54 protein-coding genes (1 of these 54 running past the window's edge) are annotated in these 57,671 nt (G+C 29.5%); 51 read left to right on the forward strand and 3 right to left on the reverse strand.

All coding sequences use genetic code 11. The annotated features are described in order from the left end of the window. The 16 genes from QK892_RS09690 to QK892_RS09765 all read left to right on the forward strand — a co-directional run. A partial coding sequence (locus QK892_RS09690; RefSeq protein ID WP_317273349.1) for a sensor histidine kinase occupies positions 1–959 on the forward strand: 959 nt, incomplete at its 5' end. A gap of 195 nt (positions 960–1,154) precedes the next feature. Beyond that, positions 1,155–2,834 carry a GH3 auxin-responsive promoter family protein gene (locus tag QK892_RS09695; protein ID WP_317273350.1) on the forward strand — a complete coding sequence of 560 codons (1,680 nt, stop codon included), beginning with the start codon at positions 1,155–1,157 and terminating at the stop codon, positions 2,832–2,834. 240 nt (positions 2,835–3,074) lie between these two features. Beyond that, on the forward strand, positions 3,075–4,097 hold the full coding sequence (locus tag QK892_RS09700) for an iron-siderophore ABC transporter substrate-binding protein (protein ID WP_317273351.1): 1,023 nt from the start codon (positions 3,075–3,077) through the stop codon (positions 4,095–4,097). 1 nt (position 4,098) lies between these two features. Beyond that, a complete protein-coding gene (locus QK892_RS09705) occupies positions 4,099–5,097 on the forward strand; it encodes a FecCD family ABC transporter permease (protein ID WP_317273352.1) in 999 nt (332 codons plus the stop codon). Further along, positions 5,094–6,125, forward strand: coding sequence for a FecCD family ABC transporter permease (locus QK892_RS09710; RefSeq protein ID WP_317273353.1), 1,032 nt, complete (start codon positions 5,094–5,096; stop codon positions 6,123–6,125). The genes QK892_RS09705 and QK892_RS09710 overlap by 4 nt, the downstream gene beginning before the upstream one ends. Further along, on the forward strand, positions 6,125–6,931 hold the full coding sequence (locus QK892_RS09715) for an ABC transporter ATP-binding protein (protein ID WP_317273354.1): 807 nt from the start codon (positions 6,125–6,127) through the stop codon (positions 6,929–6,931). The genes QK892_RS09710 and QK892_RS09715 overlap by 1 nt, the downstream gene beginning before the upstream one ends. A gap of 206 nt (positions 6,932–7,137) precedes the next feature. After that, positions 7,138–8,997, forward strand: coding sequence for a phytoene desaturase family protein (locus tag QK892_RS09720; RefSeq protein WP_317273355.1), 1,860 nt, complete (start codon positions 7,138–7,140; stop codon positions 8,995–8,997). A 3-nt stretch (positions 8,998–9,000) separates the two neighbouring features. After that, positions 9,001–9,930, forward strand: coding sequence for an ABC transporter ATP-binding protein (locus tag QK892_RS09725; protein WP_317273356.1), 930 nt, complete (start codon positions 9,001–9,003; stop codon positions 9,928–9,930). Positions 9,931–9,948: 18 nt separating this feature from the next. Next, positions 9,949–11,079 (forward strand): ABC transporter permease, encoded by a 1,131-nt coding sequence (locus QK892_RS09730; protein ID WP_317273357.1) that lies wholly within the window; start codon positions 9,949–9,951, stop codon positions 11,077–11,079. A 9-nt stretch (positions 11,080–11,088) separates the two neighbouring features. Then, on the forward strand, positions 11,089–12,186 hold the full coding sequence (locus tag QK892_RS09735) for an ABC transporter permease (protein WP_317273358.1): 1,098 nt from the start codon (positions 11,089–11,091) through the stop codon (positions 12,184–12,186). A gap of 138 nt (positions 12,187–12,324) precedes the next feature. Beyond that, positions 12,325–13,314 carry a choloylglycine hydrolase gene (gene bsh / locus QK892_RS09740; protein ID WP_317273359.1) on the forward strand — a complete coding sequence of 330 codons (990 nt, stop codon included), beginning with the start codon at positions 12,325–12,327 and terminating at the stop codon, positions 13,312–13,314. 230 nt (positions 13,315–13,544) lie between these two features. Beyond that, entirely contained in the window at positions 13,545–14,171 is a 627-nt protein-coding gene (locus QK892_RS09745; RefSeq protein WP_317273360.1) for a hypothetical protein, read from the forward strand. Continuing rightward, positions 14,161–14,925 (forward strand): ABC transporter permease, encoded by a 765-nt coding sequence (locus QK892_RS09750; RefSeq protein ID WP_317273362.1) that lies wholly within the window; start codon positions 14,161–14,163, stop codon positions 14,923–14,925. Before QK892_RS09745 ends, QK892_RS09750 begins: the two co-directional genes overlap by 11 nt. Then, positions 14,912–15,625, forward strand: coding sequence for an ABC transporter ATP-binding protein (locus QK892_RS09755; protein ID WP_317273363.1), 714 nt, complete (start codon positions 14,912–14,914; stop codon positions 15,623–15,625). Before QK892_RS09750 ends, QK892_RS09755 begins: the two co-directional genes overlap by 14 nt. Positions 15,626–15,655: 30 nt before the next feature. Then, positions 15,656–16,624 carry an ABC transporter substrate-binding protein gene (locus QK892_RS09760; RefSeq protein WP_317273364.1) on the forward strand — a complete coding sequence of 323 codons (969 nt, stop codon included), beginning with the start codon at positions 15,656–15,658 and terminating at the stop codon, positions 16,622–16,624. A gap of 9 nt (positions 16,625–16,633) precedes the next feature. Continuing rightward, the gene (locus QK892_RS09765) at positions 16,634–17,176 is read left to right on the forward strand and encodes a hypothetical protein (protein WP_317273365.1); all 543 of its coding nucleotides are present in this window, start codon (positions 16,634–16,636) and stop codon (positions 17,174–17,176) included. A gap of 257 nt (positions 17,177–17,433) precedes the next feature. Here the strand turns inward: QK892_RS09765 and ahpF are convergent, their stop codons facing one another. Beyond that, entirely contained in the window at positions 17,434–18,969 is a 1,536-nt protein-coding gene (ahpF, locus tag QK892_RS09770) for an alkyl hydroperoxide reductase subunit F (RefSeq protein ID WP_317273366.1), read from the reverse strand. A gap of 13 nt (positions 18,970–18,982) precedes the next feature. Next, positions 18,983–19,546: an alkyl hydroperoxide reductase subunit C gene (gene ahpC, locus QK892_RS09775; RefSeq protein WP_317273367.1), complete on the reverse strand. Its 564-nt coding sequence runs from the start codon at positions 19,544–19,546 to the stop codon at positions 18,983–18,985. Positions 19,547–19,848: 302 nt separating this feature from the next. On the opposite strand from ahpC, the gene QK892_RS09780 reads away from it, so the two are divergent. The 3 genes from QK892_RS09780 (at position 19,849) to QK892_RS09790 (ending at position 24,592) form a co-directional block, all read left to right on the forward strand. Beyond that, positions 19,849–20,991, forward strand: coding sequence for a M20 peptidase aminoacylase family protein (locus tag QK892_RS09780; RefSeq protein ID WP_317273368.1), 1,143 nt, complete (start codon positions 19,849–19,851; stop codon positions 20,989–20,991). A 369-nt stretch (positions 20,992–21,360) separates the two neighbouring features. Next, positions 21,361–23,286 (forward strand): peptidase U32 family protein, encoded by a 1,926-nt coding sequence (locus QK892_RS09785; protein ID WP_317273369.1) that lies wholly within the window; start codon positions 21,361–21,363, stop codon positions 23,284–23,286. A gap of 13 nt (positions 23,287–23,299) precedes the next feature. After that, positions 23,300–24,592, forward strand: coding sequence for an aspartate aminotransferase family protein (locus QK892_RS09790; protein WP_317273370.1), 1,293 nt, complete (start codon positions 23,300–23,302; stop codon positions 24,590–24,592). A 63-nt stretch (positions 24,593–24,655) separates the two neighbouring features. Here the strand turns inward: QK892_RS09790 and lpdD are convergent, their stop codons facing one another. Continuing rightward, the gene (gene lpdD, locus QK892_RS09795; protein ID WP_317273371.1) at positions 24,656–25,027 is read right to left on the reverse strand and encodes a prenylated flavin chaperone LpdD; all 372 of its coding nucleotides are present in this window, start codon (positions 25,025–25,027) and stop codon (positions 24,656–24,658) included. Between the two features lie 108 nt (positions 25,028–25,135). Here lpdD and QK892_RS09800 point away from each other — a divergent pair, with 108 nt between their 5' ends. The 32 genes from QK892_RS09800 to QK892_RS09955 all read left to right on the forward strand — a co-directional run. Beyond that, positions 25,136–26,965 carry a menaquinone biosynthesis decarboxylase gene (locus QK892_RS09800; RefSeq protein ID WP_317273372.1) on the forward strand — a complete coding sequence of 610 codons (1,830 nt, stop codon included), beginning with the start codon at positions 25,136–25,138 and terminating at the stop codon, positions 26,963–26,965. Then, positions 26,952–27,821, forward strand: a complete 870-nt coding sequence (locus QK892_RS09805; protein ID WP_317273373.1) for a UbiA-like polyprenyltransferase — start codon at positions 26,952–26,954, stop codon at positions 27,819–27,821. The genes QK892_RS09800 and QK892_RS09805 overlap by 14 nt, the downstream gene beginning before the upstream one ends. 57 nt (positions 27,822–27,878) lie before the next feature. After that, a complete protein-coding gene (locus QK892_RS09810; protein WP_317273374.1) occupies positions 27,879–28,469 on the forward strand; it encodes a UbiX family flavin prenyltransferase in 591 nt (196 codons plus the stop codon). Beyond that, positions 28,459–29,406: an ABC transporter substrate-binding protein gene (locus QK892_RS09815; protein WP_317273375.1), complete on the forward strand. Its 948-nt coding sequence runs from the start codon at positions 28,459–28,461 to the stop codon at positions 29,404–29,406. Before QK892_RS09810 ends, QK892_RS09815 begins: the two co-directional genes overlap by 11 nt. A 17-nt stretch (positions 29,407–29,423) precedes the next feature. Next, positions 29,424–30,182 (forward strand): ABC transporter ATP-binding protein, encoded by a 759-nt coding sequence (locus QK892_RS09820; RefSeq protein ID WP_317273376.1) that lies wholly within the window; start codon positions 29,424–29,426, stop codon positions 30,180–30,182. Beyond that, a complete protein-coding gene (locus QK892_RS09825; protein ID WP_317273377.1) occupies positions 30,179–30,922 on the forward strand; it encodes an ABC transporter permease in 744 nt (247 codons plus the stop codon). The genes QK892_RS09820 and QK892_RS09825 overlap by 4 nt, the downstream gene beginning before the upstream one ends. A gap of 183 nt (positions 30,923–31,105) precedes the next feature. Then, positions 31,106–31,786 carry a FadR/GntR family transcriptional regulator gene (locus QK892_RS09830; RefSeq protein ID WP_317273378.1) on the forward strand — a complete coding sequence of 227 codons (681 nt, stop codon included), beginning with the start codon at positions 31,106–31,108 and terminating at the stop codon, positions 31,784–31,786. Positions 31,787–32,113: 327 nt separating this feature from the next. Further along, positions 32,114–33,652: an L-lactate permease gene (locus QK892_RS09835; RefSeq protein WP_394855019.1), complete on the forward strand. Its 1,539-nt coding sequence runs from the start codon at positions 32,114–32,116 to the stop codon at positions 33,650–33,652. Positions 33,653–33,690: 38 nt separating this feature from the next. Then, positions 33,691–34,479 carry an electron transfer flavoprotein subunit beta/FixA family protein gene (locus tag QK892_RS09840; RefSeq protein WP_317273380.1) on the forward strand — a complete coding sequence of 263 codons (789 nt, stop codon included), beginning with the start codon at positions 33,691–33,693 and terminating at the stop codon, positions 34,477–34,479. Between the two features lie 13 nt (positions 34,480–34,492). Then, entirely contained in the window at positions 34,493–35,698 is a 1,206-nt protein-coding gene (locus QK892_RS09845; protein ID WP_317273381.1) for an FAD-binding protein, read from the forward strand. Continuing rightward, positions 35,688–37,091 carry an FAD-binding oxidoreductase gene (locus QK892_RS09850; protein ID WP_317273382.1) on the forward strand — a complete coding sequence of 468 codons (1,404 nt, stop codon included), beginning with the start codon at positions 35,688–35,690 and terminating at the stop codon, positions 37,089–37,091. Before QK892_RS09845 ends, QK892_RS09850 begins: the two co-directional genes overlap by 11 nt. A 379-nt stretch (positions 37,092–37,470) precedes the next feature. After that, complete coding sequence (gene rsxC, locus QK892_RS09855; protein WP_317273383.1) at positions 37,471–38,793, forward strand: electron transport complex subunit RsxC; 1,323 nt, start codon at positions 37,471–37,473, stop codon at positions 38,791–38,793. Between the two features lie 77 nt (positions 38,794–38,870). After that, complete coding sequence (locus tag QK892_RS09860) at positions 38,871–39,884, forward strand: RnfABCDGE type electron transport complex subunit D (RefSeq protein WP_317273384.1); 1,014 nt, start codon at positions 38,871–38,873, stop codon at positions 39,882–39,884. Further along, a complete protein-coding gene (locus QK892_RS09865; protein ID WP_317273385.1) occupies positions 39,877–40,506 on the forward strand; it encodes an RnfABCDGE type electron transport complex subunit G in 630 nt (209 codons plus the stop codon). The genes QK892_RS09860 and QK892_RS09865 overlap by 8 nt, the downstream gene beginning before the upstream one ends. A gap of 3 nt (positions 40,507–40,509) precedes the next feature. Next, a complete protein-coding gene (locus QK892_RS09870; RefSeq protein WP_317273386.1) occupies positions 40,510–41,223 on the forward strand; it encodes an electron transport complex subunit E in 714 nt (237 codons plus the stop codon). 2 nt (positions 41,224–41,225) lie between these two features. Beyond that, positions 41,226–41,816: an electron transport complex protein RnfA gene (locus QK892_RS09875; protein WP_317273387.1), complete on the forward strand. Its 591-nt coding sequence runs from the start codon at positions 41,226–41,228 to the stop codon at positions 41,814–41,816. Positions 41,817–41,828: 12 nt separating this feature from the next. Continuing rightward, positions 41,829–42,653, forward strand: a complete 825-nt coding sequence (locus QK892_RS09880) for an RnfABCDGE type electron transport complex subunit B (RefSeq protein ID WP_317273388.1) — start codon at positions 41,829–41,831, stop codon at positions 42,651–42,653. A 152-nt stretch (positions 42,654–42,805) separates the two neighbouring features. Beyond that, positions 42,806–44,203 carry a hypothetical protein gene (locus QK892_RS09885; RefSeq protein ID WP_317273389.1) on the forward strand — a complete coding sequence of 466 codons (1,398 nt, stop codon included), beginning with the start codon at positions 42,806–42,808 and terminating at the stop codon, positions 44,201–44,203. Positions 44,204–44,447: 244 nt separating this feature from the next. After that, positions 44,448–44,705: a hypothetical protein gene (locus tag QK892_RS09890; RefSeq protein ID WP_317273390.1), complete on the forward strand. Its 258-nt coding sequence runs from the start codon at positions 44,448–44,450 to the stop codon at positions 44,703–44,705. A gap of 283 nt (positions 44,706–44,988) precedes the next feature. Further along, positions 44,989–45,843, forward strand: a complete 855-nt coding sequence (locus QK892_RS09895; protein WP_317273391.1) for a DegV family protein — start codon at positions 44,989–44,991, stop codon at positions 45,841–45,843. A gap of 804 nt (positions 45,844–46,647) precedes the next feature. Then, complete coding sequence (locus QK892_RS09900; protein WP_317273392.1) at positions 46,648–47,274, forward strand: class I SAM-dependent methyltransferase; 627 nt, start codon at positions 46,648–46,650, stop codon at positions 47,272–47,274. An 18-nt stretch (positions 47,275–47,292) separates the two neighbouring features. Further along, positions 47,293–48,444, forward strand: coding sequence for a trans-sulfuration enzyme family protein (locus QK892_RS09905; protein WP_317273393.1), 1,152 nt, complete (start codon positions 47,293–47,295; stop codon positions 48,442–48,444). Further along, the gene (locus tag QK892_RS09910) at positions 48,437–48,889 is read left to right on the forward strand and encodes an S-ribosylhomocysteine lyase (RefSeq protein ID WP_317273394.1); all 453 of its coding nucleotides are present in this window, start codon (positions 48,437–48,439) and stop codon (positions 48,887–48,889) included. The genes QK892_RS09905 and QK892_RS09910 overlap by 8 nt, the downstream gene beginning before the upstream one ends. Beyond that, a complete protein-coding gene (locus QK892_RS09915; RefSeq protein WP_317273395.1) occupies positions 48,873–49,781 on the forward strand; it encodes a PLP-dependent cysteine synthase family protein in 909 nt (302 codons plus the stop codon). Before QK892_RS09910 ends, QK892_RS09915 begins: the two co-directional genes overlap by 17 nt. Before the next feature lie 251 nt (positions 49,782–50,032). Continuing rightward, a complete protein-coding gene (locus tag QK892_RS09920) occupies positions 50,033–50,785 on the forward strand; it encodes an EFR1 family ferrodoxin (protein WP_317273396.1) in 753 nt (250 codons plus the stop codon). Positions 50,786–50,853: 68 nt separating this feature from the next. Then, a complete protein-coding gene (gene fliB, locus QK892_RS09925) occupies positions 50,854–52,002 on the forward strand; it encodes a flagellin lysine-N-methylase (protein ID WP_317273397.1) in 1,149 nt (382 codons plus the stop codon). Positions 52,003–52,122: 120 nt separating this feature from the next. Continuing rightward, complete coding sequence (locus tag QK892_RS09930) at positions 52,123–52,563, forward strand: DUF3237 domain-containing protein (protein ID WP_317273398.1); 441 nt, start codon at positions 52,123–52,125, stop codon at positions 52,561–52,563. Positions 52,564–52,611: 48 nt separating this feature from the next. Then, a complete protein-coding gene (locus tag QK892_RS09935) occupies positions 52,612–53,577 on the forward strand; it encodes an alpha/beta hydrolase (RefSeq protein WP_317273399.1) in 966 nt (321 codons plus the stop codon). Between the two features lie 226 nt (positions 53,578–53,803). After that, positions 53,804–55,510 (forward strand): ABC transporter substrate-binding protein, encoded by a 1,707-nt coding sequence (locus QK892_RS09940; protein WP_317273400.1) that lies wholly within the window; start codon positions 53,804–53,806, stop codon positions 55,508–55,510. Between the two features lie 30 nt (positions 55,511–55,540). After that, a complete protein-coding gene (locus QK892_RS09945) occupies positions 55,541–56,530 on the forward strand; it encodes an ABC transporter permease (RefSeq protein ID WP_317273401.1) in 990 nt (329 codons plus the stop codon). Positions 56,531–56,555: 25 nt separating this feature from the next. Further along, positions 56,556–57,512: an ABC transporter permease gene (locus QK892_RS09950; RefSeq protein WP_317273402.1), complete on the forward strand. Its 957-nt coding sequence runs from the start codon at positions 56,556–56,558 to the stop codon at positions 57,510–57,512. Next, on the forward strand, positions 57,512–57,671 hold the 5' portion of the coding sequence (locus tag QK892_RS09955; protein ID WP_317273410.1) for an ABC transporter ATP-binding protein. It continues 818 nt past the right edge of the window; 160 of the gene's 978 nt are visible here — the first part of the coding sequence; the start codon lies at positions 57,512–57,514; the stop codon falls past the right edge of the window. Before QK892_RS09950 ends, QK892_RS09955 begins: the two co-directional genes overlap by 1 nt.

Genomic DNA, 57,671 nt, shown 5'->3' on the forward strand with positions numbered 1-57,671 from the left:
GATTAATATGTATAACATATGATAAAGATATTAATATTAATTCTAAAGATGACTCTTTTATGGATGAGATCGTAAATAAAATAAGTATAATAGTAAAACAAATTAAGAATAAAGATGAGATAGAATCTATAATAAAGAAAAAAGATGAATTAGAATCTATTATTGAATTAGAATCTATAAAGACAGACTTTTTTGCTAATGTTTCTCATGAATTTAGAACACCAGTTAATGTAATACTTTCTATTGTACAGTTATTAAATACATATATTAAAGATACAAGTAATATTAATAATGATAAATGTAGAGAATATTTAAGTGCTTTAAAACAAAATTCATATAGATTATTAAGGTTAGTTAATAATATTATAGATATAGCAAAGATAAATAATAATGCTCATAATTTGAAATTAGAAAATCATAATATTGTTAGTATAGTAGAAAACGTAACTATGTCTACAGTAGAATATGCAAAAGATAAAAAACGAAATATAATTTTTGATACAGATGAAGAGGAAGTAATCTTAGCTTGTGATCAAAATATGATTGAAAAAATTATTCTTAATTTAATATCAAATGCAATTAAATTCTCAAATAACAATACTGATATAGAAATAAAAATAAATACAAGATTAGATTTAAAGAGAGTATTTGTATCTATTAAGAATTATGGGGAAGCTATAGAAAAATGTGATAGAGAAAAGATTTTTGGAAAATTTACTCAGGTAGATGATTTATTTATTAGAAGAAATGAAGGATGCGGAATAGGACTATTTTTAGTTAGAAAATTCGTTGAGATTCATAATGGTAAAATATATGTAGATGATATAGAAGAGGCTACTCAGTTCACATTCTATCTGCCTATAGAAACTATAGATGAAGAGTATATATATAATGAAATAGTTGATGAAAATAATATTGCAGAGAAATGTAGTATTGAATTTTCTGATATATACTCATAATAAGAATTGGAAATATTATACTAAAGTTAGTTTACATAATAAAATTTAACCAACACTTATATCCATAGAGATATAAGTGTTTTTTATACTATTTAATTAATATAGAAAGAGAAGAGTTTAATAAGTACTTTAATACCATTTTTAGATAAATCTCATATAATATCTATGAAAAACTATCATAGGATGTGTAGAGATATGTCCATAATAAGTAAATTACTTTATAGGACAATTATTAGTTGTGGAGGAATTGTAGAAAATAATTTTAACAAAGAAACTAAGAACTTTAAGAAAGTAAATGAGGACGTTTTATTTAATATTTTAAATAAAAATGCGTCTAGTCTAATAGGAGAGAGATTTAAGTTTAAGAATATACTTTCAGTAAGTGATTTTAAAGAAAAAATGCCATTAGTTGAATATTCTTATTATGAGAAATATATTGAGCGTATGGCTAATGGTGAAAAAAATATACTAATAACTGATAAGGTTGAGTATTTTGGTCATACTTCAGGAACTACAGGTAAGCAAAAGTTAATACCTGTAACAAAGTCTAGTAGACTTAGGGCAGCAAAATATATGGCATTATTAGTCACAAGATTCTCTTATAATAATTTTAAAGAATATTGGAATTATGGTAAGGGGTTAATGATAGCTGATACTGTTAAAACTGATTACACTAAGGGAGGTATCCCTATTTGCTCAGCTACATCTGGTGGAATGAATAGCATAAAAAGCATTTTACCTTATTTATATACTTCACCATATGAAGTGATGGGGATTAAGGATAAGGAAGTGGCACTTTATTTGCATGTACTTTTTGGATTAAGAGAAAAGGGATTATTATATATATCTGGAGTATTTATTTCTAATATCTTAGACCTATTAAGAATAATGGAAAAGAATTCTGATATGTTAGTAAGAGATATACGTAAAGGAAGATTAAGTAAAACATTGAATATAGATGAAGAAACCAGAAAAGCATTAAATAAGTATTTATCACCAAATGCAGCTAGGGCAGATGAATTAGAGAGAGAATTCAAAAAAGGTTTTGATGGGATTTGTAAAAGAGTATGGCCAAACTTTCAATATATAGCTTCAGTTACAGGGGCTAATTTTGCAATTTATGATGATATGGTAAATTTTTATACAGGATATTCTCCTATATATTCACCTTGTTATGCAGCAACAGAAGGGATTATAGGTATAAATCCATATGGTAAGAATATAAGATATGTGATAATACCAGACACAGTTTTTTATGAGTTTATATCTTCAGAAGAATTGAGCAAAAAGAATCCTACAACACTTTGTGCAGATGAGCTAGAATTAGGAAAAAGTTATGAATTAGTTATTACTACCTATAGTGGACTTTATAGATATAGGTTAGGTGACGTTATTAAGGTAGTAGGTTTTTATAATAATTCACCTGAAATAGAATTTTTATATAGAAGAAACCAGATATTAAATATGGTATCAGAAAAAACAACAGAGGAGCATTTAACTACAGCTATCAAAAATACAAAAAATAAACTTAAACTAAATTTAATAGACTATACAGCTGTAGCTGATAATTCTACAACACCTGGTAGATATAAGTTTTATTTTGAAATTAAGGGAAAAATCACTAAAGAATTAGTCAGAAATATTGAGGAAAATTTAGATAAGGAACTTGAAAATTGTAATTTAGCATATAAAAGATTTAGGAAGAAAAATGGACTAGCTATGACAAAGGTAATAATACTTGAAGAGGGAACTTTTAATAAGGTGAAGGATTTTTTATTAACAAAAGGAGTTTCAAAAAATCAAATTAAGATTCCAAGAGTAGTCACAACAAATAAAAAAGTTTTAGGTATTATTGAAGATAATAAACTATTATAAATTAAATAATATTTCTTAAAAAAGTTACTATATCTTATAGTAGCTTTTTTTATAGATTTGAAATTAATATAGCATTATTTAGAGTATATTAATAAATTAAGTCTCTGTAATATTTTGGATAGATAAAAATCATTGACAAAGATTACTTGCAAATATAGAATTAGTATCATAAGTAATTGAAAATCATTAACAATTAAGAATTGGAACCATAAAAAATAATGATATAATTGGAGGATTATTATGAAGTTAAAAAAATTAAGTACTGTAATTATTGCATGTGCATTTCTAATGGTGGGATGTTCAGGTACAAAAACAGGTGAAAAAAGTGCATCTGAAATAAACAATAATGAATCAGGAAGTTATCCAATGACGATTAAGCATGCATATGGAGAAACTGTAATTGAAAAAAAACCAGAAAATATTGCAACAATTTCTTGGGGAAATCATGACGTACCTTTAGCATTAGGAATTGTACCAGTAGGAGTATCTAAAGCTAATTATGGTAAAACAGATGAAAATGGTTTATTACCATGGACAGCTGAGAAATATAAAGAATTAGGAGTAGAAAATCCAGTTGCTTATGATGATATAGATGGTTTAAATTATGAAGCTATAAGTGAGTCTAATCCAGATATTATATTAGCTGCATACTCAGGTATAACACAAGAGGAGTATGATTTGTTAAGTGAAATTGCACCTGTTATTCCATATCCTGAACTTCCTTGGCAAACACTTTGGAGAGAACAAATAACGATGAATTCTACTGCAATAGGTAAAAAGGATGAAGGCGATAAATTAGTTAAAGATTTAGATAAATTAATAGAAGAAAAGACTGGTGAGTATAGTCAACTTAAAGGTAAAAAAGCTGTATTCTGCTTTTTCAATCCATCAGATTTAGGAAAATTTTATATATATCTGCCAACAGATCCTCGTGCAGCATACTTAACTGATTTAGGATTAGAATTACCTGAAAGTGTTAATGAAATTGCAAATGGTTCAGATAGTTTCGCTATTGAGATTAGTTCTGAAAATATTGATAAATTAACAGATGTAGATTTGATAATAACTTATGGAAATGAAACATTAATAGAACAATTACAAGCAGATAGTTTATTAGGAACTCTTCCAGCAATAAAAAATGGTTCAGTTGCAATTATAGAAGATGGTTCTGCGTTAGCAGCATCAGCTACTCCTAGTGCATTATCTATTCCAGCTACAATAGATGAATTTTTAAAGATACTAGGAGAGGCAGCAAATAAGTAGAATGAAACATAAAAAAACAATAGGAATATATTTAATAAGTTTTATTTGCCTAGGTTTATGTATAATAGCATCACTAGCATGGGGCTCAAAAAACGTTGAATTATCTCAAATGATAAATGCTTTATTAAATAGCAGTGATATGTCTTTTTCGGCATTAGTTGTACGTGAGCGTATTCCTAGAACTATTTTTAGTATTATAGCAGGGGCTTCACTTGGAATATCAGGAGCCCTTATGCAATCTATCACTCGTAATCCTATCGCAGACCCTAGTATTTTAGGTGTAAATACAGGTGCTTCTTTATTTGTAGTAGTAGGAATTGCATTTTTTAATATAAATACGCCTAATCAGTACATATCGTTTGCGCTTATTGGTGCAGCTATAACAGCAATATTTGTTTACGGAATATCATCTATTGGAACAGGTGGTATGACTCCTATAAAACTTGCTTTAGCAGGAGCTGCTACGAGTGCAGCCTTATCTTCTTTAATAAGTGCAATTATTCTTCCGCGTGCAGATGTAATGAATTCATATAGGTTTTGGCAGGTTGGAAGTGTAAGTGGTGCTACTTGGGAAGGGATAGGTGCAATATTACCATTTTTAATAATAGGAGCAATTATAAGTATATTAGCAACACCGGCATTAAATGCCCTAGCATTAGGTGATGAAGTTGCAACTGGATTAGGTATAAATACAGGATTTGTCAGGCTTATATGTGCAATAGCAGGAGTAATATTGTGTGGTGCAATAACTGCAATAGCAGGACCAATTGCTTTTGTGGGGCTAATGATACCGCATAGTATACGTCTTATTTTTGGTTCAAATATGACAAGTATAGTTCCTATGTCAGCTATAGGAGGGGCAATGCTTTTAACTATTTCAGATGTTATAGGAAGAGTAATCGGAAGTCCAAGCGAACTTGAAGTAGGAATTATTACTGCATTTTTAGGCGCACCAATCCTTATTATGATTGCTAGGAAAGCGAAGGTGAGGGCTATATGATAAATACAACTAACACTATGATAAAAGAAGGTTACAAAAAAAGAAAAACTAGGTTATTTAGTGTTACTATAGCACTTATTATTTTGACTATTTGTCTTTGTGCTATGATGCTTTTATATGGAGAAACTAAGTATCCATTAAGCACTGTTATAAGAGTTCTTAGTGGGGAACAAATACAGGGGGCATCATTTGCGATTGCAACACTACGTTTGCCAAGAATGCTTTGTGGGCTTTTAGTTGGTTTTGCTTTCGGGATAGCAGGAAATACATTTCAAACAATGCTTAGAAATCCATTAGCTAGCCCTGATATTATAGGTATAACTTCAGGTTCTAGTGTTGCAGCAGTATTTTGTATATTAGTTCTTCATATGAGTGGAATTAACGTTTCTATAGCTGCATTAATTTCTGGACTTATAGTATCAATTATTATATATACATTATCTAAAGGCTCAGGATTTTCAGGGGCTAGATTAATACTAATAGGAATCGGTATGCAAGCAATGATAAATGCATTTATCTCTTTTTTACTACTAAAAGCTTCACAGAATGACGTAGCAATTGCTCTTAGGTGGTTGAGTGGTAGTTTAAATGGAATGCGTACGAAAGATGTTCCAATATTATTTGTCATTGTAGTTATATTTGGAGGTATAATTTTATTCCTAACGAAGCATCTTCAAATATTAGAACTCGGGGATGAATTTGCGACTACTCTGGGAATTAAAATAAATTTAATTAGAATTATATTAATTTTAAGTGCGGTATTTTTAATTGCTTTTTCAACTGCTGTTACAGGACCAATAGCCTTTGTTGCATTCTTGTCAGGACCGATAGCATCAAAGCTTGTTGGACCAGGATCAGCAAATGTTTTAGCAGCAGGTTTAGTTGGAGCAGTATTAGTACTTGGAGCAGATTTGATTGGGCAATTTGTATTTAGTACAAGATTCCCAGTAGGTGTGGTTACAGGAATGTTAGGAGCGCCATATATGCTATTTTTACTAATAAGTATCAATAGAAGGGGGCAAGCATAATGAATAAAAAACAACAAGTATTCAAAGCACAAAATATAATAGCAGGGTATGATAAAAAGATTATAATTGATGGAATAGATATAACTATTCCTAGCAATAAGATAAGTGTTATTATAGGAGCAAATGCATGTGGAAAATCAACTTTATTAAAAACCCTTGCAAGGCTTATTAAACCTAATTCTGGAGAGATTATAATTGATGGTAAGAAGATAACTGCAATGCCCTCTAAGCAATTAGCAAAAGTATTAGGATTATTACCTCAATCTCCAGTAGTTCCGGAAGGAATAACTGTTTGGGACTTAGTTTCAAGAGGTAGATTTCCATATCAATCATTTTTAAAAAGTATGGATAAAACAGATTTTGAAGCAATAGAAGAATCACTTGAAATAATGGGGATAACAGAGCTTGCTAATCGGAGTGTAGATGAATTATCCGGGGGACAACGTCAGAGAGTTTGGATTGCTATGGCACTTGCTCAACAAACAGATATACTTCTTTTAGATGAACCAACTACATACCTTGATATTACTTATCAAGTAGAGATTCTTGATTTGTTGACAGATTTAAATCGTAAAAGGGGTACTACTATTGTTATGGTACTTCATGATATAAATCTATCTGCAAGATACGCAGATTATATATTTGCTCTTCGTCAAGGAAAATTAATTGCTGAAGGTATACCATCTGAAGTTATAACATCAGAATTAATTAATAATGTGTTTGGTTTAGATTGTATGGTTATAGATGATCCAGTATCTCAGTCACCTTTTATAGTACCAAGAGGAAGACATCATGTTAACAATTAAAAATGTTAAATTTAAAAGCAATAGAGTTAAGTCTATTGCTTTTTTGTGTATAAGGGGTTCCAAAGTCTAATATATACATTTTATATATTTCATATTTTATCCGATTTTTTTTAGTAATAGGTAATGATATTATACATATATTTTTTAGGTCATTTGAATAAGATTAGTAATAGAATAATTAATTATCAATTGAAGAGAGGGATATAATGTATGATGTTATTGTTATAGGGGCAGGGATATCAGGACTTACAGCAGCAGCTTTACTATCAAAACGAAACTTGAAAGTTTGTGTAGTAGAGGCTCAATACAAACCAGGTGGGTCTTGTGGGATATTCAAAAGAGGAGATGTTGTCTTTGAACAAGGTTCAGCAATGATATATGGATTTAATAATAGGGGATTTAGTCCACATAGATTTGTTTTTAATGCACTAGAAGAGCCAATAGATATTATAAAGCATGACGAGTTATATGCTATAAATTTTGGAGAACATAGAATAATATTTTATGAAGATATAAATATGTTTATTGATGAGTTAGTAAAAGTATTTCCAAATGAAAGAAAAAACTTTAAAAGGTTTTATTCAGATTTATCCAAGAGATATTTAAAAATTATAGCAGAAGATCCAAAGTTTATTTCACCAGATGCTATGAAAAAAGAAGTGGGATTAAAATCCTTATTAAAGCATCCTATTGAATATATACGTTTCTTGGGTTATATGAATAAAAATACAGAAAGTATTTTAAAAAAGTATTTTAGAGATCCAAATGTATTTAATTTATTCGATAAGCTGACATCTACATACTGTTATACTACTGTTAAAGAAACACCAGCTATACTATCTTCTATAATGTTTGTAGATAATCATTTTGGGGGTAGCTATTATCCAGCAGGATCAACATTGAATTTAGTAGGAAAACTAGAAAAAGTGATAGAAGAAAGTAATGGAAAAATGATGTATAGCAGTGAAGTAGAAAAAATAATAATAGAGAATAATACATCTACAAAGGTTAAGCTAGATAATGGAGATACTATAAGTGGTAAATATATTATTAACTCAGGAAATGTTTGGAATCTATATAATAAATTGATAAAAGATGATTCAAGTGAAGAAATGAAAAAGTGGGCAAATTCCTTAGTGCCATCATATCCATCAGTAGTAATATTTGCACTTGTAAAAAAAGAAGTTATTCCAAGTGGAACACTACCTATTGAAATGCTAATAGGTGATAAAAGTAGATTAGAGGAAGGAGAAATTACTGTTTATACTTTAAGTATAGATGATAAAACGCTTTGTCCAGAAGAATACCATACAATAATGGCTATAGGACCTAGTTTTAAAGAATGGCCAAAAGGTTTTAAGAATAATTATAAAACAGAAGAATATAAAAAAATGAAAGAAATCGAGAAAAATAGAATGTTAAATGTTTTAGAAAAAAGATTTCCTGGATTTAAAGAAGGTTTATGCCATGTAGAAATAAGCACACCTACTACTTTAAACAGATATGTATTAAAAGAAGGTGGTAGCGTAGCAGGACCTAAGCAAAAGTTAGGACAGCATATGAATAAAAGATTAAAAGCTAAAAGTGAGATAAATAATCTCTTTAATTGTGGAGAATCTACTGTTATGGGAACAGGAACGCCAGCTGTTACAATATCTGGAGTTAGTGCTTCTAATCTTATATTAAGAGAATTAGGGATTGAAGAATTTGAATATAAAGAAGACATGAAGAATTATGTTAATATAGTAAAAAAGCCATTTGAATATAGTCAAATGAAAATAGGAAGAAATAAAAATGAAGACAAGCTTGCTAAATTAGCTCTAGAATGTGAGTTCTGTGAGAAGCCATTATGCGAGAAAAAGTGTCCATATAAGCTTTCTATTAGAGATATAAATAGAAGGGTTGCAGTAGGCAATTTTTATGGAGCAAAGAAAATATTAAAAGCTAATAATACTAACCCATGTTTAACATGTATAAGTAGGGAATGTGAAAAGTATTGTATTAGAAAGATAAAATCTAAGGAAGTGAAAATAAGTGAAATAAATACTAAACTTGAGGAGCTATAAAAAATGTACATTCTTCAAATTAAAAATCTGCATAAAAAATATAATGACTTAGAAGCTATTAAAGGTATAAATTTATCTATTAAAAAGGGAGAAATATATGGCTTATTAGGTCCAAATGGAGCAGGTAAAAGTACGTTAATTAAAATTATTTCTGGAATTGAAAATATAACTTCTGGAGAAATAATATTTGAAGAAAAAGACACTAATATTAATAAGTACAAAATGAATATTGGTTTATTGCCACAGGATATAGCTATTTATGGTGAGTTTACAGCTAGAGAAAATGTATCATTCTTTTGCTCTCTATATGGGTACAAGGGGAAATCACTAAAGATAAGAGTAAATGAAGCTTTGGAATTTGTTGGACTTTTAGATTTTCAAAACAAGAAATCAAATGAGTTTTCTGGTGGAATGAAGAGAAGGTTAAATATGGCATGTGCAATAGCGCATAATCCTAAATTAATAATAATGGATGAACCAACTGTTGGTATAGATCCACAATCTAGAAATCATATCTTAGAATCAGTGAAAAAAATAAAAGCAGAAGGAACTACAATAATATACACCTCGCATTACATGGAAGAAGTCGAAGAACTATGTAATAATATTTCAATTATGGATAATGGAAAAATAATAGCTCAAGGAACAAAAGAATATTTAAAAAGTAGCTTTATCAAAGAAAATAGTTGCACCATAAATCTTAAAAGACAAGTTTATAATATAAAAAAACAAATTAGTAAGATACAAGGTGTAAAAAAAATAGAAGTAAATGATAGAGTAATAAGGTGCTATTACTCTAAAGATGCTAATGTGCTTCCATACATTATGAATACTATATTTAATAATAATGGAATTATAGAAAGTATAAGAAGTGAGGTTCCTACATTAGAAAGCGTATTTTTACAATTGACAGGTAAACAATTAAGAGATTGAAATAACTGTGAGGTATGTATGATATTAGTTAGTTTAATAGAAAAGGAAGTTATTTATTTTTTTAGGAATAAATCTAATGTTGCTACAATGTTTATTTTTCCAGTGGTTCTTATACTAATTATGGGATTTTCATTAAACGGCCTTATGAACGTAGATAAAAATATATTTGAAAATCAAAAGGTCTATTACAAGATTAATTATATAAATGGAGATACAAGATATTTAAATATATTCTTAAGTTTTAAAGCTGAATATGAAACAAATATGAAAGTAGAGTTTATAGAGATATATGATGAAGGTGATGGAAAAAGGAATGTAAATAATTATAATGGATTAGCTTATATAGAAATAAATGAAGCTAATTATAATTTTTATAGAAATGAAAAAAAGGAAAGTACATCACAAAAAATATTCAGAAGTATTTTTGATAACTTTTTAGAAAGATATGCTGTAATTGAAGAGATGACAATTAAAAATCCAATGGGTATAGATGATTTAATAAAAGAAGAAAGCAGTATAAAGATAAATGAAAGTGGAATAGCTACTAATGGAATAAGTTCATTTGCTTATTATACATTTGCTGAACTAGTATTAATAATATTATATATTTCACAGATAACAAGCATATCAATGTATATAGAAAGATTTGAAAATACATTGAATAGATTAAGAATTACTAAAGCAAGTAATCTTAGTATTATAACATCAAAGATTGTTTTGGGAATGATTATAGGAATTATTCAAGTGATTGTTGTATATTTCATTAGTAGGTTTATTTTGAAAATTAATTGGGGAGATAATTTAGTAGAAATAATAATGGTGTTAATTGCTTTGATAATTTTCAGTTCTATTTTAGGTATAGCTGTGAGTCTAGTGTTTAAAGATAGTAAAACAGCAAATAGTTTAATAAACTCTCTATTAATAGTTTTAGGCTTCTTAGGGGGAGCATATCTTCCCATATCACTAATAAAATCAAATATAATAACAAATATATTATGTCAAATAACACCTACATATTGGGCAAATATATCTTTATTAAGTTTAAGTTCTGGCATTTTAACTAATTATCCAATAATATCAGTGATAATAAGTTTAGAATTATCATTAATATTATTTGCATATGCATTAATAGCAAGTAAGCGAGAGTAGGTGTAAATATTGATTAAGATAATGATAAATACAATTAAAATATTATTTAAGAAAAAAAGTTTTATTGTTATGTCAATAATTGCTCCTTCCATTATTATTGTTCTATTTAGTTTTGCATTTGGAAGAGATGTGAATTATAGAGTAGGTATAATTGATAATGATAAAAATTATATTTCCAATGAGATAATTCAAACTATAGATGATATAGATAATGTAGATGTCGTAGATATAAGTAGAGATAATTATGAAATATTACTTATATCTCATCAAATTCAAATGGTAGTTTCCATAGAAGATGGATTTAGTAATAAAGTGCTTAATTTGGAGCCGGTAGAAATTCCATTAAAGTCAATCTCAAATAGTGATATTAAAGAAACTATAGTATCAATTATAAAGTTAAAGGTAGATAATTTAAGTTTAATAGCTAAAATAAGTAATAAAAATATAGATGTATTTAAAGAAAACAATGAAGGTTACAAAGAAAATATAATTAAATATAATTTAAATAATATTGAAAGCTCCAGACCATCTATAGAAAACTCTTTAGGAATGGTTATAATGATGATATTTATAAGTGGTTCAGCTATAGCAAGTTTTTTAATTGAAGATGATGAGAATGGGACAAGAGAGAGGGTTTTAGTTAGTGGTATTAAACCACAAAAATATTATTTGGCTTTAATTATAGTGTTTTACTTATTATCATCTATAAGTAGTATTATATATTATTTCCTATGCAAATTACTAAACATAGATTTTAAAGTTATTAATCCGAATTACTTTTTAATTGTTATGCTATTATTAAATTTAGTTGTCATATCTTTTAATTTATTTATAGTTAGCTTTACAAAGAACAGATATATTACAAATATAATTAATATATTAACGGTGATACCAACATGTATGATGTCAGGTTTGTTTTGGGACTTTGAAATTATGCCAAATTCTATTCAAAGAATAGGAAGCTTACTGCCACAAAGATATGTTATTAAGGCCATTGAAGATTTACAGGCTTACTCTGGCTTAAGTTCTATTTATGATTATATTTTTTATATGATAGCTTTATCTTTAGGTTTATTTATATTAAGCTACATAAATTTAGAAAGATAAGTTAATATTATAAGGCTAATAAATCTACGATAAATATCGTGGATTTTTTTATATTCATAGTGATATTACCAATAAGTATAGTCTCGAAAAATAAGACACATAATAAAAATATAGAAATTTAAAATGTGAGGTGTAATTATGTGTACAGCATTAAGTATAAACTCAAAGGAAGGGAATTATTTCTTTGGGAGAAATATGGATTTAGCTTATACTTTCAATCAAGAGGTTATTATTATTCCAAAATCCTATGAATTTAAAGATTTAGTTACGGGCAATATTATAACTAATAAACGTGCAATAATTGGAATAGGAACTGTTATTGATAACCATCCTACAATAGCTGATGGTATGAATGAAAATGGATTGGCTGCTGCGGGATTAAATTTTGCTGGTTATGCTTATTTTGAGAAATCTCCAGCTCCAGGAAAAACTAATATTGCTCCATATGACTTTATTCAATGGGTTTTATCTAATCATGATACTGTTGATGAAGTTAAGAAGAGCATTGAAAATATAGAATTAGTAGATATTCCACTAAATGAAAAGACACCTTGTCCAACACTTCATTGGATGATTAGTGATAAAAGTGGTAGGTCTATAGTGGTTGAAAAAACAAAGAATAGGTTTGCTTTTTATGATAATACAGTAGGAGTAATGACTAATAATCCAACCTTTGATTGGCATTTAACAAATTTAAATGAATATATGTACTTAACTCCAAATAGTCCTAAAGATACTGAATGGAGTAATCAAGAATTAACACCTTTAGGGATTGGTGCTGGCACTTTAGGGATACCTGGAGATTTTGCATCAGTTTCAAGATTTGTGAGAATTGCATACATTAGAGCCAATAAACCTGAAATTGCAAATGATATAAGCGCAGTTACTCAATTTTTCCATATGCTTGATTATGTTAAGATGGTAAAGGGTGGAGTCATTACTCAAGAAGGATTAGAAGATTTAACATTATATTCTTCTTGTATGGATCAGGAAAATGGGATTTATTATTATAAAACTTATGGAAACAATAGAATAAGCGCTGTGGATATGAAAAAAGAAAAACTTGATGGAAAAGAATTAAGAAGATTTGAGTTTTTAACAACACAAGATATAAATTATCAAAATTAATATAACTATTAGCAATTACTTTATGAAATACTTAACTATAGTACCATAATAATCCTCGCTAAATGTACAAGGATAGCTATTTTGCGAATATTATTATGGTAATTATAATTAATCTAAAATATAGATACAAAATACATATTTAAAAATGATGAAATTCGACAAATTACATATTGATATTGAATATCAATTATAGTATACTAGCATCTGTAACTGAAAAGGAGGAATAAATCATGGAATATATTTTTATAAATCCTGTAGTTGATAAGATGTATATTAAAGAAATATTAGATAAGGTATTATTAGATAATGGTTATATAAGAGTAGAAGTTGAGAATGATTGGCATGGAATTGTTAAAGAAAAATATAATGAGCTTCATAAAAATAGCAATAATTTAACGATTTTAGATAGAAGGTGTCCAGCAACCATTGAAGCAATTAGTGAGTATGTGAATCATGAGGAAGTTATAATTCCTGAAATAGATCCTATATTAATACATTGTGGTAGGGAGATTGCAGGAAGAGAAGATTTAAAAGATAAGAAAAAAGTTATAACTACACCATGTGAAAGCTTAGCTAATTATGGTAATAAGTTAAATTTAAAAGATACAGAATTCGTAAGCTGGAATGAGTTTCTAAAAAGATTAGATAGAGAAATTCCTAGAAAAATACTTGATAAAAGTCCAATTCCTTTAGGATATTTTACTTCACTTGGACTAAAGAGCAATAGTATTTCAGGAAAAGAAAATATTGAAAATCATTTTAAAAATGGATTACATAAAAAATATGAATTAGTTGAGATGCTTTATTGTAATAATGGGTGTAACAATGGAGATGGAGTGTTAATAAATGAAGAGTAAAAAAGTAATAAAGACTTGGATTTCAATTATTGCACTACTATTAGTATGGATTATAGTTACAAATATGAATATAGTTAGTTCATATATACTACCATCACCCGGTAAGGTACTCGATAGTTTAGTAAAAATGATTCAATCAGGAGAGATATTTGAAGATATATATATTAGCTTTATAAGAGTGTTACAAGGGTTCACTATCGCGACAATATCTGCTTTTATATTAGCAATGTTTAGAATAGTAATTCCTAAAGCAACTGATTATTATGAAAATATTGTTCAATTTTTTAAGAATGTACCACCTTTAAGCTTAATACCACTATTAATTTTATGGTTTGGTATAGGGGAAACTACTAAAATAGCAATTATAGTTTTAACTTCATTTTTCCCTATATATTTAAATACAGTTAAAGGTTTTGTAAGTTGTGATAAAAAGCTTATTGAAGTTGGACAAGTATATGGATATTCAAAAGTAAAAAGCTTTTTTAAGATAAGCCTTCCATATGCCATGTCAGATATATTAGTTGGGATGAGAATAGGGCTTGGATATAGCTGGAGAGCTATAATAAGTGCTGAAATGATAGCAGCTTCAACTGGTCTTGGCCATATGATTTTATTTGCACAACAAATGTCTAGAACAGATAAGGTTATAGTAGGTATTTTAGTAATAGGATTAGTTGGTTATGTAACAGATAGATTATTTGCATTCGTAATTGATAAAGCTTTGAAAGGATCTGGAAATAATGGTTGGGATTAAGTTAGTAAATGTAAGCAAGGTTTATACTGTTGAAAAAGAGCAGATGAAAGTTTTAGATGGAATTAATTTAGATATACATGATAATAAGATAACAGTAATTTTAGGAAGAAGTGGATGTGGAAAAACTACTTTACTAAGACTTGTAGCAGGGCTAGAAAAACTTGATCAAGGAGAAATTCAGGAAACGGATGTTAAGAGAAAAGCATATGTGTTTCAAGAAGATAGATTAATGCTATGGTTAAATGTAAAAAAGAATATAACTTTTGGAATAGATAATAAAGATATAGATGAAAAAAAGATTAATGAAATTATTGAAACAGTAGGCCTTGAAAAGTTTTATAGTGCCTATCCTAGTCAATTATCAGGGGGAATGAAGCAAAGAGTTTCTATAGCAAGAGCCTTTGCATGTGAACCAGGTTTTATTATGATGGACGAGCCTTTTTCTGCATTAGATTATTTTACAAGAGAACAAATGCAAAAAGAATTGCTAAAGATACATAATAAAAAAAATTGTCCAATTTTATTTGTAACTCATAGCATAGATGAAGCTTTAACTCTTGGTGATAAAATAGTAGTTTTAGAAAAAGGAAAAATTAAATCTCAATATGAAATTGATGAAAAAAATAAAGTGAGAGATTTATTAAGTGATAAATATTTAAATCTGAAAAAACAAATAATGAATGATTTAAAAGTTTTATAGAATCAGAAAAGATAAAAGGAGAGAGAAAAAATGATATTAAAAAGTAAAAAATTTAGAGCATTAGTAGCAGGTTTAGTAGTTATGACGTCTATGGTAGGATGTTCAGCTGTAGGTGGAAATAAGAAAGCAGATTTAACAGAATTAACAATAACTCACGTAACATCACCATTAAACGTACCAAGTATAATACAAAAAACTAATAATGTTTTTGAAGAAGAATTTAAGAATAATGGTATGGATATAACAGTTAATTATGCAGAAATAACATCTGGAGCTGATCAAACTCAAGCATTAGCATCAGGAGATGTTGATATATTATATGCAGTTGGAGGAACTTCAGTAATTTCAGCAGCAGCAAATGGCGCAGATATTAAAATATTAAATATGTATAGTAGATCTCCAGAAGCATTTACTTTATATTCAAAGGATGCAAACATTAAATCAGCAGAAGATTTAAGAGGAAAAACAATAGCTGGACCTGTTGGAACTAACTTACACCAATTATTAGTAGCTTATCTTGAAAAAGCAGGAATGACTATAGAAGATGTAAACTATGTAAATATGTCTATTCCTGATGCAAAAGCAGCATTAGATGGTGGAAGTGTTGATGCAGCTTTAGTTGCTGGACCTACTGCATATAAAGCAAAAGAACAAGGATATAACTTAGTTACAGATGGTAAAGGCTTAACTGATGCAATAATTGCAGTTGCTGTTAGAGAAGATTTCTATAATGAACATAAAGATGTTATAGATGCATTTATGAATGCCGAAGCAAAAGTACTTGAATACATAAATGAAAATCACGATGCTACAATGGATATAGTTGCTAAAGAACTTGATTTAGACAAAGCAGCAGTTGAAGAAATGTTTAAACAATATGATTTCAACATGGAAATCACAGAAGAAGACCGTGCAGCATTCCAAAATATTGCAGACTTTATGTTTAAAACAGAAATGATAGAAAATGAATTTAATACAGAATCACTTTATTTAAACTAGGAGAAACAAATGAATATAGAAAAAGTTCTTGTAAGAGATAATGATGATATCATAGAAATAACATATGAAGATATATTAAAATATCATGGTAAGCAAATGATAGGGGGAGCAGCACTAGCGTTTAAAATAATGTTAATGACTTTTCCTAAGCTTAGTGATGATATTCCTCAAAGAGGTAACTTTAGTTTCTATAGTGGAATAGGAGCGAATGGAAGAGGTATAATCGACGCAGCGGAATTTGTAATGCGTGTAAAAACTAATAATGCTATAAGATTAGATCTTGAATATTCTGATGACAAATTAGGTCAAGTAGCACCAGGTGGTGGAAGATACTATTTTGAAATAGGATATGGTGAAAAGCTAATAAAGCTATACTTAAAAGATGGTATAATACCAGAAGAATTTATAGCTTATTCAAAGCTAGCTCATAAGTGTAAAGCTGATAATGTTCCTATGAAAGAAGAAGATCAAGAAAGATTATTATTCTTAAGAAAAGAATTAGCTAAATCAATTATGGCATCTAAACCAGAAGATATGCTTGTAATATTATAGGTTTAGTGAATAAGTAATAGTTAATAGTTAATAGTGAAGAGGGAGCTGTTTTGACAACAGCTCCTTTTTGTATGCATATCTAACATTGGAGGTGTATTTTTACTGTTTAGGAATTTATAAAAGGATTTCCTTAGAATAACTTTTATAATTCCGAATGAAATGAGGAATTATTACCTTCAGTATAGAAGGATATAAATATTATATGAGGTTGACTTGGAGCGTGCGACGGAGCAAGGAATATATTATTTATATCCTCTTTACTTTTGATTGCGAATAAGATAATCGAAGGCTGCTAGTGAGGCTGTTGCTCCAGAGCCCATTGCAATAATAATTTGTTTATATGGACTATCGGTACAATCTCCGGCCGCAAAAACACCATCTAGACTTGTAGAACCTTTTTTATCTACAATGATTTCACCTATTCTATTAACTTCTAAAGCTTCACCAAGCCACTTTGTATTTGGTACTAAGCCAATTTGTACAAAGATTCCTTCTAGATTTATGCTTTTTTCTTCATTTGTATTTCTATCAATATAAGTGATACCATTTACCTTATTAGTTCCAGTGATTTCTTTTACTTGAACATTTTTAAGGACAGTAACATTAGATAAAGAGTTTAGCTTTTGTTGTAAAACTGCATCTGCTTTTAATTCTGGTAAAAATTCTAAGACAGTCACATGTTTTACAATATTAGCAAGGTCAATAGCGGCCTCAATACCTGAGTTACCTCCACCAACAACTGCAATATCCTTGCCCTTATAAATTGGACCATCACAATGAGGACAGTAAGCTACGCCCTTATTTTTAAACTCTTTTTCTCCAGGTACACCAAGTTCTCTCCACTTAGCACCAGTTGAGATAATAACAGTCTTACTTTTAAGAGAAGCATTACTTTCTAAAGCTATCTCTATATAATCATTATTTTTAGTTAGTGATTTCGCACTTTCAGAGCTTATAATATCAACATCATAGCTTTTAACGTGCTCTTCTAGGTTTCTAGATAGCTTTGGACCTTCTGTATATTGTACGCTAATGAAGTTTTCTATAGCCATTGTGTCCATGACTTGACCTCCAAAGCGTTCAACTACAATACCTGTTTTTAGACCTTTTCTAGCAGCATATATTGCAGCACTAGAACCAGATGGGCCTCCTCCAACAATTAGAACATCAAAAATTTCTTTATTATTAAGAGATGAGCTATCTTTCTTTTGTCCAAGATTTAATAAAATTTCTTCTAAACTTGTTCTACCACTATCAAAATGTTCTCCATTTAAGAATATAGATGGAACAGCCATAATATTTCTAGAATCTATCTCATCTTGAAAACTTTCACCATCTATCATTGTATGAGTAATTTTAGGATTAAGAATACTCATAAGATTCAAAGCCTGAACTACATCAGGACAATTATGACAACTTAAGCTTATATAAGTCTCAAAGTTTAAATCTTTATCAATTGATTTTATGCTTTTTATTATATTTTCATCTATCTTAGGTGGTCTTCCACTTACTTGTAATAATGCTAATACCAAAGAGGAGAATTCATGTCCTAGGGGAACTCCTGCAAAAGTAACCCCAGTATCTTCATTCATACGATTAATACTGAAACTAGGTATTCTCTTAAGTGTAGCTATCTCTACATGGATTTTAGGAGACATAGCTGCTATTTCATCGATAAGCTCAGCTACTTCTAATGAGACTGTATCATCACCTATACTTTTCTTTATAACAATATCATTTTCTAACATATCAATATAGGTTGATAATTGTTGTTTAATATCTTTATCCAACATAAAAATTCACCTATTAAATTTTTCCAACAAGGTCAAGTCCAGGTATTAGTGTCTTAGAACCTTCTTTCCACTTAGCAGGGCAAACCTCTTTTGGATTATTTCTTACATATTGTGCAGCTCTTAATTTAGATACTACAGCACTAGCATCACGGCCAATATTACCTGCATTAATTTCAACACATTGAACAACACCGTCTGGATCAATAACAAATGTTCCTCTATCTGCAAGACCAGATTCTTCAATAAGTACATCAAATTGTTTTGAAATTGTATGAGATGGATCACCAATCATAATATATTCAATTTTACCAATTGCTTCAGATGTATCATGCCATGCCTTATGTGTAAAATGGGTATCTGTTGAAACTGAATAAACTTCGGCTCCAAGTGATTTAAGAGTTTGATATTCATTTTGTAAATCTTCTAGCTCTGTAGGACAAACAAAAGTAAAATCAGCAGGATAGAAGCAAATTACACTCCATTTACCTTTAAGATTTTCCTCTGTTACTTCCATAAATTTTCCATTTTGATATGCGTCTGCCTTAAAGGCTTCTACTTGTTTTCCTATCAATGACATATAGTTCTCTCCTTCTTATAGTAAATTTTAGTTAATCAAGAGATATTATTTGTTATAGAAGGAATGATTATTCATATATAACTTCAAAAAATAAGTTATTAACAATAAAGGAATATAGATTTATTTAAAGAAAATTAAACCTCCTTTGGAATGAAAGTATTAAGAAATGAAAAAATTAAAGATACGGTAATCTTTATAGAGAAAAAGAATACTATAATAAAGTAATAAATACTATATAGGATTCTAAATTAGATTAAGAATTCTTAAGATAATAGTTCTAGACAAGAAAGGAGTTAGACAAAATGACATTATCAATAAATGAAAAGAAGTTAAGTGATAAATTAATTAAATATAGACGTGAATTACATGAAAATCCTGAATTATCTATGAAGGAATACGAGACTACTAAACGTATTCGGCAGTGGCTAAAAGATGAGAATATAAAAATTATAGATTTACCTTTAGAAGTAGGGATTGTTGCTGAAATAGAAGGAGGAAACCCAGGCCCCATTATTGCATTAAGAGCAGATATTGATGCACTTCCAATCATTGAAGAAACAGGCTTAGATTTTTCATCTAAAAATCATGGTGTAATGCATGCTTGTGGTCATGATTTTCATACTTCTGCTATTTTAGGGGCAGCAATTCTTATTAAAGAATATAAAGAACAATTACATGGTAAAGTTAGAATTATATTTCAGCCTGCAGAAGAAAATGCAAAGGGTGCAAAGTTTATTTTAGATTCTGGGGCACTAGATAATGTAGAAGCTATATTTGGAATGCATAATAAGCCAGATCTTCCTATAGGAACAATTGGTATAAGGTCAGGGGCACTTATGGCAAGTGTAGATAGATTTGAAATTGATGTTATTGGAGTAGGAGGGCATGCTGGGATTCCAGAAAGATGTATAGACCCTATCATAGTAGCTAGTGAAATTGTTTTAGGATTACAGACTATTGTAAGTAGGAGTCTAAGTCCATTTAATAATGCAGTTATAAGTATAACTCAGTTTAATTCAGGTAACACTTGGAATGTAATACCTGAAAAGGCTGGGTTAGAAGGGACAGTAAGAACATTTCAAAATGAAGTTCGAAAGATTATTCCAGATTTAATGAAAAGAAAAGTAGAAGGGATTGCGAAAAGCTATGGGGCAAAGATAAATTTTAGATGGTACCCATATTTACCTGGTGTTGAGAATGATGAAAAGTTTACAGAAGCAGTTACTGAAGCAGCAATAGAATTAGGATATAAGGTTGAATTGGCAAAACAAAGTACTGGCGGAGAAGATTTTGCCTTATATCAAAGTGAAATTCCAGGATTTTTTATTTGGATGGGAGTTGAGGGAACTCATGAATGGCATCATCCTTCGTATAACTTAAATGAAGAAGCGTTAATTATTGCAGCTAAATATTTTTCAAATTTAGTAATAAAGGTATTATCATAAGATAAGCATACTAGAATATTATTGAAGCTCTATTGAACAATGTAGAATGAATAATGAAAATCACCTCTAATAGTAGATAGAATATCTAGCATTAGAGGTGTTTTTTATAAATTTAGGTAAGTCTTAATATTTGCAATACAAATACATGTTTTGAAATGTTGATAAAATTTTGACAAAGTGAGCAGTTTAATATAGAATATTTGATGGATTTTAATAATATTTTATAGTGTTGTTAATTGTAATGTATAATATTGTAGAATATAATTATGCTATGTAAAACTATAATAAGGGGAAAATATATAGTAATGTTTAAGGGTTATTTAACATATTGCAATAAAATGAAATGTTACTAATAAAGGGGAATTATAAATGAGTAGATTCTTTAACAACCAAGAGATTGAATTACTAGCTCCTGCAGGTAATTTTGAAATATTTAAAGAGATAATAAAAAGTGGCGCAGATGCTATTTATTTAGGTGGGAAAATACTTAATATGCGTCTTCATAGGAAAGATTTTAATTTTACCAACGAAGAGTTAGAAGAAGCAATTAAAATGGCTCATTCATTAAATAAAAAAGTATATGTAACATTAAATAATTTAGTAAGTTCACAAGATTTAGAGCATATTATGGAGTACTTAAAATACCTAGAAAATGTACAACCAGATGCTTTAATAGTACAAGATATGAGTATAGTTAAATTAATAAAAGATATGGGATTAAATTTAAATATTCATTCTTCAGTAATGATGAATGTACATAATTTTGAAACTATAGAGAAATTACAAGAATTAGGTATTACGAGAGTTGTAGTTTCAAGAAATATAGATTTAAATATTGTAAAGCAATTTTCAGTTAGAAGTAATATGGAATTTGAGTATTTTGTTCATGGAGATATGTGTGTAGCGCAAGGATCTCAATGTCTTTATAGTGGTATGTTATTTGGGAAAAGTAGCAATAGAGGATTATGTATGAAGCCATGTCGTTGGGGATATAAAATCAATAAAGATGACAAGCAGTATGATACAACTTTTCCAATGGCAGTAAAAGATATGTATATGTATGAAAATATTCCTGAATTAATAGAAGCAGGAGTAGTATCATTTAAAATAGAAGGAAGAATGAGAGAAGCAGATTACTTAGTACCTTTAATTAATTATTATAGTGATGCCATTGATAGATATATAGATGATCCAATTTCTTATGATAGAAGGAAAAATTCAAAAGAGTTATTTGAAAGTAGAAAAAGAGATTTCTCAACTGCTCATGCTTTTGGAAATCCTGGGCTTTCATATATTAATGAACGTTATGAAGGAACGGGAAAGTTTTATAGTACTGGAAAAGTATTTAGCAAACCTGTTAATGAATTTGATATAACAAAGCAAAGAGTGGATGAATTAAAAGAAGTATTATTAATAGACAATAGGGGAAATAATTGCGTGGCACTTAGTATAAAAGTGAATTCATATGAAGCTGCAATTTTAGCTATAAATGAAGGTGTCAATAAGGTATACTTATCTGGTGAAGTTTTTGAACCTAATGCGAACTTTAGTAAGGAAGAAATATTATCTATAACAGAGAATAAAAATAATTCTAAAATATACTTAGGATTACCTAGAATGATGTTTGAAAAAGATTTTTCAAAGTATGAACATTTGCTGAAAAATAATGATTTAGGATTAGATGGAATAATAGTAACTAATCTAGGAGCAATTAATAAATTTAAAGATTTAGGGCTAGAAATGATAGGAGACTATTCTTTAAATGTATATAATAAAGTTTCTGCAGAGTTTTATAAAGAACAAGGACTTAGTATGTGTGCAATTTCATGTGAATCACCAGCAAGCAATACTAAGGACATGCTACTAACTTCATCATTACCATTAGAAATAATAGTACATGGTTCACCTGTTGTAATGTATATGGACCATGATTTATATGAAAATACTATTAATCTAGACTCAAATGTAAATAGTGAAAGAAAATACAATGATAAAGGTGTATTATTATTAGTAGATGATAAGGGAAATGAACATCCTGTATATAGAGATAGTAATGGAAACAACCATATGTTATTAACAAAAGAACTATGTTATATGCCAATACTAAAAGAGTTAAAGGAACTAGGAGCTAAAAGTTTTAGGATAGAAGGATGCCATTATGATTTAGATACTCTTAAAATAGTAATAAATGAATATAAAAAAGCTATTAAATCACTCGATGAGTGCGAAAATATATTTGAAAAGCTTAACTATAAATGTTTAGGATTTACCTTAGGGTCAATGCAATTTAATTAAGGGGTATAGTATTATGATTGGTGCAGAAAAAATAATTGAAAAGAAGAAACAATATTTATTTCCATCTTCTCAGGGGAATCATTTTTATAAAAATCCTCCTCAAATAGTAAAAGGTGAAATGCAATACTTATATGATGATAAGGGTAATAAATATATAGATTTTTTTGCTGGAGTATCAGTAATGAATTGTGGACATTGTAATAAAGAAATATTAGATGTAACAATAGAACAACTAAAGACTCTTCAGCACACGACAATATTATATTTAACAGAGCAAATGGTAAATTTAGCAGAAAGGTTAGCTAATATTTTACCAGGAGATTTAAGTCGTTCATTTTTTTGTTGTACAGGATCAGAAGCTAATGAAGGAGCTATGTTATTAGCAAGATTATATACTAATAAAAATGAATTTATAGCATTTGAAAATGGATTACATGGACGAACATATTTAACTATGAGTGCAACAGCTATACCAATGTGGAGAGCAGACCCTGACTTATCAAATAGAGTTCACTTTGCAAAAAATGTTTATAGTGAAGAGTTTGATATAGAAGAAGCTGCAAAACAATCTATAAAGAGTGTAGAAGAAATAATAAATTCTAGAGGTGCTGAAAATATAGCAGCATTAATAGCAGAACCAATACAAGGTAATGGAGGAATAATTACTCCCCCATTATGGTATTTCAGAGAATTAAAGAGTTTATTAGAAAAAAATAATATTTTATTAATAATAGATGAGATTCAAACAGGATTCGCTAGAACTGGAAAAATGTTTGCTATAGAAAATTATGATGTAGTTCCAGATATAATTACAGTAGCTAAGGCTTTAGGGAATGGAACTCCAATATCTGCATTTTGTACAAATGATGAGATAGCAAAATCTTTTACTAAGCCATCAGCGTCTACACTAGGAGGAAACCCAGTTTCAGCAGCTACTGCAATAGCAGTATTAGATTATATTCAAAATAATAACTTATGCGAAAATGCTAAAGAATTAGGAAACATTTTAAAAGTAAAGTTAGATGAACTAAAAAATAAGCATAGTATTATAAAAGATGTAAGGGGTATAGGATTAATGCTGGGTGTTGAATTAATAAGAAAAGATGGAGAGCCAGCAATAACTGAAACTGATATAGTATTAGAAAAATTAAAAGATAGAGGAATAATAGTAGGTAAGAATGGATTAAATAGAAATGTATTAGCATTTCAACCTCCTTTAGTAATAAACAAAGGAGATATAGACATTTTAATAAAGAATTTGGATGAAGTATTAGATAAAATGGTGCTATCACACAATGTAGATTGAATAATGAAAATGTAAAATTAAAGAAGAAACTCCCTTTGGAGTTTCTCAAAATAAATAAATTCTTTATATTAAGATTTTATAAATTAATTCATCAATTAAATTGTCGATAAATACATTTAAATCTTGTATATCATCAAAAGTAATATTATTAAAATGGATTCCACAACTTACAACTATGGTACTATTAAGAGCACTTGACAAGACTTTAGCTACCTTTTGAACAATAACATCCTCTTTATGACCAGTTATTGTTAAAACAGATACTGAAGAACTTATTTTATTTTTATCTTCAAGGCTAGGTCTAGGTATTCCAAGTGCAATAGCACCTATATGGGGAATATCACCGCCATATATGCTTATGTTCCAGTCGTTACCCATTTTTACTGCAGAACAATTGATGTTATGAGTTTTAAATTTTTTAGTTAAGGTTAGCATTTGAGTCCTCCTGTAGGATTAATTATATACAACATTATAATTTTTATATGAAAACAATATATAACTTAAATAAAGAAGCGTCAAGAAGGTTAAATTTAGGAGGTAGTTATGTCTTTTAAAGATTTACAAGCATTTATAAAAGAATTAGATAAAAAAGGTGAGTTAACTAGAATAAAAGTTGAAGTAGATCCAGAATTAGAAATAACAGAAATAACAGATAGAGTATCTAAAAGCTATGGCAAAGCATTATTATTTGAAAATGTTAAAGGCTCTAAATACCCAGTTCTTATAAATGCTATGGGTACATATGAAAGAATGGGAATGGCATTAGGTGTTAAAAATATAAATGACATGGGAAATGTTATAGAAGAGCTTATAGATATGAGTAATTATATGGGGATAATGAGTGCAGTTAAATCTTTACCGAGATTAAGTAGAATGGTAGGGGTTTTACCAATAAAATTACCTATAAAGGGATCTTGCCAAGAGGTAATAAATCATGATCCAGATTTAAATGAATTACCTGTTCTTAAGTGCTGGCCTGAAGATGGAGGTAAGTTTATAACTTTACCTTTAGTTATTACAAAGGACCCAGATACAGGAATACAAAATATGGGCATGTACAGAATGCAAGTTTATGATAAAAACACTACAGGTATGCACTGGCATTGGCATAAAGATGGTAGAGAAATCTACGAACAGTATAAAAAATTAGGTGGCAAAATGCCTATATCAGTGGCCCTTGGATGTGATCCAGCTATAACATATTCAGCAACAGCTCCATTACCTAAAATGATAGATGAAATGATGTTTGCAGGATTCTTAAGAAAGACTCCAATAAACATGGTAAAGTCTATAACTAATGATATATATGTACCAGCAGATGCAGAATTTATTATAGAAGGATATGTTGATGTAAATGAAGAGTTAAGATTAGAAGGACCATTTGGAGATCACACAGGATATTATTCATTAGCGGATGATTATCCAGTTTTCCATGTGACTTGTATAACACATAAGAAAAATCCTGTATACCCAACAACAATTGTAGGTAAACCTCCTATGGAAGATTGCTATATGGGTAAAGCTACAGAAAGAATTTTCTTACCATTACTTAAAATGATGAATCCAGAAATAATAGATATAAACTTCCCACTTGAAGGAGTTTTCCATAGTTGTGTAATTATATCTATAGATAAAAAGTATCCAGGCCATGCAAATAAGGTTATGAATTCCGTATGGGGAATGGGTCAAATGATGTACACTAAAATGGTTATAGTTGTAGATAAGGATGTAAACCCTCAAGATGCAGAGGCTGTAGCTTTAAATGTATTTAATAATATGGATGCTAAGAGAGATATAGTAATAGCAGAAGGTCCATTAGATGCCTTAGATCATGCCTCTAATACTCCTTTATATGGTAGTAGAGTTGGTATAGATGCAACTAAAAAATGGCCAATGGAAGTTCAAGGTAGAGAAAGCCAAGAGGATATGGAAATTACATCTGAAATAAAAGAAAAAGCAGATAAAGTTTGGCAAGAGTTTAAAAATAAAGAAGATATAATAGACATAAACTTCCCATTAGAAGGAGTTTTTAATAGCTGTGTAATTATATCAATAGATAAAAAGAATCCAGGGCAGGCAAAAGAGACAATGAAGTCTGTATGGGAAATGGAACAAAGTATATATAATAAAATGGTTATTATAGTTGATAAAGAAGTAGATCCTAAAAATTTATCTATTGTAGCTTGGAAGGTATTCAATAATATTGATGCTAAGAGAGATTTCGTAATATGCGATGATGGAAGATTAGGAATAGATGCAACTAGAAAATTAGCAAGTGAAGGACATACTAGAGAATGGCCAAAGGATATAGAGATGAGTGACGAAATGAAAGAGTATGTAGACAGAAGGTGGAGCGAATATGGAATTAAGTAAAGTAAAAAATAAAATCTTAGATTATGGAACCTTAGTAATGTTCTCACATACAATCTTTTCATTATCATTTGCATTAATATCTATGTTAATAGCAGGAAATAATAAATTAAATTTTACAACTATATTTTGGATATTAATTGCATTTTTAAGTGCTAGAACAGGAGCAAACGCTTTAAATAGGGTTATAGATGCAGAAATAGATGCGAGAAATCCAAGAACGGCAACTAGACAATTACCACAAGGTTTAATGAATAAAAAAGAGATAATAATCTTTGTAATATTATGTTTTGCAATTATGGTATTTGCAGCATGGAAGCTTAATACTATATGTTTAATACTTTCTCCTATAGCATTATTTTTAATGACTATATATTCATATACTAAAAGATTTACATGGACATGCCATATAGTACTGGGAATAACATCAGCAGCAGCTCCAGTAGGAGCTTGGCTAGCTGTTACAGGAAAAATAAGTTTACTACCATTAGTTATGGGAGCTGCTAATACTTTATGGGTTGCTGGTTTTGATATAATATATGGAGCTCAAGATTATGATTTTGATACTTCAAATGGTATCCACTCAATACCTGCAAGATTTGGAGTTAAAAATGCATTACTTATATCAAGAGTATTCCATATAATTGCATTAGGTTGTTTATTTTTAGTTGGATTATTAGCTAAAGAGTTAGGAATAATATATTATATAGGTTTATCTATAATAGCAGTATTATTTGTAGTACAGCATAAGATGGTTAGCCCAAGTAATTTAAAAAATGTTAAAGTAGCATCATATAACGTAAATCAGATCATAAGTATAGTGTTTTTAATTACTGGGGTTATAGATTGCTTATTATAATGTTATAAATTATATAGATTAGTAGTTAAAAAAATATATATACATAAGGAGGTAACTGTGAAAAAAATAGTAGTTGGAATTACAGGAGCAAGTGGAAGTATATATGCAAAAAGATTAATAGAAGTATTAGTTAAAGAAGGCATTCAAATAAATGTAGTGGCAACTGAAAAGGGAAGACAAGTATTTGGATTTGAACTTGGAATAAATTTAAAAGATTGGATTGATGAGCTAAGTTTAAATTATAGTAATATAAAACTTGAAAATAACAATAATATGTTTTCAGGGGTTGCTAGTGGTTCTAATAAATATGATGCAGTAATAATTCTGCCTTGCTCTATGGGAACTTTAGCAGAAATAAGTCACGGGTTGTCTAAAAATTTATTATGTAGAGCAGCTGACGTAGCTTTAAAAGAAGGAAGAAAACTAATTTTAGTACCAAGGGAAACACCACTAAATACAATACATTTAGAAAATATGTGTAGATTATCTAAAATGGGTGTTGGAATAATTCCTGCTATGCCAGGTTTTTATCATCATCCTAAAAGTATTGATGAAATAGTAGATTTCTTAATTGGGAAAATATTAGATTATTTAAATATAGAAAATAATTTATTTATGAAATGGAAGGACACAAAATATGAAGCTTAAAAAATTACTTACAACATTTATGACACTAGCTATGATAGGAACAATGGCAGGTTGTGCTAAGACAGAAGAGATACAAGAAACAGAAACGAGTACATTAAGAATTGGGGCAATGGGATCAATAGATATCGTACCAATGGTAATAGCAGATGAAAAGGGATATTTTAAAGAAGAAGGATTAGATGTAGACCTTCAAGTATTTAAAGCAGCTAAAGATAGAGATGCTGCACTTCAAGCAGGAGAATTAGATGGTGTACTTGCTGATGAAGTAGCTATATCTATTTATCAAAATTCAGGAATTGACATGAAGATAACAGGAACAACAAATGGTTCTTGGACTTTAGTAGTAGGTAAAGATTCAGGAATAGAAAAGTTAGAAGATTTGAAGGGCAAAAAAATGGGTATATCTGAGCATACTATGATAGACTATCTAGCTGATTATATAGCTACGGAAAATGGAGTAGATACAAAGGATGTAGAGAAAGTTGCTATACCAGCGATGCCAGCAAGATTAGAAGCTCTTAAAAACAATCAAATAGATGCAGCTATATTACCAGCGCCATTTAATGATACAGCAGTAGCTGATGGTGGAAAAGAATTAGCTTATATAGACAATGCAGATATAATGATATCAGTAATAGGATTCTTACAAGATGTAATAACTAATAAGCCAGATGATATTAAGAAGTTTTATAATGCCTATAATAAAGCAGTAGAATATATGAATAATACTGATCTAAAAGAGTATGAAGATATAGTTATATCAACAGTTGGATATTCAGAAGAAATGAGAGGTAATATAATATTACCAGAAATTAATGTAAATTACTTACCATCAGAAGAAAGAGTTCAAGCAGTATTTGATTGGTCAAAAGATAATGGAATAATTAGTAAAGATTTAAAAGCTAAAGATGTAATAAGTAATATTGGAATCAAGTAATTTATAGGAGAGATTTTATGATACAGATAAAGGATTTATCTGTTTTCTATGAATCTAAAAAGGAAAAAGTAAAAGCACTAGGTCCAGTAAGTATTGAAATAGAATCTGAAGATATATGTGCAATAATAGGGCCTTCAGGGTGTGGAAAAACAACTTTATTAAATGTATTATCAGGAATAATAAAAGAATATGAGGGTGAAGTTCTTCTAAATTCAGAAAAACTTAACCCTCATATTCATAATATAGGTTTAATTCCTCAAAACTTTGGCCTTTTGCCATGGAAAACAGTAGAAGAAAATTGTATTTTACCATTAAAAATAAAAAAAGCTAATATAGATAAGCTAGAAATTATTAATAAAATGGATTTAATGATGAAAAGATTAGGTATATATGAATTAAAGCATAGATATCCACGAGAGCTGAGTGGAGGTCAAAAGCAAAGGGTAGCTATTGTAAGAAGCTTCTTAATGAAACCAGATATTTTGTTAATGGATGAGGCATTTTCAGCATTAGATGCAATTATAAGAGAAGAGGCACAAGAGTTATTTTTAGAAATATGGAATGAAAATAAAAACAACACATTTTTTGTAACTCATAGTATAGATGAAGCACTATATATGGGAAAAAAGATTATAGTAATATCTAATACACCAGGTAAGATAATTGATGTTATAGATAATAGTTTATTTAATAATAAAGACTACAAAAATCATCCATGCTATTCTAAGATGTTTTCTTATATAAAAGGCTTAATTAAAGGTGGGGAAGGTAAATGAAAGAATTAAAGAAAATTTGGATTTTTATTAAAGGATTTATAATATTAAATATACTTTGGTATATATTTTCTTTATTAATGAATTCTAGAATATTACCTAGCCCACTAAAAATATATGCTAATTTACCTAATTTATTTAAAAATGATTTTCATGTACATATATATGCAAGCTTATATAGAGTAGGAATTGGCTTATTAATAGCATTTATTATAGGAATTACTATAGGGCTTATAATGGGCTATTCTGATAAGATAAATAAATTATTAAATCCCATTATATATTTTACATATCCAATACCCAAAATGGCTCTATTACCAATAACTATGACTTTAGGTGGACTTGGGGATGGATCTAAGATTGCTATGATAGTTTTAATTATAGTATTTCAAATAATAGTTTCAGTAAGAGATTCAGTAATTAATGTATCTAAAGAAGATTATAATATGCTAATAAGCTTAGGTGCAAAAAGGTTAGAATTATTTTACCATGTAACTATGCCCTCTATATTACCTGATATATTGACTAATATTAGATTGTCTATAGGAACAGCTTTTTCAATATTATTTTTTTCAGAAGCATATGGGACGAGCAAAGGAGTAGGCTATTTTATACAAGATGCTTGGTCAAGAATTAACTATATAGATCTGTATTCTGGAATACTTATATTAAGTATATTGGGATTAATACTATTTCTACTTTTGGATTTCATTGAAAATGTGGTATGTAGATGGAAGAAATAAATAGTTTATAAAGAATGTAAAACTCCAAAGAGAGAGATTCTATCTTTTGGAGTTTTTATTTTTATTACTTTAAAATAAGGATCTTAAACAAAAAAAACGTTATAATAATGTAGAAGGAATATTACTTATTATAGATATTATGGTATATTATAGGTAGAGAAAATAGGATTTTGAGGTGAGAAAGTGGAACAAAAAAAATCGTATATTAAAGTTATTGATTATATTAAATATCAAATAAGAATAGGTGAATTAAAAATGGGTGAGAAGCTTCCATCTGAAAGAGAATTATCTGTGATGCTTGGAGTTAGTCGTAATTCAGTAAGAGAAGCTATTAGAACTTTAGATTTTATGGGTATAATATCTAGTCAGCATGGAGCAGGTAATTATTTAACAGGAAACTTTGAAAATAATTTGATTGAATCATTGTCAATGCTGTTTATTTTAAATCAAATTAATTACAAAGAAATTAGTCAGTTACGTTTTGCTTTAGAAACTCAAGCTCTTTTATTAGCTATTGATGAAATAAGTGATGAAGAACTTAAGGAAATAGAGGAAATTAGCTTAAAATTAGAAAGCCAAACAGAAGAAAATAATGTTATTCTAGATAAAAAACTTCACTATAATATTGCAATTGCATCAAGAAACAAATTGATTGTGGATATTTTGCAAGCTCTTTCAGAAATAATGAATAGATTTATAACTGATCTTAGAAGAGAAATATTATTAACAGAAGAAAGTAAGGTGAAGCTTCAAGAGTCTCATAATAATATGGTAAAAAGTTTAATTAATAGAGATAAAGAATTAGCTTATCAAGCAATTAACAAACATTTTGAATTGATAAATGAAAATTTAAGTAAATTTTAACTAAAATAAGGTAAATGGTTTAAATTTAGCAGAATTTTTAATGAATTCTGAAAAATGTTAAAACAAGATGTTAAAAAAATAACCTTTATTTACAATAGGAGGAACTGGTGTTACTATTTACTTACAACAGGTCCTACCAGTTTCAAATAAAATTATATTTAAAAATTTTTTTTGGTGAAACTGGTCCTACCAATATAGACTAAGATCAATAAACAAAGGAATAAATAATTAATATATTATCTTTAAATAAAGTAGTACTACAACCGTTCAATTAATCACGTGGACCACATTGAATAAAAAATTACTTTAACAAATTTAAAAAGGAGAATAATTATGATTGTTTCATTCATCTTAGCCTTACTACCAATTATCTGGCTTATTATAGCATTAACAGCTTTAAAAATGCCGGGATATAAAGCTTGCCTTATAGCCTTGGTTTTATCTTTTATTATTGCTGTTATGTTGTGGGACATGCCTCTTATAAACAGTATTACAGCAATTTTTGAAGGAGCTTCAATGGCGCTTTGGCCTATCATAGTAGTAATAATTGCAGCAGTATTTACCTATAATGTATGTATTCATACAGGGTATATGGAAATCATTAAGAAAATGTTAGCAGGAGTTACAAGAGATAAAAGAGTTTTAGTTTTAATAATCGCCTGGGGATTTGGAGGATTTATGGAGGGGATGGCAGGTTTCGGAACTGCAATAGCAATACCAGCTAGTATGCTATGGGCACTGGGATTTGATCCATTATTTTCAGCAGTAGTATGCTTAGTTGCTAATGCAAGTCCAACTGCTTTTGGATCAATAGGGATTCCGACTACTACATTATCAAAAGTAACAGAGCTTAGTGTAATGGGGTTATCTGTTAATACAGTTACTCAGCTTGCACCAATAATAATTTTAACACCTTTTATTATGGTATTTTTAACAGCAAAATCTAAAAGAGCATTTAAGGGAGTAGGTTTAATTACTTTAATTTCTGGATTATCCTTTTTGATTCCAGAGTATTTAGTAGCTAAATATATTGGACCAGAACTTCCAGTAGTAATAGGTTCTGTGTCATCAATGCTTTGCACAATATTAGCGGCGAAAGTATTTAAAAATAAGGATATTACTCCAGAATTTAATATGGGTACAATAGAAAATGAGAAGATAAGTAAAAAAGAAGCAGTAAAAGCCTGGCTTCCATTTATTCTAATATTTGTATTCTTAATAGGTACATCAAATTTAGTTAAACCAGTTCATAATTTATTAGCACAAGTAAAAACATCAGTAAGCATTTACAATGGAGAAGGAGCAAAACCTTATACTTTTGCATGGGTTTCAACACCAGGAGTGTGGATTATTCTTTCAGCTTATATAGGTGGAATTGTGCAAGGTGCTAAGTTTGGCAAGATTACAATTATTTTAAAGGATACAGCATTGCAAATGATGAAAACGATTGTAACTATTATGTCTATTATGGCAACTTCAAAGATTATGGGATATAGCGGAATGATTGCTTCCATTGCAGAGATGTTTGTTAAAGTTACTAGCTCATTTTATCCACTATTTTCTCCCTTACTAGGTTCAATAGGATCTTTCGTAACAGGAAGTGGAACTTCATCAAGTGTTTTATTTGGAGGACTTCAAGCAGAAACTGCAAGTTCACTTAATTTTAATTCATCATGGATAGCAGCTGCTAATACAGCAGGAGCTACAGCAGGAAAAATGATTTCTCCACAAAGTATTGCGATTGCTATTGGAGCAGTTGGTCTTGAGTCGAAAGAAAACGTTATCTTAAAAGGGGTAATTAAATATTATGCTCTCTTCTTAATACTAATGGGAATAATTAATTATGTTGGAGCACAATTTATTTAATATATTTTAAAAGTTATAAAGGATAGGTGATTAATAATATGAATATTCTAGTATGTATTAAACAAGTACCTGGAACAAGTAAGGTTGAAGTTGATCCGGTTACAGGGGTATTAAAAAGAAATGGCGTTGAATCTAAAATGAATCCTTACGATTTATATGCAATTGAAACAGCTTTAAGAATAAGAGAAAAAAAGGGCGGAACAATAAGCGTTATATCAATGGGACCAAACCAAGCAATTAGTGTAATTAAAGAAGCCTTCGCTATGGGAGTTGATAATGGAGCTTTAATTTCAGATAGAAAATTTGGTGGAGCAGATGTTTTAGCAACTAGCTATACAATTGCACAAGGAATTAAAAAATTAGGCAATTTTGATTTAATTATTTGCGGAAAGCAAACTACTGATGGAGATACAGCACAAGTAGGACCAGAAGTTTCTGAGTGGCTAAATATTCCAAGTGTATGTAATGTAAGAGAAATTTTAGAATTAGAAGATGATGGAATAACTGTAGAAATGGATATGAGTGATGATCTGGAAGTTGCAAAAGTAGAATATCCATGTCTTATATCAGTAGAGAAAAACATATTTATGCCAAGACTTCCGTCTTATGTTAAAAAACAGGAAACTAAGGATCGTGAAATAAAAATTATTACATTTAATGATTTAGATGATAAGAATGAAAAACACTATGGTCTTAGTGGTTCACCAACTCAAGTAGAGCGTATTTTCCCACCAGCAACCAATGATCATCAAGAAATATGGAGAGGTGACTCTACAGATATCACAAATAAATTAGCAGACAAATTAAAAGAATTAAAATTCCTATAGGAGGTAGAAGGTAATGGCTAAACTTTTAATAAATCAGGATAAGGTTGGAAACATTCAAGATATTATAAAAATATGTCCCTTTGGAGCTATGGAAGAAGAAGCTGGAAAGCTTCAAATAAATGCAGCTTGCAAAATGTGTAAGTTATGTGTTAAAAAAGGTCCAAAAGGTGCTATTGAATATGTGGAAGAAGAAGTAGTAGCAGTGGATAAAAGTATTTATAAGGGAATAACTGTTTATATAGATCATATTGATGGCGAAATTCATCCAGTAACTTATGAACTTATTGGAAAGGCAAGAGAGCTTGCAGCAAAAATTAATCATCCAGTTTATGCTATTATGTTAGGAAATAATATAACAGAAAAGTGCCGTGAAGTTCTTCATTATGGTGTGGATAAAGTATTTGTTTATGATGATGAATATTTAGAAAGATTTAAGATAGAACCATATACAGCTGCCTTTGAAGATTTTGTTAATAAATTTAGACCAACTACAATTTTAGTTGGAGCAACACCAGTAGGTCGTCAATTAGCACCAAGACTTGCAGCTAGAGTTAAAACTGGACTTACAGCAGACTGTACAATCCTTGATATTAATGAAAATACAGACTTAGTTCAAATTAGACCAGCTTTTGGTGGAAATATTATGGCACAAATTTTAACACCTAACAATAGACCGCAAATTGCAACTGTTCGTTATAAGGTTATGAATGCACCTGAGAGAAATATTGAAGAAACTGGAGAGATTGTTAAGTGCAATATAGAAGCTGAAAAACTACAATCCAAAATTAAAGTTCTTGATATTATTTCAAAAGAAAAAGAGCAATTTATTGAAGCTTCAGATGTTTTAATTGTTGCAGGCCGTGGAATTAAAAAGGAAGAAGACTTAGCAATGATACAGGAACTGGCAGATTTACTTGGAGGACAAGTTGCCTGCACAAGACCATTAGCTGAAGCTGGATGGATAGAGGTAAAAAGACAAGTTGGATTAAGTGGAAGAACAGTAAGACCAAAATTAATTATTACTTGTGGAGTATATGGCTCTGTACAATTTGCTGCTGGAATGAATAATTCAGAAAATATTATTGCAATTAATAAGGATGAAAATGCTCCAATATTTAAAACAGCTCATTATGGAATAGTTGGAGATTTATATGAGATTATACCTAATTTAATTAAAAAAATAAAAAATAATGAGGAGGTACTTTGTTATGGATTATAAAAGAATAGATAAAGATGATTTGGATTATATATATGGGATTATAAATGATGCTAGCAGGGTTCTTTATGGTGAAGATATTAATGAAGAATATAGCCATGATGAATTAAGTGATACAGTAAGTTATCCAGATGTTGTTATAAAGATTACTTCTACAGAAGAGGCTTCTCAAATAATGAAATATGCTTATGATAATAACATTCCAGTAACACCACGTGGTTCAGGAACAGGACTTGTTGGAGCATCTGTTTCAATAGAACATGGAATTATGATAGATACAACTTTAATGAATAATTTTTTAGAACTAGATGAAGAAAATTTAACAATTACAGTAGAACCAGGAGTTCTATTAATGGAATTATCAGCTTATGTAGAGGAAAGAGGATTATTCTATCCGCCAGATCCAGGTGAAAAATCTGCAACAATAGGTGGAAATATAAGTACCAATGCAGGGGGGATGAGAGCCGTTAAATATGGAGTTACAAGAGACTATGTGAGAGGTCTTGAAGTAGTTCTTCCAAATGGAACAGTGGTGAATTTAGGGGGAAAGGTAGTAAAGAACAGTACAGGTTATGCTCTAAAAGATTTAATGGTTGGATCAGAGGGAACACTAGGATTAATAACAAAAGCAACAATGAAATTATTACCACTACCTAAAAAAGCAATTAGTTTATTAATTCCATATCCAACTTTAGAAAAGGCAATAAGAACTGTACCTTTAATAGTTAAATCAAAAACTATTCCAACAGCTATTGAATTTATGCAAAGGGAAGTTATTATAGATGCAGAGGAGTATTTAGGAAAGAAATTCCCAGATAACAGTGCAGATGCTTATTTATTATTAAAGTTTGATGGCAATTCAACAGAAGAAATTGAAGAGGCTTATGATAATGTAGCAAAACTTTGTTTAGAGCAAGGAGCTTCTGATATATTAATTTCAGATACAAGTGAAAGAGAAGAATCTATTTGGAAAGCAAGAGGAGCATTCCTTGAAGCTATAAAAGGATCTACAACTTATATGGATGAAGTTGATGTAGTTGTTCCAAGAAATCGTGTTAATGACATGGTAGAATATATTCATAATCTTTATAAAGAAGTAAATGTTAGAATTAAAAGCTTTGGACATGCTGGAGATGGTAATTTACATGCTTATATTTTAAGAGATGATTTGAATGAAGAAGAGTGGGATGAAAAAATGAATGATGCCATGGAAAAAATTTATGGCAAGGCTAGAGAATTAGAAGGACAAGTATCTGGGGAGCATGGTGTTGGATATGCTAAAAAATCATATTTATTAAAATCAATGGATCCAGATCTAATAGAAGTAATGGCAGGAATTAAAAAAGCTTTTGATCCTAAAAATATATTAAATCCTCACAAAATATTTCAAGATTAGGATTGATAGGTTGATAAGTTAATAGTAAAAAGTGATATAAATTTTTTAAGCAAAAACCTATAAATCCACTAATTAAAATATAAAATTTAAAGTTATGATTTTAAAAAGACTTTGTATAATTTACAAGGTCTTTTTACATTTTAGAGAATAATAGACAAAGAAATAGAAAATAAAAATAACTTTAGCTTAATTTATAGGACATTCATCCGATAACTATATAGGAGGAATATTAAGGAGCGGGGAAGATATCTATGTAAAATAATATAAATTATAGAACAATATTTAATTAGTAGAAAAAAATGTTTTATGCAATTGTTTAATGAGACACTGTGGAATATAATTAAAGTGTTGAAAAATTTAAAGGTAAAGGATTGAGCTTATGAAATTAGGTACATTTAAAGGTGGAATTCATCCGAATGATGGAAAAGAAATGTCAAAAGATATTCCCATAAAGGAGATTCTTCCTAAAGGAAATCTGATTTTTCCTATGTCTCAGCATATAGGAGCTCCAGCAAAACCAATAGTTACTGTTGGAGATAAAGTTTTAGCAGGAGAAAAAATTGGGGAAGCTACAGGATTTATTTCTGCCAATATAATTTCTTCAGTATCAGGTATAGTAAAGGCTATAGAACCAAGACTTACTGTTTCAGGTAATAAGGTTATATCTATTATTATCGAAAACGACAACGAGTATAAATTGGCGGAAGGTATTGGAGAAAAGAGAGATTACACAAAGCTTTCCAAAGAAGAAATAAGAAATTATATTAAAGAAGCAGGAATAGTAGGATTAGGTGGAGCAGGATTTCCAAACCATGTTAAACTTACTCCTAAGGATGAGAATTCTATCGATTATGTAATTGTAAATGCTGTAGAATGTGAACCTTATTTAACTTCAGATTATAGAGTTATGCTTGAAATGCCTGAAAAAATTATTGGAGGGCTTAAGGTAGTTCTAAGTTTATTCCCAAATGCTAAAGGTATAATTGCAATTGAGGATAATAAACCAGAGGCTATAAAAGTTCTTCGTAAAGCAGCAGAAGGAGAAAATAATATTTCGGTATCTGTACTTAAAACAAAATATCCACAAGGGGCAGAGCGTTCAGTGATTTTTGCAACGACAGGAAGAAGAATTAATTCATCTATGCTGCCAGCAGATGCTGGATGTGTAGTTGATAATGTTGATACTATAGTCTCAATTTATATGGCTGTTTGTGAATCTACACCTCTAATGAGAAAAATAATTACTGTTACAGGAGATGCTATTAATAATCCTAGAAATTTTTCAGTGAAAATAGGTACAAACTATTCTGAACTTGTAGAAGAAGCTGGAGGTTTTAAAGAAAGGCCAGAAAAGATTATTTCAGGTGGGCCTATGATGGGAACTGCTATATTTAATCTTGATATTCCAGTTACTAAAACATCTTCTGCACTTTTATGTTTTACAAGAGATGAAGTAGCAGAAAATGAACCTACTGCGTGTATTCGTTGTGGACGATGTGTAGAAGTATGTCCTAGTAGTCTTATACCTCAAAAAGTGGTTGAACATGTAGATGGTATAGATGATGAAGCATTTATAGCACTTAATGGTATGGAATGTTATGAATGTGGAAGCTGTACATACATTTGTCCTGCAAAAAGAAGAATTACGCAAGCTTTCAAACAAAGTAGGAAAAGTGTTTTAGATAGTAGAAAAAAGAAATAATATATAAATTTTAAAATTGAAGTAATGAAAATAATTATGGGGAAATAAAAATATTTCGGGGAAAGGAATTATCTAAAATGAGTGAATTATATAATGTATCAGCATCACCTCATGTGAGAAGTAAAGAAAGTACTAAAACAATAATGGCTGATGTTGCGATTGCATTAATCCCTGCAGGTCTATTTGGAGTATATAATTTTGGATTGAATGCATTAATAATAATATTAGTAAGTGTTGCCACTTGTATTCTTACTGAATATATTTATCAAAAAAGAATGAAGAAAGTAATTACTATAAGTGACTGTAGTGCATTAGTTACAGGTCTTTTGTTAGCATACAATATGCCATCAACTATACCTTTTTGGGTGCCAATAGTAGGTGGAGTTTTTGCAATAATAATTGTTAAGCAGCTTTTTGGAGGCGTGGGGCAAAACTTTATGAATCCTGCTTTAGCTGCAAGATGTTTTTTACTTATCTCATTTTCAAGGATTATGACAGACTTTGGTATTGCAGCAGATAATACACTTAAAGGAATCATAATGAATGGACGTGCTGCTATAACTGGATATGCTATGGTTGATGGAGTTTCATCTGCAACTATACTTTCAGCAGTTAAAACAGGAGGAGATTTTAATTTATTAAGTATGTTCCTTGGAACAACAGGAGGAACAATTGGAGAAACGTCAGTTATCGCAATCTTAATAGGAGCAATTTATCTTCTAAGAAAAAGAATAATTTCACTAAAAATTCCTATGACATATATAGGATCTTTCATTGTATTTATAGTATTAATGAATCTTTTAGGTGGAAAAGGATTTAACATAGAATATATTATAGGAAATGTTATTGGTGGAGGATTAATGTTAGGTGCCTTCTTTATGGCGACAGATTATGTTACTTGTCCAATAACTCAAAAAGGGAAAATAGTTTTTGGAGTCTTATTAGGTTTCCTTACAGCAGTTTTCAGAGTTTATGGAAGTTCAGCAGAAGGAGTTTCCTATGCTATAATCTTAGCTAATATTCTTGTTCCTCTTATTGAGAAATATACTCTTCCAAAGGCATTTGGAAAGGAGGCAAGAATAAATGGCTAATCATAAAAGTACAATCATAAAAGATACAATAATACTTTTAATTATAACTCTTGTCGCTGGATTTGCATTAGCAGCAGTTAATAGAATAACAACTGAACCTATTGCCTATGCTAGGACGGAGGAAAAAAATAAAGCTTATAGAGCCATGTTTAATGATGCAGAAACTTTTGAAGAAAATGAAGACTTGATTAAAAAGTGCAATTCATCTAAGGAATTTTTGGTTGATAAAGGCTTTAATGGAACTAAAATAGATGAAGCATTAATTGCAAAGTCTAATAATGAAGTTATAGGATATATATTAAATTCTACTTCTCCAAATGGATACGGTGGAAATATTCAAATTTCTCTTGGACTAGATAAAGAAGGAAAAATTCAAGGCTTTGAAATACTTTCAATTAGTGAGACAGTAGGACTTGGTATGAAAGCAAATGATGATGAGTTTAAATCACAATTTGCAGGTAAAAATGTTAAAGAAATAAAATATACAAAATCAGGAGCAGCTGCTGAAGACGAAATAAATGCTATAAGTGGGGCTACTATTACAACTGCTGCAGTTACTGAAGCTGTAAATTCAGCATTAGTTTTTGCTGAAGAGTATATTATAAATAAGGAGGCTTTTTAATATATGAATAGATATACAGAACGTATTTATAATGGAGTAATTAAAGAAAATCCTACTTTTGTAATGATGCTTGGAATGTGCCCAACTATGGCTGTTACTACTGCAGCTATTAATGGAGTTGGAATGGGACTTGCTACGACTGCAGTTCTTGTAATGTCAAATATGCTTATATCAATGCTTAGAAAAGTAATACCAGATAAAGTTAGAATGCCTGCTTATATAGTTATAGTAGCTTCTTTTGTAACAATTGTAGAAATGTTACTTGAAGCATATTTTTATGAAAGTTTATATAAGTCTCTTGGTATTTTTATACCTCTTATAGTTGTTAACTGTATTATTCTTGGAAGAGCAGAATCATATGCATCTAAAAATGATGTAACATCATCTGTTTTTGATGGAATTGGAATGGGACTTGGTTTTACAGTAGGGCTTTTAGTTATTGGTGCTGTAAGAGAATTAATAGGAAGTGGACAATTATTTGGCTTCACAGTACTTCCAACTTCTTATGAACCGGTATCAATATTTGTACTAGCTCCAGGAGCATTCTTTGTAATTGCATTTTTAACAGCTCTTCAAAATAAATTTAATGCACCTAGTGCTACTAATAAGAAAGATAGTTCATCAGATCATTGTAGTACAGGTTGTGCTGGATGTAGTATTCAAGGATGTAGTTCAAAGATAGAAATAATTAATGGAATTGATGAAGGAGTGAAATAATTATGGTACAAAGTTTAATTTTAGTTATAATAACTACAGTTTTTATAAATAATGTATTACTTAATCAATTCCTAGGGCTTTGTTCCTTCTTGGGAGTTTCAAAAAAGACAGAAACCGCAGTTGGAATGGGGGGAGCAGTTATTTTCGTTATAACTCTTTCTTCTGCAATAACTAACCTTATTTATAATTTTATACTTGTAAAATTTAGTCTTGAATATATGAAGACTATAGTATTTATAGTAGTAATTGCAGCCTTAGTTCAATTAGTTGAAATGATTCTAAAAAAATATATTCCTAGTCTTTATAAAGCGCTTGGAGTGTATCTTCCTCTTATAACTACAAACTGTGCAGTACTTGGAGTTGCTCTTACAAATATTCAAGTTCAATATACAAGTTATCTAGAAAGTTTTATTTTTAGTGTAATAGCTGGTCTTGGAACTTCAGTAGGATATTTAGTTGCAATTTTAATACTTGCAGGAATAAGAGAAAGAATAGAACATAATGATATACCAGAATCTTTTAAGGGAATGCCAATAGTAATAATTTCTGCAGGTCTTATGGCAATTGCTTTTATGGGATTTGCTGGATTATAAGGGGGAAAGAAAATGGGAGAGATTATAATAGCGACAGCCGTTTTAGGAGGAACTGGAATTATAATAGGAATTCTTCTTGGAATTGCAGGAGAGAAACTACAAGTTGAAGTAGATGAAAAAGAATTGGCAGTGCGAGAACTTCTTCCTGGTAATAATTGTGGAGCATGTGGATTTCCTGGTTGTGATGGATTAGCTAAAGCAATATCATTAGGAGAAGCAGAAGCTAATAGCTGTCCAGTAGGTGGTATTACAGTAGCAAATCAAATAAGCGAAGTTATGGGAGTTGCTATAGAAGAGAAAGAAAAACAAATAGCATTTGTAAAATGTGGAGGAACTTGCGATAGTGCTAAGAAAAAGTATAACTATTATGGAATAGAAGATTGTCGTAAGGCAGTTATTGCTCCTGGGGGAGGAGAAAAGGCTTGTTCTTATGGATGTCTAGGGTATGGTTCTTGTGTAAGAGATTGTTTATTTGATGCAATTCATATAATAGATGGAATAGCAGTAGTAGATAAAGAAAAGTGTGTTGCATGTGGAAAATGCATAAAAACTTGTCCTAATAATCTTATAGAAATGATTCCTTATAGTTCAGAATATCAAGTTCAATGTTATTCTAATGATAAGGGGAAAGATGTAAAACTAGTATGTAGTGTAGGTTGTATAGGATGTAAATTATGTACTAAAGTATGTCCAAGTGAGGCTATTACTGTAGATAATAATCTTGCCAAAATTGACTATACTAAATGTATAAATTGTGGAAAATGTGCTGAAAAGTGCCCAGTTAAGATAATAAGATATAGTGAAACTATTAAAGCAGAGTTCAACATATCTGTTTAAAAATAAGCTAGTGGTCAATAAAAAGACTGCTAGCTTATTTATTTTTACATGGATAAAAAGTATATATTGTCTTATTATGACAATAATTCTGTAACTAGGTGAAAATTGTCGCATACTTTAATACTATAGTAATTTATAAAGAGGAGAGAAACATGATAGATGTAATACTAACACCACTACACTATATTTATCTTATCTTTATCATTAGTATTATTGTTGCAATGATAATGAAGAAAGATATATCACTAATTTGTATATTAGGAATATTCATCATAGGACTTGTTGGAACTGAATCAATTTATGAGGCAGTTATGGGGATTTTTAATAGCTTTGTATATGCTACAAAAGAACTAATGCCTACGATTTTTATTATCTCAGTTATAACGGCAATGAGTAGTATTTTAATGGATTCTGGTATAAATAATGAGATAGTGTCTCCGTTTAAAGGGGTAATTAAGAATTATTGGATTGCTTATTGGGTTATTGGGATAGTTATGATGATTATGTCTTGGTTCTTTTGGCCATCACCAGCAGTAGCACTTATAGGTGCTATATTTTTACCTATTGCTAAGAAAGCAGGGCTTCCAGCTATGGGAGTAGCTATATCTATAAATTTATTTGGACATGGCATAGCTTTAGCAAGTGATTATATAATTCAAGCAGCTCCTAAAATCACTGCTGATGCAGCTGGTATACCAGTAGCAAGCGTTATTTCAGCAAGTATTCCTCTTACAATAACAATGGGGGTTGTTACTACTGTTTCTGCATTCTATTTTCTTAGAAAGGATATTAAATCAGGAGCAATGTCTACTGAATATAATATAGATAATGAAGAAAATAACACTAATAAAAAAATGCTTATATCTTCCCAAAAACTAAGAAGAGCATTAGCTTTACTTATTTTAATATTATTTTCTATAGATATAGTTATAATGTTTAAGGCAAACCTTCAAGGCGGAGATGCAACTGCCCTTATAGGTGGTACTGCTGTATTTATATTAAGCTTAATCTCTATAATAACTTATAAGAGAGATGCTCTTGAGAAAATTACAAATGATCTTGTAAAAGGGCTACAGTTTGGTTTTAAAATATTTGGTATTGTGATACCTGTTGCAGCATTTTTCTATTTAGGAGATTCAGCATTTAATGAAGTGTTTGGAGATATACTTAATAAAGCTTCTAATGGTATAGTAAATGATTTAGGGCTTGCTCTTGCAAATATTGTTCCTTTAAACTCAACTGTTTCAGCAAGTACACTTACTGCTGTAGGAGCTATTACAGGCTTAGATGGTTCAGGTTTTTCAGGTATATCCTTAGTTGGATCTATTGCAAAAATATTTTCAACTGCTCTTGGCGGAGGAATAGAAACATTCACAGCTCTAGGACAAATAGCAGGAATATGGGTTGGTGGAGGAACTTTAGTTCCTTGGGCTGTAATACCTGTAGCAGCAATATGTGGTGTAGATCCTTTTGAACTTACTAAGAAAAATCTTAAGCCTGTTATAATTGGGCTTATAGTTACTACTTTTGTAGCAATACTGATAATTTAAGTATAAATCAAAATTAAAAAGTTTAATAAGTATAGTAACAATTTAGTGTGAAGTTAGCCCTGTCTATTTGACGGGGCTAATTTCATATAGATGATTAACATAAGAAGAGTTTTATTATTTTATAGTATATGAATTTATTTAATATATGAGCAATTAGATATTTACAAGAAAGAAATGCAATCGATTTACAAGATTAAACAAAAATGTTATTATGTTTATGTTGAAATAAAAGGGGGAAATATTTATGGAAAGTAATTCAGTTACAGAAAAATCTTCTAAACATATAGCAGCAATCGTATTAGCTGTTATTAGTATTATTTTCGGTCTATTCAGTCCTTTAATAGGTTATATAACATCTATTATAGCAATAGTAATGTCAGCAAGAAAGAAAGCTTATAAAGCAAATAAAAAGTTTAAAATATCACTTGTTATAGGAATAATAGGTTTAGTTTTAAGCCTTGTTTCTCATATTTTAGGAATTATAATTTTATTAAATGTGTAAAATTTGAATACTTAAAAACCTAGAACCATTTTTTATTAACTTAGTTAGTAAAAAGTGGTTCTTTTCATTTTAATAATGTTATAATACAATTATAATTATTTAGTAAATTGTTTAAAAATACGTAATACTATTTTAAGGTTAATAATGATAGATGATTACTTAAAGAAAAATACGAATTTTAAATATACATAATTAAATGAAGGTAAAGAGTAATTTATTCTTTAATTTTATTAAATTGCTTTAACAATGTAAAATAAACAGATAAAAAAAGGAGTAAATAATAATGAATAATATTATATTAGTGGCAGAAACAGGTTCAGATATTCCAAAAGATATTGCAAAAGAATTAGGGATTTTCCTTGTTCCAATGCATGTTACAATGGGAGATAATACTTTTGATGATGGAACTTTTCCAGTTGAAAAAATTTGTGAGTATTACAACAATACAAATAAAACACCAAAGACAAGTGGAAGCTCACCACAAGATTTTATAAAAGTATTCGATGATATTCACAGATTATATCCAGATAAACAGATATTACATTTAGCATATTCTGCAGTAACTACTTGCTCATATCAAAGTGCGGTGATAGCAGCAGAAGATAGAGATTATGTTACTAGTTTTGATACTAAGCAAGTATCTATTGGGCAAGCAGCGATTGTAATTGAAACAGCTAGATATTTAAAAGAAAATCCTAATGTTACTATGGATGAATTGATAAAGGAAGTAAGCAACATAAGCAATCGTACAAGAATGTGCTTTGTTCCCTCTGAATTAGAGTATCTTAGAGCTGGAGGGCGTGTGAGTAATGCAGTGTTCATAGGTGGAAAAATATTAAATATTCATCCATCAATTGAAATTGATAATGGCTATTTAGTAGCTAAGAAAAAGTATAGAGGTAAAATGGAGAAGATAGTAACAAGACTAATAGAAGAATATAGCAATGCGGAAAATTTAGATAAAAAAGAAGTGTATTTCTTGTGGTCCATAGGATTATCAGATACAGTTCGTAAATTGGCTGAAGAAAAAGCAAAGGAAATAGGATTTGAAAAAATTAATTGGATGAAAACAGGCTGTGTAATAACAAGTCATGGAGGCCCAGGCGCATTTGGAATCGTAGGATTTTCTAAATTATAGTATATAAGATCTAGGGTAATATTTATAGAGGCAAAAGTGTAAATAAATTAATGAATATAATTAAATAAACGAATACGTAGTTCAAAAGTGAGTTAGCCACATCCTTATGGAGGTGGCTTTTTTGTAGTATTAAATATGTATAATTTTTTGCTTTATTGAATTTATAAGAATTATAGTTTGAAGAGTATTTTAAGAAATTATAAATAATTTAAAAAAAAAAAAATAAATATTTTAAGTACACATTTTGATATTGTGTGATATAATGTTATTATAACAAAACAAAGTAATCCGATAGGAAATAACGGCTAAGACGAGAAGAGTAGGTTAATAAAAGCTTTCAGAGAAAAATCTCCTTGGGTGTAAGAGATTTAAGTAGATATTAATTGAAGTGCATCTCCGAGCTCTGAATCGAACTAATAGTAGACTTCAGCGGGAACGCCCGTTAAAGCGTTAAGGTATATTTGTACCCAAATATTGAGATGGTGAAACGCATTAAATATAAATTAAAAAAGTAGAATTGTTGATGTAATTTGTTCAAAATTACTAAAATAAATTAATTCTAGAAACTCTATTATGAGTTTCTACCTTAATTTTACATTCTTCATTTTTCATTTTACATTGTGCGTCAGCACTAATTAGAGTGGAACCGCGGAAGTTAACTTCTGCCTCTAAGATTTTAGAGGCAGGAGTTTTTTTGTGCTATAGCACAATTTAAAGAAACACTATTTGAGATTTAGATATTTTCTTAAGGAAGAACTTAACTGATATAAAAACAATTTTAATTAAAATAAGGGAGGGTATATTATGAATTCCGTACAATATTTTGATTCTGTAGCAGAAAAGTGGAATGTTATTCGTAGTGAGTATTTTGAAGAGAGGTTAAAATATAAACTTTTATCATTAACAAATATAAAGGACAAGGTTGTAGCTGATTTAGGATGTGGGACAGGATTTGTTTCTTTAGCTTTAGCAAACGAGGCAAGTATAGTATTTTCTGTAGATAATTCAAAGAATATGCTTAAGCAGTTAAAGGGTAATGCATTAGATAAAAATCATCAAAATATATACCTTATAAAATCTTCACTTGATAACTTAACACTTTTTGATGAATCTGTAGATGTAATTTTTATAAATATGGCACTTCATCATATAAAGGATGCAGAAAAAGCTATATCTGAAATGCATAGAGTTTTAAAGAAAGATGGTGTAGTAATTATATCTGATGTTATGGAGCATGACGGTGAGTGGGCAAGAGAAGAAATGTTTGATGAGTGGCTTGGATTTTCAAATGAGCAAATAATAAATTGGCTAGAGGGAACTGGCTTTAATAATATACAAATAGAAAATACAGATTTAAGCTGCAAAGGTTATTCAAGCAAGGGAGAATACACAGAGGTAGGAATCTTTATAGCAAAAGCAATAAAAAAATAATAGGGGAGGAGTTAGGAGATGAAAATTGAATCATTATTAATTCATGGAGGTATAGATGGAGACGAGAAAACAGGGGCAGTAAATGTACCAATATACCAAACATCAACTTATAAACAGCCAAGCTTTGGTGTGAATAAGGGATACGAATATTCTAGAACAGGGAATCCAACAAGAGAGGCCTTAGAAAAACTTGTTTCAGATCTTGAAGAAGGTTATGCAGGTTTTGGATTTGCTTCTGGGATGGCAGCTACAACTGCTGTTCTTTCCCTTTTTAAATCAGGTGATAAGATAGTTATTTCAAATAATGTATATGGAGGAACCTTTAGAGTTTTAGATAAGGTATTTAACCATTTTGGAATTGAATATAAATTAGTTGATACTTCTAATTTAGAGGAAGTAAAGAAAAGCATTGATGAAAGTGTAAAAGCTATATTTATAGAAAGCCCAACAAATCCACTTATGGATATAACAGATATTAAAGAAATTTCAAATATAGCTAAGGATAATGGAATATATACTATAGTAGATAACACATTTATGACTCCTTATTTTCAAAAGCCAATTAAACTTGGTGCAGACATAGTTATTCACAGTGCTACTAAGTATCTTGGTGGACATAGTGATACAGTTTCAGGAGTAGTTGTTGTTAACAGTAAAGAGTTAGCAGAAAGACTTCATTTTATCCAAAATTCAACAGGAGGAGTTTTATCACCTTTTGATTCATTTATGTTAATAAAAGGTATTAAAACCTTAGCTGTTAGAATGGATAGACATAATGAAAATGCAAAAGTAGTTGCAGAGTTTTTAAATAGTAGCGAAGAGGTAGAAAAAGTATATTATCCAGGACTTAAAAATCACCCAGGATATGAAATTCAAAATAAACAAGCTAAAGGCTATGGTGGAGTTATATCCTTTGTAATAAAAGAAGGATATGATTATAAGAAGTTTTTTGAAAGTCTTAAGATAATAACTTTTGCTGAAAGTTTAGGAGGAGTTGAGTCATTAACTTGTCATCCAGCTTCAATGACTCATGCTGCAATACCATATGATATAAGGCAAGAAGTAGGAATAGTTGATAATTTAATAAGAATATCTATTGGTATAGAAAATGTAGAAGATTTAATAAATGATATAAAAAATGCATTGAAGGAGAGTAAGTTAAATGGTTAAAGTAGAAAGTTTTGATCTAGATCACACAAAGGTAAAGGCACCTTATGTTAGAAAATGTGGAGTGCAAAAAGGAGTTAATGGAGATAATATATCTAAATTTGATTTAAGATTTATGCAACCAAACAAAGAAGTAATGCCAACAGCTGCAATTCATAGCATAGAGCATTTACTAGCGGGAATAATGAGAGAAAAAATAGAAACTATAATAGATATTTCACCAATGGGATGCAGAACAGGTTTCTATATGACTGCTTGGGGAGATGTGGAAGTAGATGATGTAATAGAAGCACTAAATTATAGCTTAGAAAAAATATTAGAAGAAAAAGAAGTACCAGCAGCTAATGAACTTCAATGTGGTAATTACAGAGATCATTCCATAGAGCTTGCACATGAATACGCCAAGAAAGCATTAAAAGAAGGCTTTAGCAGTGAAATATATAGATAGTATCCAACAGTTAATAGGAAACACTCCAATAATTAAGTTTAATAACTTAAATATTAAAGATGGGATAAATGTATTTGCTAAGCTTGAAGGAAATAATCCAGGAGGAAGTGTAAAAGACAGGATAGGAGTTTACATGATAGAAGGAGCAGAAAGGGAAGGAATATTAAAGCCTGGATACACAATAATTGAAGCAACTGCAGGAAATACTGGTCTTGGTATAGCTATAGCTGCAATAAATAAAGGATATAATATAGTATTTGTAGTTCCAGAGAAGTTTTCTATAGAAAAGCAAACATTAATGAGAGCACTTGGAGCTAAAATTATAAATACTCCAAGAGAAGATGGAATGCTTGGTGCTGTAAAAAAAGCAGAAGAATTACTGATAACCACAGAAAATTCAATAAGTTTAAGACAATTTGAAAACCAAGCCAATCCCCTCGCCCATTATGAAACAACTGCTCCAGAAATATATGAAGCTATGGATGGAAAAATAGATTATTTTGTTTCTGGTGCAGGGAGTGGTGGAACCTTTGCTGGAGTAGCAAAATATTTAAAAGAAAAAAATAAAAATATAAAAGCAATATTAGCAGATCCAGAAGGGTCCACTATGGGAGGTGGCATTGAAGGCTGTTATGATATAGAAGGAATAGGAAATAACTTTATTCCCAATACCATGGATATGAAATTAGTAGATGATATTATAAAGGTTTCAGATAAGGAAGCCTATGATATGGTAAAACTAATAGCATTAAAGGAAGGTATTATAGTAGGAAGTTCATCTGGAGCAGTAATATCAGCAGTTTTAAAATTATCAGAGAAAATAGATAAAGGCAATATAATTACTATTTTACCTGATAGAGGTGATAGGTATTTTAGTAAAAATATATATTAATTAATAAGGAAAAGTCATCTATTAGCAAGAAATCTTATAGATGACTTTTATATTTATTACTTAGTATAATTATCCAAATAACCTTGAATGAATATAATAGGAGTTCCTTTATTTCAACTTTCTGATGTTAAGTCAGTTGAACTAGAGAAAAGACAAAGTGATTATTTGGTAATATAGAAAATAAAGATTTTGAAAAAGTTGATAATAAGATAAAATAGAAGATACAAAGAAACTTACAAGGGGATAGAAAAATGAGAATTTATTATTTTACATCCACAGGAAATTCATTATATGTAGCTAAAAGAATAAAAGAAGGGATAGGGGAATGTGAGTTAATCTCTATACCAAAGGCTTTAAAAGAAGAGAATTTTAATTTAGAAGATGATGTAATAGGTTTTATATATCCAATACATTGTGGTTCATTACCTTTAGTGGTTGAAGACTTTATATCTAAAGTAAATATAAAGGATAAAACCTATATTTTTGCAATAGGAGTTACTGGAGGAGGAAAGGCTAAAGAAAGTTTTCCTCATATTAATGAGCTTTTAGGTAATAAGGGTGAACTTAGTAATTATTTATGTGTAAAATATATTTCAAATTATACAAGGTCAGGAAGGAATCCATCTAAGGAGAGAGCTATTAAAGCAATAAATTTATATGAAGATGTAATAAATGATTTTATTGAAGTTATTAAAAAGCAAGAAGTAAAGAAGGTTAATTATAAAAGTAAGAGAATATTATTTAAGGCTTGGAAGACTTTATATAAAAATAGAGACAAGGCATTTAATGTTAATGATAAATGTATAGGTTGTGAAATGTGTAAATCAATTTGTCCAGTAGATAATATTAAAATGAACAATAATAAACCAATATGGTTAGGAAATTGTACTGATTGTATGGCATGTATAAATATATGTCCTAAGGAAGCTATAAATATTGGCAAAACAACCTTAAAGAAAAATAGATATAGGAATCCATTTATCGAGGTTAAAGAGCTAATATAAAATAATTATAGTTAAAAAGCATATTGTAATAAATACACTAAAACTAAATTTGAATTTGGAGTTAATATATGAAGAAACTAGACAATATCTTAAAGATAAAAGAATATGATCAATTTAAGTGTACTGCAGATAAATGCAAATTCACCTGTTGTAAGGGCTGGGATATAAATGTAGATAATAACACTTATAATAAGTGGAAAGAAAAAGATGATCTTAACTATCTTTTAGATAATGTAAGATTTACAAAGAGTAATGGGGAAAATAATTATTTAATAAAAAAAGAAACAAGAGGAGTTTGTCCTTTACTAAGTGATGAAGGATTATGCAATATAGTTATTAACCATGGTGAAGAATATTTATCTTCAACTTGTAAAAGCTTTCCAAGAATAACAAATGATTTTGAAGATGTAAGAGAGCTTACTTTATCTTGCTCATGTCCTGAAGTAGTTAATATAATCAGCAATATGAAAGAAAAGATTTATATAGAATCCGATGAAGCCTTATCTTACATTGAAGATTTAGGATGCTTAAAAATAAGAGAAACTTTAGTTAATATACTTCAAAAAGAAGATATTAGTTTAGAAGATAAGCTTACTATTTCTTATTATATGCTTATTAATATACTTGATAGTGATGATTTAGATTATGAAGATTTAATAAGGTTTTTAGATAATTATAAATCTGAAAATTACCCAAAAGAAGAAATAAATATATATAAGGTCTATGAGAAGAAAGGTAATGTTAAACATTTAAAAGAAATAAATTCATTATTTATAGATATAATAGAAAACTATAAAAATGTTTCTTTATTTGAAGAATCACTAAAAGATATTTATAAGTTTGCTAAAGAAATTAATATAGAAAAGTTTTTCAATCATTGGAAAGAATTTAAGTGTCTATTTAAATCCTATGAGACTTTAATTGAAAATTGTATTGTATCAAAGGTTTTAGGTAGTTGTGTTAGTGATGATTTAGAAGAAATGATTATTTCCTTTGAAATGATTATATTAGAATATTTATTTATAAGGCAGGCTGTATTTTTAAGATATTGTATTAATATAAAAGAAGAAGTTACCAGCCAAGATATAAAAGAGTATATTGTGATTTTTTCAAGGATTATAGGAAAAAATTCAGATGCAGTAATAGAATTTTTATTAGATATTTTTGAAAGTGAAATATTGGACTTTGATTATGTAAATTCTTTAACTTTAGTTTAATAGAAATTTTAATTGAAATATTAGAAAATAATAAAGTGAAATTAAGTGGTAAAGCTATTATAGTTCTTAAAGGAGAATTATATTTTTAAGTATAACTATAAATTGAAGGGGGAATTAAAAATGTTTTTAGAAGCTGATTTAGTTATGGAATTAGAAGTTGAAATCACTAATTCTATGTCAGTAGGAAAAGGATTAAATGGATATCTTAATATTATTCCAATTACAGGAGGTACTTTTAAATGCTTAAATAATGATGGAGTCTTTGCAAATGGTATAATATTACCTGGTGGTGCAGATTGGAATACAAGAAAAACTGAAACTTTATCACATGTTTATGCTAAATATACAATCAAAACTGAGGATAATATATTTATATCTGTTGAAAATGAAGGCTATTTAGATGATATGGTGAGCAGTCAAATTATTAAGACTGTACCTAAATTTAAAGTTAATGAAGATAGTAATTACAGTTACTTAAATACTGGTGTGTTTGTCGCTTCATTGGAGCTAAATTTTTCTGAAAAAAGTATTGTATCAATTAAAGTGTATAAACTTAGATAATTTATAAAGGGTGTTATAAATATAAAATTATGGTGAGGAGAAATTTTTATGGGTAATGATAATAATGAAATAATAAAAGATTCATTAAAGGATAAAGAATTTAAAGTTCTTCCGGCGGAATATAGAATTGAGAATAAAAAACAGGGGACTATAGAAAGCTTAGAATATAAGGTAGAAAATTTAAAAATGTGCAATAATATTAAACATTTAAATCTTTACCTTCCCTATGGATATAAGGCTACAGATAAGAATAAAAAATATAATGTTCTATATCTAATGCATGGTGGTGGAGAAGATGAGAATTTACTATTTGGAGGTCCTGGGAAAAATACAGAGTTAAAGAATATATTAGATAATATGATTGCTAATGGTGATATTCAACCTCTTATTGTAGTTACACCTACATTTTATGGCGTAAAAAATGATTTAAAAAACGATGAAAAACTTAGTCATGTTGAAATACTTGATCATCCACTTCCTATAGTAGAAACTCAATATTTTCATGATGAATTGATTAATGACCTTATACCATTTGTGGAAACTAAATATAATACTTATACTGCATCAGATAATAAAGAAGATTTGAAGGCAACACGTGAGCATAGGGCCTTTGGTGGATTTTCTATGGGTTCAGTTACCACTTGGTATGCATTTATAAATTGTCTAGATTATTTCAAATATTTTATACCATTAAGTGGTGACTGCTGGGCATTAGCTCAAAAAGCTGAAGGTAATATGGCAAAAGAAACAGCTGAATACTTGGCTAAAGTAGCAAAAGATTCTGGCTATACTCCAAAGGAATACTATTTACTTTGTGCTTCAGGAGACTTGGATATCGCTTATCCTAACATGAGGCCTCAGATAGATGCTCTGAGAGAATTAAAGGATAGCTTTATATATTCGTCAGATTTGAAAGAAGGAAATTTTTATTTTATTGTAGGTCATGGAGGTATACATAATTGGCATTGGATTAACCAATTTATTTATAATATACTTCCTGATTTATTTAATTAATATAAAATATCTAGAAATTATAAATGTAAATATCTAGAAATTATAAATGTAAATATCTAGAATTTTTAGGGTGTTTTTATAAATGGTTTTGATATAGAATTTATCTATACACAACAGTATATTGTGAAAACGATTAAAAATTTAAATAAATCTAATGTAAAGGTATACTGCTGGGTTGCAAAATAGTAAAAAAGTTAATCACAAAACTATTTAGGGGGATGAGAATATGAAAGCCAAAAAAATTATGAGCCTTATCTTTACTTTAGCTATTGCTACATCATTATTTGTAGGCTGTGGAGGAAGTAAAGAAGAAACTGGAGGAAATGATAAGCCAGTAGTATTAACAACTTTACAAGAATCTTCACAAGGATGGGTAAGAAACTTTAACCCATACAATAAACCAGTTCAATTTACTCAAGGATTTATGTACGAGCCATTGGTTATTTTTGATGCTAATAATGGTGGACAAGAAACAATGTGGCTAGCTGAAGACATAATAAGTGAAGAAGATAACAAAACTCTTATAGTAAAATTGAGAAAAGATATTAAATGGAGTGATGGTGAAGCCTTCAATGCTGATGACGTTGTATTCACATACAATTATTCAAAGGATAAACCAGAGATAGATACAAGTGGTAACTGGAATGGAGATAATCCAAAGATGCAATCAGTAGAAAAGGTAGATGAATATACAGTTAAATTTGTAATGTCACATCCAAATGTATTCCATAGAAAAGATATATTCTATCAAGCTTGGATAGTTCCAGAGCATGTATTCTCTAAAATTACAGATCCAGCAACAGCAGTAGTAGAAAATCCAGTTGTTACAGGAGCTTTCTCAGAAGTTAAAGATTTTACTCCTGAAATGGTTGTTTTAGGAAGAAACCCAAACTATTGGAAAGCTGATGATCTAGAAGTAGATGAATTAAGAATACCTCAATTTGATGGTAATGATGCTGCCTTAGCATTGTTAGAAGAAGGAAATGTTGACTGGGCTTATATTATGATTCCAGATATTGAAAACACTTATGTAAAAGGTGATGCTAATAAAAAATATTGGTATGGTAAAAATGATGGTATAAGAATAAGTTTTAACTATATGACTAAAAATGAAAATAATAAGAAAGCTTTCGAATCAGTAGATTTTAGAAAAGCTGTATCTTTAGCAACTGATAGAAAGAGCATTAATGAGTCTGCAGCATTTGGTTATTTAAGTGACGAGATACCTACAGTTACTGGATTACCACCAATGTTGTCATCTTATATAAATGAAGATGCAAAAGCACTTTCAGATCCATACATGAAATTTGATTTAACTGAAGCAGGAAAAATTCTTGATGCAGCAGGTTTTGTAGATAAAGATGGAGATAAGTTTAGAGATAATCCAGATGGAACTCCAATTGCATTTGAAATAATTTCACCAGCAGGTTGGTCAGATTGGAATGCAGGAGCACAAATAGTTGCTGAAAATTTACAAAAAGTTGGTATAAATGCTACAAATGCACCTAAAGAGCTTGGAGTAGTTACAGAAGCATGGGGAACTGGTGAGTTTGATATGTTATATACAGCATTCGGACAAAACACAAATATATGGAAGTACTACTTTGACACAATTGGTGATCAATCAAGATTTTTAACAAGTACTTGGTGGTCAACTTGTCAAAATAATTATAAAAATGATGAAATGACAGCTTTAATAGAAGAATTAGCTGCAGCACCTGAAGCAAGACAAGCTGAAATAATAGAAACAATTGAAAAATTCTTTGCTGAAAATATGATTAGTGTACCAATACTATTCAATGGTAAGTGGAATGTTTATAACGATGCTAGATTTACAGGATGGACAACAGCAGAAGGTAAAGGTCCAGATCCATCTAACTGTATACACGATTCTAAAATACTACAATTATTGGCATTAGAACCAGTAAAATAAATAATTAAGTAATATCAGAGGAGGAGAAAGATGAGATATATTTTAAAACGATTATCGTTTTATTTTATGGCCTTTATTGGAGCATTTACATTAAACTTCTTTCTTCCTCGTCTTATGCCAGGAGACCCAGTCCAAATGAGATTAGGAGAGCTTGCAAGACAAGGTGGTAAAGTAGATCCATCAACTATACAAGCTATTGAAAAAATGTTTGGAATTAACAGCAATGAACCTTTAATAGTAACTTATATTAGAAATTTTGGTGATATATTAAAAGGTGATTGGGGTGTTTCTTTTACAAATAACCTATATCCTGTTACTGAGGTAATAATGAGACCACTAGGATGGACAGTATTTTTATGTGGAACAGCATTAATAATATCATTCATTATTAATACGGCTTTGGGTATATTTGTTGCATGGAGAAGAGGAAGTAGATTAGATACGACGTTAACAGTTGGTGGACAAATTATGGCAAATATTCCTGCTATAATTATTGCATTAACTCTAAGCTATACATTAGCTTATAGTGGGATTTTTCCTAAAGGGTATGCAATAACTCCATTATTATATGCTAAAGGTTTTGAATATGTTAAGGATGTTGCCTATCATGCTTTCTTGCCAGTAACTGCAATTCTTATAAGTAGTTTTGGCGGAATTATGGGTATGAGAGCTAATATGATAAATCAATTAGGTGAAGATTATATAGTTATGGGAGTGGCCAAAGGAGTTCCTGATAAAAAGATTATGTTTAAGTATTGTGCAAGAAATGCACTGTTACCAGTAGTAACTTCATTTGCAATGTCAGTTGGATTTTTACTTGGTGGACAACTACTTATTGAAAATATATTTAACTATCCAGGATTAGGAAAGCTAATGATTCAAGCTATTAATGGTAGAGACTATCCATTAATGCAAGGTATTTTGCTTATGACTACTATTTTGATGTTGACAACTAATTTTATTGCAGATATAAGTGTTTTTGTTCTTGATCCAAGAATTAGAAGACAATCAGGAGAATAATTATAAGTAAAGTATGAGGTGTAATATGGTAAAGAAATTATTTAATTCTAGAATAGTAAATTTTTTAAAAGAGTCTCCTAAAACCACTGCTGGAGTAATTTTAATATTTATTGTATTAATATTAACTCTAGGAGCTAACTTATTTACACCATATGAACCTATGCAAACATTTGATGGATTATGGCGTGTAGCTCCATCATCTGACCATATTCTTGGAACTACACAAGCAGGTAAAGATGTATGGGCTCAAACTTTATATGGTGGAAGAGTATCCATATCAGTTGGAATTTTTGCAGGTTCAATTGCAGTTGTTTTAAGTTTAATAGTTGGAATTACAGCTGGTTATTTTGGAGGGGTAGTAGATAACGTTATCACAACTATAATAAATGTAATTATGGTTATTCCACAAACAGTATTATTATTAATAATTGCATCAATGATAGGGGTAATATCACCTATAGCAATTGGGATTATAATAGGGATTACTTCTTGGCCATGGGGAGCACGTGTTTATAGAGCTCAAACCATGAGTTTAAGGAATAGAGAGTTTGTAAAATCAGCTGAAACATTAGGTGAATCTAAGCTTCGTATATTATTTGTAGAAATAATGCCTAATATGTTATCAATGATAACTACAGGATTTATAAGCACAATAATATATGCTATTATGGCACAATCATTTATTGAGTTTATAGGTTTTGGTGATAGAATGTCAGTAACTTGGGGACAAATGTTAAATAACGCTCAAAGTACAGGTGCTTTAAGTAGTGGTGTATGGTGGGAAATACTAGGTCCAAGTGTATTTGTCATATTATTTGGTGCTGGACTTACATTGATTAATTTCTCAATAGATGAGGTTTCTAATCCAAAATTAAGAGCTCAAAGGATTATGAGAAAATATAATAAAGAAAAGAAAATTCAAGAAAAATTATTAAAGAGACAATTTTCAGGAATTACTACTAATGAAGGAGGGAATAGGTGATGGGAGCAATACTTGAAGTAGAAAATCTTTGTGTTGATTATATAACAGAAAGAGGCCATATAAGAGCAGTAGATAATGTAAGTTTTGTTATTGAAGAAGGAAAAAGTTTAGGACTCGCCGGAGAATCAGGCTGTGGTAAAAGTACTATTGCTTATTCAC

Source organism: Clostridium lamae (genome assembly GCF_033043255.1).
Lineage (GTDB): Bacteria > Bacillota > Clostridia > Clostridiales > Clostridiaceae > Clostridium > Clostridium lamae.

Bases quoted from the DNA above. Each gene is read 5' to 3' on its own strand.
- QK892_RS09695 (WP_317273350.1), top strand. From the start codon at position 1,155: ATGTCCATAATAAGTAAATTACTTTATAGGACAATTATTAGTTGTGGA.
- QK892_RS09700 (WP_317273351.1), top strand. From the start codon at position 3,075: ATGAAGTTAAAAAAATTAAGTACTGTAATTATTGCATGTGCATTTCTA.
- QK892_RS09705 (WP_317273352.1), top strand. From the start codon at position 4,099: ATGAAACATAAAAAAACAATAGGAATATATTTAATAAGTTTTATTTGC.
- QK892_RS09710 (WP_317273353.1), top strand. From the start codon at position 5,094: ATGATAAATACAACTAACACTATGATAAAAGAAGGTTACAAAAAAAGA.
- QK892_RS09715 (WP_317273354.1), top strand. From the start codon at position 6,125: ATGAATAAAAAACAACAAGTATTCAAAGCACAAAATATAATAGCAGGG.
- QK892_RS09720 (WP_317273355.1), top strand. From the start codon at position 7,138: ATGTATGATGTTATTGTTATAGGGGCAGGGATATCAGGACTTACAGCA.
- QK892_RS09725 (WP_317273356.1), top strand. From the start codon at position 9,001: ATGTACATTCTTCAAATTAAAAATCTGCATAAAAAATATAATGACTTA.
- QK892_RS09730 (WP_317273357.1), top strand. From the start codon at position 9,949: ATGATATTAGTTAGTTTAATAGAAAAGGAAGTTATTTATTTTTTTAGG.
- bsh (WP_317273359.1), top strand. From the start codon at position 12,325: ATGTGTACAGCATTAAGTATAAACTCAAAGGAAGGGAATTATTTCTTT.
- QK892_RS09745 (WP_317273360.1), top strand. From the start codon at position 13,545: ATGGAATATATTTTTATAAATCCTGTAGTTGATAAGATGTATATTAAA.
- QK892_RS09750 (WP_317273362.1), top strand. From the start codon at position 14,161: ATGAAGAGTAAAAAAGTAATAAAGACTTGGATTTCAATTATTGCACTA.
- QK892_RS09755 (WP_317273363.1), top strand. From the start codon at position 14,912: ATGGTTGGGATTAAGTTAGTAAATGTAAGCAAGGTTTATACTGTTGAA.
- QK892_RS09760 (WP_317273364.1), top strand. From the start codon at position 15,656: ATGATATTAAAAAGTAAAAAATTTAGAGCATTAGTAGCAGGTTTAGTA.
- QK892_RS09765 (WP_317273365.1), top strand. From the start codon at position 16,634: ATGAATATAGAAAAAGTTCTTGTAAGAGATAATGATGATATCATAGAA.
- ahpF (WP_317273366.1), bottom strand. From the start codon at position 18,969: ATGTTGGATAAAGATATTAAACAACAATTATCAACCTATATTGATATG.
- ahpC (WP_317273367.1), bottom strand. From the start codon at position 19,546: ATGTCATTGATAGGAAAACAAGTAGAAGCCTTTAAGGCAGACGCATAT.
- QK892_RS09780 (WP_317273368.1), top strand. From the start codon at position 19,849: ATGACATTATCAATAAATGAAAAGAAGTTAAGTGATAAATTAATTAAA.
- QK892_RS09785 (WP_317273369.1), top strand. From the start codon at position 21,361: ATGAGTAGATTCTTTAACAACCAAGAGATTGAATTACTAGCTCCTGCA.
- QK892_RS09790 (WP_317273370.1), top strand. From the start codon at position 23,300: ATGATTGGTGCAGAAAAAATAATTGAAAAGAAGAAACAATATTTATTT.
- lpdD (WP_317273371.1), bottom strand. From the start codon at position 25,027: ATGCTAACCTTAACTAAAAAATTTAAAACTCATAACATCAATTGTTCT.
- QK892_RS09800 (WP_317273372.1), top strand. From the start codon at position 25,136: ATGTCTTTTAAAGATTTACAAGCATTTATAAAAGAATTAGATAAAAAA.
- QK892_RS09805 (WP_317273373.1), top strand. From the start codon at position 26,952: ATGGAATTAAGTAAAGTAAAAAATAAAATCTTAGATTATGGAACCTTA.
- QK892_RS09815 (WP_317273375.1), top strand. From the start codon at position 28,459: ATGAAGCTTAAAAAATTACTTACAACATTTATGACACTAGCTATGATA.
- QK892_RS09820 (WP_317273376.1), top strand. From the start codon at position 29,424: ATGATACAGATAAAGGATTTATCTGTTTTCTATGAATCTAAAAAGGAA.
- QK892_RS09825 (WP_317273377.1), top strand. From the start codon at position 30,179: ATGAAAGAATTAAAGAAAATTTGGATTTTTATTAAAGGATTTATAATA.
- QK892_RS09840 (WP_317273380.1), top strand. From the start codon at position 33,691: ATGAATATTCTAGTATGTATTAAACAAGTACCTGGAACAAGTAAGGTT.
- QK892_RS09845 (WP_317273381.1), top strand. From the start codon at position 34,493: ATGGCTAAACTTTTAATAAATCAGGATAAGGTTGGAAACATTCAAGAT.
- QK892_RS09850 (WP_317273382.1), top strand. From the start codon at position 35,688: ATGGATTATAAAAGAATAGATAAAGATGATTTGGATTATATATATGGG.
- rsxC (WP_317273383.1), top strand. From the start codon at position 37,471: ATGAAATTAGGTACATTTAAAGGTGGAATTCATCCGAATGATGGAAAA.
- QK892_RS09860 (WP_317273384.1), top strand. From the start codon at position 38,871: ATGAGTGAATTATATAATGTATCAGCATCACCTCATGTGAGAAGTAAA.
- QK892_RS09865 (WP_317273385.1), top strand. From the start codon at position 39,877: ATGGCTAATCATAAAAGTACAATCATAAAAGATACAATAATACTTTTA.
- QK892_RS09870 (WP_317273386.1), top strand. From the start codon at position 40,510: ATGAATAGATATACAGAACGTATTTATAATGGAGTAATTAAAGAAAAT.
- QK892_RS09875 (WP_317273387.1), top strand. From the start codon at position 41,226: ATGGTACAAAGTTTAATTTTAGTTATAATAACTACAGTTTTTATAAAT.
- QK892_RS09880 (WP_317273388.1), top strand. From the start codon at position 41,829: ATGGGAGAGATTATAATAGCGACAGCCGTTTTAGGAGGAACTGGAATT.
- QK892_RS09885 (WP_317273389.1), top strand. From the start codon at position 42,806: ATGATAGATGTAATACTAACACCACTACACTATATTTATCTTATCTTT.
- QK892_RS09890 (WP_317273390.1), top strand. From the start codon at position 44,448: ATGGAAAGTAATTCAGTTACAGAAAAATCTTCTAAACATATAGCAGCA.
- QK892_RS09895 (WP_317273391.1), top strand. From the start codon at position 44,989: ATGAATAATATTATATTAGTGGCAGAAACAGGTTCAGATATTCCAAAA.
- QK892_RS09900 (WP_317273392.1), top strand. From the start codon at position 46,648: ATGAATTCCGTACAATATTTTGATTCTGTAGCAGAAAAGTGGAATGTT.
- QK892_RS09905 (WP_317273393.1), top strand. From the start codon at position 47,293: ATGAAAATTGAATCATTATTAATTCATGGAGGTATAGATGGAGACGAG.
- QK892_RS09910 (WP_317273394.1), top strand. From the start codon at position 48,437: ATGGTTAAAGTAGAAAGTTTTGATCTAGATCACACAAAGGTAAAGGCA.
- QK892_RS09920 (WP_317273396.1), top strand. From the start codon at position 50,033: ATGAGAATTTATTATTTTACATCCACAGGAAATTCATTATATGTAGCT.
- fliB (WP_317273397.1), top strand. From the start codon at position 50,854: ATGAAGAAACTAGACAATATCTTAAAGATAAAAGAATATGATCAATTT.
- QK892_RS09930 (WP_317273398.1), top strand. From the start codon at position 52,123: ATGTTTTTAGAAGCTGATTTAGTTATGGAATTAGAAGTTGAAATCACT.
- QK892_RS09935 (WP_317273399.1), top strand. From the start codon at position 52,612: ATGGGTAATGATAATAATGAAATAATAAAAGATTCATTAAAGGATAAA.
- QK892_RS09940 (WP_317273400.1), top strand. From the start codon at position 53,804: ATGAAAGCCAAAAAAATTATGAGCCTTATCTTTACTTTAGCTATTGCT.
- QK892_RS09945 (WP_317273401.1), top strand. From the start codon at position 55,541: ATGAGATATATTTTAAAACGATTATCGTTTTATTTTATGGCCTTTATT.
- QK892_RS09950 (WP_317273402.1), top strand. From the start codon at position 56,556: ATGGTAAAGAAATTATTTAATTCTAGAATAGTAAATTTTTTAAAAGAG.